Origin of the sequence: Enterobacter cloacae complex sp. IR5402 (genome assembly GCF_049238125.1) — a bacterium.
GTDB classification, from domain to species: Bacteria; Pseudomonadota; Gammaproteobacteria; order Enterobacterales; family Enterobacteriaceae; genus Enterobacter; species Enterobacter hormaechei_C.
Genome location: NZ_JBMKHO010000001.1, coordinates 629568 through 680323, shown reverse-complemented (window position 1 = coordinate 680323; position 50756 = coordinate 629568). Strand labels below are relative to the sequence as shown.

Sequence of the window (50756 nt, the reverse complement as noted above, 5' to 3'; positions counted from 1 at the left end):
GGCTTAAGCACAGCACGCAGCAATTTAAAGCTAACTGGCAAGATTTACCCGACAGCGTACCCGAAGTGAAGGGGTACACCGGCTGGGATCATATGCGCTGTGATATGGATGCGGGGCGATAACTGATGAAAGGATTATGTACCGTTCTCGCAGCTACGTCCGTTGTGCTGGCGACCGGATGCCAGGCGAAAGAACCACCAACGCAGGTGGTGTACCGATTTGATGATCATCGTTATCTCGAACTGAAAGGCTGGGATTGCGAAGGTGAACTCTGGTACACAGATACTCAACGGGGTATTCATACCGAACCCGTCAGTCAATTTTATCGAATTTTCACCAAAAAATTTATTCATCCATCAGAGCGATATATTGCACTGACGGGATGGGGCGCGAGTGGATTCATAGTATCTAAGGACTATGGGAAAACGTGGCACTCCGTAGCGTTTTCACCAAATCATAATGAACCCAATGGCGATGACTACGCGCCTTATGAGGATATTCTTTCTTTCACCGTCGTCAACGATCAGGGTTTTTTACTGACCAAACATCGGCTGTATATGTCGTCGAAGCCATTTGAAGACCCGCGCATTCTGCCCGGTGGGCCAGGGATTGCCTATACCGTGGATGACGGTATGGGAAATAAAGTCAGCGGGAAGCTGGAACCCCGTTCCCCTGGCTGGGCGTGGGGAATGGTCTACATGACTAAGCAGGGGCTCGAGGGCAGCACGCAGCAACTTAAGGCAAACTGGCAGGATTTACCCGACAGCGTACCCGACGTGAAAGGCTACACCGGCTGGGATCATATGCGCTGTGATATGGATGCGGGGCGATAACTGATGAAAGGATTATATACCGTTCTCGCAGCTACGTCCGTTGTGCTGGCAACCGGGTGCCAGGCGAAAGAACCGCCGACGCAGGTAGTTTATCGGTTTGATGATCATCGCTACCTTGAGTTGAAAGGCTGGGGCTGTGAAGGTGAACTCTGGTATACGGATACGAAGCGAGGCATTCACGCCGAACCCGTTAGTCAGTTTTATCGACTCTTTACCCGTAAATTTATTCACCCATCAGAGCGATATATTGCTCTGACGGGATGGGGAGTGAGTGGATTCATAGTATCTAAGGACTATGGGAAAACGTGGCACTCCGTAGCGTTCTCACCAAATCATAATGAACCTAATGGTGATGACTACGCGCCGTATGAGGATATTATTTCTTTCACCGTCGTCAACGACCAGGGTTTTTTACAGACCAAACACCGGCTGTATATGTCGTCAAAACCGTTTGAAGACCCGCGGATTCTGCCCGGCGGGCCGGGGATTGCCTATACCGTGGATGACGGAATGGGAAATAAAGTAAGCGATACGCTGGACCCCCGTTTCCCTGGCTGGGCCTGGGGAATGGTCTATATGACTAAGCAGGGGCTTAAGCACAGCACGCAGCAATTTAAAGCTAACTGGCAAGATTTACCCGACAGCGTACCCGAAGTGAAGGGGTACACCGGCTGGGATCATATGTGCTGTGATATGGATGCGGGGCGATAACTGATGAAAGGATTATGTACCGTTCTCGCAGCGACGTCCGTTGTGCTGGCGACCGGATGCCAGGCTAAAGAACCGCCCACACAGGTTGTTTACCGGTTCGATGATCACCGTTTTCTCGAATTGAAAGGCTGGGGCTGCGAAGGTGAACTCTGGTATACGGATACTTTTCGGGGTATTCATACCAGGCCCGTCAGTCAATTTTATCGGATTTTCACCAAAAAATTTGTTCATCCTTCTGAACGATATATTGCCATACCCACCTGGGATGACCCAGGAACAATGATTTCTAAAGATTATGGTAAAACATGGTCTCCCCAGTTTTTTTCGGTAGGGCCTAATGAGCCCGATGGTACTAACCAACCATCCTATGAGGATATTATTTCTTTCACCGTCGTCAACGACCAGGGTTTTTTACAGACCAAACACCGGCTTTATATGTCATCAAAGCCATTTGAAGACCCGCGCATTCTGCCCGGCGGGCCGGGGATTGCCTATACCGTGGATGACGGAATGGGAAATAAAGTCAGCGGGAAGCTGGACCCCCGTTCCCCTGGCTGGGCGTGGGGAATGGTCTACATGACTAAGCAGGGGCTCGAGGGCAGCACGCAGCAACTTAAGGCTAACTGGCAAGATTTACCCGACAGCGTACCCGACGTGAAAGGCTATACCGGCTGGGAGCACATGCAATGCAACATGGATGCGGGAAAATAGGGAGATAAAGCGATGAAAGGCGTCATTAGGTTAAACGATCCGCTGATAAGCGGAGGAAAAGTCACTAAGGCCTCCGGGGCAGACTTTATGGGGCAGCCCGTGGCCTTAAAAGATGATCTTGCGCAGTGTCCGCTCCATAAAGGGACGTTCGCAATCACTGAATGTCACCCAACCTGGACCATGCATGGCCGTGGGGTTGTGGTAGATGGCTGTCGCGCGGCGTGTGGATGTGAAATCAAAAGTACCTTACCTGTGGCGGGAGCTTCGTAATGCGCGCGTGGTGGTTATACAAACAACAGCCAGACCCGGATTCCACTGTGCCAGTCGTCATGATTGTTTTCCTCTATGTGATAGCCGTCGCAATGGGCCTCGCGATCCGGGCTCTCACCTGGCCTGAACAGGAACACGTTACGGCTCTCTTTTTTGTGCCTTCAGTTATTCTGCCCATCTGTGTTGTATCGTTGCTAGTTTTTACAAGTTTCATATTTCATGACGCCAACATTCATTATGCTGAAACCCGAAAATTCATAGCAAAAGAGCAGGAGATTAATTTAAAGGCGTATGCGCGAAAAAATATCGCTATCGCAGCATGGTCTGCAATCACCCCCCTGGAGGAACCCGCGCTGAATATGTTGAAACTGGAAGGCGAATTTCCGCTGGCACCGAAAACGCCGGTTAATATTCAGCTGGAAGATCGCTTCGACCAGACCAGGAATGAACAGATGTTTTACCGCTTACTGGACCCGATGGCAGAAAAATTGAAGGACTATAACTACCGTATTTTTGAAACCGTTGTCTGGGTTCACGGAGGGAGAGGATCCTGCATTGATGAACTGAGGCGCACTCTGGAGCGGTTGGGTATTGAAACGGCAAGCACGTGTAAAATTGAGTACAGCACAGAATGTCCTGACTACGCGATCGTTAGCCAATGGATGAACTTATCTGATTACAGAGTTGAAAACCGGTTGATTGTTATCGTTGATTTACATGAAGAAAGCGGCGAATCAAAGAGCATGGAAAATGCATGTGCATTCCTGCTGACCAGTCATTATGTCCGGGAGGAGGGCGAAAAACCGGTATATTTATATCAGCCTATGTCTGACGTGACCGATGTAGAGGACAAAATGGCGGTCTTCCTTGAGACGGGTTCGGTACTTACGCCGAAAAATCTCTGGTATACCGGGCTGTCCCGTATTGAAAAATATCCATTAATGCAGGCACTGGATAAAAAAGCGCTCACGGTGGAACGGCTGGATATCGATGCCTCTCTGGGCGCAAAGAGTGCCGGGTATCGGTGGCTGGCTCTGGCATTTGCGGCGGATGCGGTCAAATATGCCCAGGGGGAGCAACTGGCAGCTTATTCAGACAAAAACAAATTTTGTATTACTTCGCTTTCCTCCATGAAGACAGCTATCCCAAAAAAACTTACCTGGTGTAACTGGAGTAATCCCCTTTATCCTGCGGGGATGGCGGCTTTATTCTGCGTGTTATCCCTCATTGCCTATCGTATCAGTTTCCTGGCGCAAAACGATCCGCCAGCAATCTGGGAACTGATTGCGAGCATCATCATTCCCTTCGTTATTTTTATTGGCCTCGGTATTTTTGTTTTCATCTCGAAAACGAATGAAGCCTACGAGGATATGGAATACGAATGGAAGCGATAGAAACGGAACAATGTTAATTATGTAATGTGGCTGGTCGCTTAGTTGACCAGCCTTTAGTTATTTACCCTGTCACTTTTACCGCAGTGGCCGCTATTTTCGCTCTCGCGACGGCTTCGTCCACGTTTTCCCCGGTTGCTAATGCCACGCCCAGACGACGGCTTCCGTCGATCTCCGGTTTGCCGAACAGTCTGACCTGTAAGCCTGCACCAACCGCACCTTCGACGTTATCAAAGGTGACATTCTGGCTGGTCAGCTGCGGCAGGATCACCGCGGAGGCTGCCGGGCCGTATTGACGGATGCCGCCAACCGGCAGGCCGAGGAAAGCGCGCACGTGCAGCGCGAACTCGGAGAGATCCTGTGAAATCAGCGTAACCATCCCGGTATCGTGCGGGCGAGGGGAGACTTCGCTGAAGATCACCTCGTCGCCGCAAACAAACAATTCCACGCCGAACAGGCCGTAGCCGCCCAGCGCCAGCACCGTCTTGCGGGCGATCTCCTGCGCGCGTGCCAGCGCCAGCGCGCTCATCTGCTGCGGCTGCCAGGATTCTCGATAATCGCCGTCTTCCTGACGATGACCAATCGGGTCGCAGAAATAAACGCCGTCCACGGCACTGACGGTAAGCAGGGTAATTTCGAAATCAAACTTCACCACGCCTTCCACGATGACGCGCCCGGCACCGGCACGACCGCCCTGCTGGGCATAGTCCCAGGCCTGGTCCAGCGTGCTGCTGTCGCGGATAAAGCTCTGCCCTTTGCCGGAGGAGCTCATTACCGGCTTAATGATGCACGGGTAGCCAATCTCTTCGACGGCCTGGAGAAACGCAGCTTTATCCCCGGCAAAACGGTAGCTGGAGGTCGGGAGCTGTAATTCTTCTGCCGCCAGGCGACGAATGCCTTCCCGGTTCATGGTCAGTTTTGCCGCAGTGGCGCAAGGCACTACGCGCTGGCCTTCCTGCTCAAGGGTAACCAGCATCTCAGTGGCAATGGCCTCAATTTCAGGCACCACGAAATCCGGTTTTTCCTCGGCAATTAACGCCCGCAGGGCATTGCCGTCAAGCATATCGATGACGTGCGAGCGATGCGCGACGTGCATGGCAGGGGCGTTCGCGTAACGGTCCACCGCAATCACCTCCACGCCCAAACGCTGGCATTCAATGGCCACTTCTTTACCCAGTTCACCCGATCCCAACAGCATGACGCGCGTCGCGGCAGGGCGCAGCGCGGTTCCTAAAAGAGTCATAAAAATCCCCCTGAAAAAGATGCGGGTAGTATAAACGAAAACGTTTGCGTCTGTCTTGTATGGGGATAACCGGACAGGGGGGAAATTTGCGCTTCTTTAGCACTGACAGACATTTCCTGACACCCGCTCGCTTAGGCTGTGAAGGTTACGCACTGTTACGTGAGGAAAAATATGTCAGGCTGGATGAATCAACTGCAATCCCTGTTGGGACAAAAAGGCTCGTCGTCGGGCGAGCAGGGTCTAAGCAAGCTGCTGGTGCCGGGTGCGCTTGGCGGGCTGGCCGGTTTGCTGGTTGCCAATAAATCATCGCGGAAACTGCTTACCAAATACGGTACCGGCGCGCTGCTGGCGGGCGGAGGGGCTATTGCAGGCTCCGTCTTATGGAACAAATACAAAGACAAGGTGCGCAGCGCGCATCAGGATGAACCGCAGTACGGGAAGCAGGTATCACCGTTAGATTTACGCACCGAGCGCCTGATCCTCGCCCTGGTCTTTGCAGCCAAGAGCGACGGGCATATTGATGCCAGTGAACGTGTCGCAATTGAACAGCAGATGCGGGAAGCGGGCGTTGAGGAGCAGGGCAGGGCGCTGGTGGCGCAGGCCATTGAACAGCCGCTCGATCCGCAGCGTCTGGCGCAAGGCGTGAAAAACGAAGAAGAGGCGCTGGAACTCTATTTTCTGAGCTGTGCCGCCATCGATATCGATCACTTTATGGAGCGCAGCTACCTGAACGCCCTGGGCGATGCGCTGAAGATCCCCCAGGACGTTCGCGAGGGAATTGAGCAGGATATTCAGCAGCAGAAGCAGACTCTCGCGGGCTAGAAGGCCATGTTTCGCTTGCATCATACGCGTGTTTTGCCAACCTTATAGGATGTAAAACGAAAAAGTAAGAATGCCATGCCTCCAAAAGCCCGACGTACTCCTTATGCGATCACCACGCATGGCGATACGCGTATCGATAACTACTACTGGCTGCGGGACGATTCTCGTTCCCGGCCAGAGGTGCTCGACTATCTGCACGAGGAAAACGACTATGGCCGCCAGGTCATGGCCAGCCAGCAGGCGCTTCAGGATCAGCTCCTGAACGAAATGGTGCAGCGTATCCCCCAGCGTGATGTCTCTGCCCCGTGGTGCAAAAACGGTTATCGCTATCGCCATATTTATGAGCCGGGAAACGAATATCCCATCTACCAGCGCCAGTCTGTGCTGAGCGCCGAGTGGGACGAATGGGAGATCCTGCTGGATGCCAACAAACGTGCTGCCCACAGTGAGTTTTATACGCTGGGCGGCATGTCCATTTCCCCCGATAACGCCATTATGGCGCTGGCTGAGGATTACCTCTCCCGCCGCCAGTACGGTTTGCGTTTCCGCAATCTTGAAACGGGAAACTGGTATCCCGAAATGCTGGATAATGTCTCCCCCGATTTCGTCTGGGGTAACGATTCAGAAACGGTCTACTACGTTAAAAAGCATGCCTCAACGCTGCTGCCTTATCAGGTCTGGCGTCATACGGTGGGGACCGATTCCGCCGACGATGAATTAGTCTACGAGGAAAAAGACGAGACGTTCTATGTCAGCCTGCATAAAACGTCATCTCGCCACTACGTGATCATTTTCCTCTCCAGCGCCACCACCTCAGAAGTGCTGCTGCTGGATGCAGAGCTGCCGGATGCGCAGCCGCTGTGCTTCCTGCCGCGCCGTAAAGATCATGAGTACAGCCTGGATCACTTCCAGCACAGCTTTTACCTGCGTTCGAACCGCGAGGGCAAAAACTTTGGCCTTTATAAAACCAAAGTGCGCGATGAACGCAAATGGGAAGTGTTAATTCCCGCGCGCGATCAGGTGATGCTGGAGGGGTTCACCCTGTTTACCGACTGGCTGGTGGTGGAAGAGCGTCAGCGCGGACTGACCAGTATCCGCCAAATCAACCGCAAAACCCGCGAAGTGGTGGGCATTGCGTTCGATGACCCGGCTTACGTAACGTGGATCGGCTTTAACCCGGAACCGGAATCGTCCCGCCTGCGGTACGGCTATTCGTCGATGACCACCCCGGATACGTTGTTTGAACTGGATATGGACACCGGGCAGCGTCAGGTGATTAAACAGGCTGAGGTCCGGGGTTTTGAGTCGGAAAATTATCGCAGTGAGCACCTGTGGGTGACCGCACGCGACGGCGTTGAAGTCCCTGTATCGCTCGTCTATCACAAGGCGCACTTCAACAAAGGTAAAAACCCCATCCTCGTCTATGGCTATGGCTCCTATGGATCAAGCATGGACGCCGATTTCAGCAGCAGCAGGCTGAGCCTGCTCGACCGCGGTTTTGTTTATGCGATTGCCCATATTCGCGGGGGCGGCGAACTGGGTCAACACTGGTATGAAGACGGAAAATTTCTCAAAAAGAAAAATACCTTTAACGACTACCTTGATGTCTGCGATGCGCTGATCGCGCAGGGTTATGGCGATCCGCAGCTCTGCTTTGGCATGGGGGGCAGCGCCGGGGGCATGCTAATGGGTGCCGTGATCAACCAGCGGCCTGAACTGTTTAAAGGCGTTATCGCCCAGGTGCCGTTTGTGGACGTGGTGACGACCATGCTGGATGAGTCCATTCCACTGACCACCGGGGAGTTTGAAGAGTGGGGGAATCCGCAGGATGAAACCTATTATCGCTACATGAAAGAGTACAGCCCGTACGATAACGTTGAGGCGAAAGCCTATCCGCATATGCTGGTGACCACCGGCCTGCACGATTCCCAGGTGCAGTACTGGGAGCCCGCGAAATGGGTGGCGAAGCTGCGTGAGCTGAAAACTGACGATAATCTGCTGCTGCTGTGTACCGATATGGACTCAGGGCACGGAGGGAAATCAGGGCGATTTAAATCCTATGAAGGGGTGGCGCTGGAGTACGCCTTTTTGATTGGCCTGGCGCAGGATACGCTGCCAGGCCGGGCGGGGACTCAGGCTTCGCCTAAATAATGCTTCAGCGTCAGGCGCAGTTCCGGGCTCATTCTGTCGAGGTTGTTGTACAGCCAGCGCAGATAGCCCGGATCTTTGTCCGCCACTTCCGATACTGGCTTCCCGCGATATTTACCGAACGTAAAGGTAGTCAGTAGCGCGGGGCGCCCGGTAATGGTCGCCATATCGTCTGGCGTCCAGCCGGAAGTATTCATGATATCAATCAGGAGCGCTGCGGTGATGTAGCAGTCATAGAGGGCACGGTGATGATGCAGCCCTTCCGGCGTCCGCACGCTGAGTTTGCGCGACTTATACAGCGCCATATTGCTGTATTTGATCCCTGGCCACAGACGGCGCGCCAGCTTCATGGTGCAAATCCATTCGCCGGGCATCTCCGGCAGCACGCGGCGGTCAAAGCTGGCGTTATGGGCGACATACCACTGGCTACCGTGGTAAAGAGGGATGATCTCTTCAATCCACGGCTTATCCGCCACCATCGATTCCGTAATGCGATGTATAGCCATCGCCTGCGCACTGATGGGACGATCCGGGCGCACCAGATGGCTCATTGGGTTGACTATCTTTCCGTCAATCACGTCGACAGAAGCGACTTCCACAATTCCACCCTGCAAATCACAGGTTTCGGTATCGATAACGCGCAGCATTGATCGCTCCTGATCCTAAAATGCCTAGCCTAATGGAATGATATCGCCTTGCCAACCCTGTTGGCCTAAAGAACCGGTTAGCAGCAGTTCTCCCTTATCGGCACGTACAATCAGCTGACCTTTTTCATCCCATAACGCGCTACCGCCGCGCGCGTTCGCCATTAATACCGCGATGGCGTACTTGTGCGCGAAGCGTTGTAACGAACCGATCGATTGTCGCCAGCGGTGCTCGCCCACGGCCAGGCTGCTGGTGAACAGCGTTGCCTCCGGGTCCAGTTCCGGGGCGTCAGCCTGGTTATCCACGATGGTTAACCTTTTATCGCCAGGAATAACACCCGCACCGTTGCCCTGCGGATAACGCCGGATGGTCGACAGGTTAGGGGTGAAAAGCGCGAGTCCTCTCTGGCGCTGGCCGTGTTGCTGGAGCGTAATACCAGCAATCACCGTGATGAAACGTGACTGGGCGGCGTGAAGGAGGGGGGCAAGCTGCAAATCGTCAGGAGGTGGGGGTAAGGATGTTCCGCCTGGGCCGGTAAGCGAAAGCTCCGGAAAGACGATCAAATCGCACCCATGCCAGGCAGCTTCGGCAATAAAGTGCAGGTGATGTTTTACGTGCTCATCAACACAGTTGTGCCGCGGGGCATACTGAGCCGCGGCAATATTCCATCGTGACATCGTGACTTCCTTATACACTAAGTCGCTGGGATTTTAAGATTACACCTAAATTTATCAGGGTTTTCTTATCCTGCCACATAACGCGTAAGGAAGTGTAACGAGACGTTAAGCTTATTTAACTTTAGGTTCGTACGGCAGGCGCGAGAGATTGACGGAGGCGAGGCGATGCGCAATGAGACGTTCGCGAAACCAGTCGCGCAGATGTGCGGGTTGTTCACGCTCTACCACTTCAGCTACGACGGGCATGTTGTAACGCTCTTTGAATGCGACACCCGCGGCGGCGAGATCGACATTCACTTTGTCCATCTCGTCCTGAGGAAGGGCGGCCAGGTTAACGTTCATTTCCTTCTCCTTTTTCTGCGGCGGCAACGTTACCGCGATTGTTCAACGATGACAAGGGAGCAAAGGATGTTCCTCGACTCGTTAATTATACAGAGTTATTCTTTAGCATTCAGGCATAACGAAAAGGAATGATTGTGATGCACTTTACCCCTTCCCGCGTCGCGTGCGCGCTGGCATTTTTGCTCTCTTCAGCAACCGCGACCTCAGCTCTGGCCCATGCGCATCTTAAGCAGCAATCCCCGCAGGAAAATACCGTTGCGGTGGCACCAGAGGTCATTACCCTGAACTTCTCGGAAGGCATTGAGCCTGCCTTCAGCGGCGTGGTGGTGACGGACGCGCAGCAGCACAAGATCCAGACCGGCGCGGTGAAGCGTGACGAGAAGGATAACGCAAAGCTGATTGTTCCTCTTGAGAAACCGTTGCCGACCGGCACCTACACGGTGGACTGGCACGTGGTCTCCGTGGACGGCCACAAAACCAAGGGCAGCTATCACTTTAGCGTGAAATAGTATGCTGGCCCTGAGCTACGTCGCGTTACGCTTTATCCATTTTGCTGCGCTGATGCTGCTTTTCGGCAACGCGCTTTACAGCGTCTGGTTTGCACCGTCTTCGTTGCAGCGCCTCATGACCCGGCGTTTCCAGCGGCAGCAGAAACTCGCGGCCTTAATCAGCCTGATGGCGGCTCTGCTGATGTTTGGCCTGCAAAGTGGGTTGATGGGCAACGGCTGGGGCGATGTCATTCGTCCGGCGGTCTGGCGCAGCGTGCTGGGAACGCAATTTGGCGGCGTCTGGTTGTGGCAAATGGTGCTGGCCGCTGCGACGGCGGGCGCTGCATGGCTTACCCCGCAAAAAGGCTCACGGCTGTTACTGCTCGTGATGGGGCAGCTGGTGCTGTTGGCGGGCGTGGGACATGCCGCGATGAACGGTGGCGCACCGGGAGCATTGCATCGTCTCAACCATGCGCTTCATCTGCTCTGCGCCGCGACCTGGGTGGGTGGTTTACTGCCGCTGCTGTTTTGTATGCGTCTGGCGAAAGGCCGCTGGCAGCCAGCCGCTATCTTTACCATGATGCGCTTCTCCCGCGTGGGGCATTACGCCGTGGCAGGCGTGCTGCTGACCGGGATAATCAATACGCTCTTTATTGTTGGCATAAACGTGCCGTGGCATGCGCCTTATGTCCAGCTGTTGTTGTTCAAATGTGCGCTGGTCATGATGATGGTGGCAATTGCGCTGGCGAATCGGTATTTTCTTGTGCCACGCTTTCGCCCGGAGGCCGGGCGGGAACAACAGATTTTTATCAGGATGACACAGGCAGAGGTGGTGCTGGGCGCGCTGGTACTGGCAGCCGTCAGCCTGTTCGCGACCTGGGAACCCTTCTGACAAGGTTAAATAACATATGAAAAAGACACTGCTTTCTCTTTTACTTCTCACCTGTGCCAGCAGTGCGCTGGCCGCGCCGCAGGTCATCACCGTCAGCCGGTTTGAAGTGGGCAAGGACAACTGGGCATTTAATCGTGAAGAGGTCATACTCACCTGCCGTCCCGGTAACGCGCTGTATGTCATCAATCCCAGTACGCTCGTGCAGTATCCGTTAAATGACGTAGCGGAGCAGCAGGTGGCCAGCGGGAAAAGTAACGGACAGCCTGTCAGCGTGATCCAGGTGGATGACCCGGCAAACCCCGGGCAGAAGAAAAGTCTGGCACCGTTTATTGAGCGCGCTGAAAAGCTCTGCTAGCCGTCAGGTTTCCAGTAAAAAAAAACCGCAGGTGCTTGTAAAAGCTCTGCGGTTTTTCACATTTAGTGATGTTCTGACGCTTTTTTTCAGACCACTTTTACTGTGGACTGGAAAACCTGACGTCGTCATCTATTCTTAAAGGGCAAGGCGATTGAGCCTGCATTAATGCCAACTTTTAGCGCACGGCTCTCTCCCAAGAGCCATTTCCCTGGACCGAATACAGGAATCGTATTCGGTCTCTTTTTATCTGCATGAAAATAAACGATAAAATCCGGTTTTCGTCTCAGCAGAAGGTTCACTTCCTGTGCGCCTGCCTCAAACATACCACAACCCGGCAGGCGAAAGTCCAGTCCTTTTTGGCTGTTTTGTTAAATTTTTGTTTGTATTTTGCCTGAGACGACTACGGGATCAATGCGCGCCTGTACGGAAGCCGCAATATCATCAAGTAACGCAAAGCGGCGACGGTATTCGGCGCGTTTTTTGCTGGCAATCTCCTCCAGTGCTTTACGCTCCATCTGGAGCGGCAACTGCCAGCAGAAGGGGGAGAGTTTCTTTCCGTTCAGGCCTTCCCAGAACTCGTCGTAGCTGGCGTGAAAATGACGGCCTTTGCTCAGACGGTAGCGCAGCGCGCGGAAAACATGGCCTTCATCGCTGACGGCAAAAATCGCGCTGATGTTCGAGCGTGAGGCAAGCTGGAAGATCACCTCCATCAGCACGCGTTTCGGGAAAAGGCCATGGCAGGCACGGGTAGCCTGTTTAATCACCTCCCGTGAAACATGACGACGTGGACCCTGAAGGCCGCCGATCACCAGCACCGTACGGCCGTTACTGCGTGCGACACAGAACGTCAGGCTGGCAAGCAGCGTATTGTCATTGTCGTGCAGCCAAAGCGTGCTTTCGCCTTCGCGTTCGGCCTTACCTGCGGACGAGGCGTGGACTGTATAGATTTCGCCGTTTTTTGCCTCGAACCGGACAACCGGCACCTCTTGCGGGCTGGTCAGCGCGTGGGCGAGGGCGATGTTTTTCAGACTATCAATCCACTGATAGTGGCTGACGATAGCATCGGCCCGGTCGTTTGAGTTCAGGCCGCGCATCAGATACTGGCGGTGAGTTTTGCTCGGCAAGGTAATTTGAGAGGTGAGCAGCCTGTCGAAATCATCGCGCCCGGACAGGGCCTCCAGCATGCGATGGGTGGAGGACCAGAATAAAAGCGAGCGCAGAAGGAACTTTAACCGGTAATCACGTTTGTGCCAGATTGGGCCGGGAACGCGTTTTCCTCTCACCAGTTCAGAAATAATATTTGTGCGATGCGGATAAAAAACATCGTTTTGCAGGTGTATGTTTGACACGTGAAAATCCCTCTTTTTATTCCGCTCTATTTTAAAGGCCAGGGAATAAGGGATTAATAGCGCAGCGATCTTTATTTCCGGCTGGTTTATGGTTTGTTTGGATTCGCGAAATCCGACGCCAGTTCATGACATTTTCTGTGGCAGCTATACTTCTTACAGGAGGCGTTATGTATCAGAAAATAGAGGGAGAACACTGGCGTCATGTCTGGGTTGTCAGCGATATTCATGGTTGCTATCAGTGGCTTATGGATGAGCTGAAACGACGACATTTTAATCCTGATACGGATCTGCTGATCTCGGTGGGGGATATTATCGACCGCGGGCCTGACAGCGTAAAATGTTTACAGCTGATGCAGGAAAACTGGTTTTATGCGGTACGCGGTAATCACGAGCAAATGGCGTTAGATGCGCTTAAAAATAATGATTTTAGTCTCTGGTCGATAAATGGTGGTAACTGGTTTACCGGGCTTAAGGACGCTCAACAAAAACAGGTGAAGGGTTTACTCAACGCGTGTCGGGACTTACCGCACATTATTGAAATAACCTGCAAAAACGGTCTCAACGTGATTGCTCATGCGGATTATCCCTCCGCCGAATATGGCTGGCATAAGCCGGTGGATGCCCAGCGCGTGCTGTGGGATCGCGACCGGTTAATGGGCTTTATGGTGGGCAAAGGGCAGGGCATTAGCGGCGCGGATCACTTCTGGTTTGGACATACGCCTGTGGACAAACGCTACGATTTTAACAATCTGCATTACATTGATACGGGGGCAGTATTCGGGGGCTTTCTGACGCTGGCGCAGCTTCAGTAATAAATAACCCGCCTTCGGGCGGGTTCTCTTTGGGTCAGGCAAGACGCAAGACCCAGGCATCGGTTTTACTGTCGTAATGCTCACGGTACAGAACGGAATGTTCCCCATCAAGGATTGCCGGGACGCTGGTATCTGCATCCCAGGCGTCCAGCTGCATGCACAAATCCGGATCGGATTTGCAGGGAATACTTAACGTTCGTTCGCCTTGTGATTCGCCGCGCAATTCAGCGTCGTCGATTTCAAAAGCGCCAATGCGTACGCTGGTTTTCGTCATAATGCTCTCCGGTTTGTTGCCCAAAATCTGGTATGACCAGTGCAGTCACCCATTTTTGATCCTAGACAAGGAGAGCGAAATCGCCAGTAAAAAAATGCGCTTTTTTTCAGGCGCTGCGGTTGTTACCGGTAAACAGGCGGCCATCGCGTACCAGTTCGCGCGGATAGCTGTTTTTCAGCCGCGAGCCGACTTTTTTCGCCAGCCCCAGCGGATAGCCCTGATACGTCACGATGACTTCATCCTGTAACGGGCCGTCTTCCGGGTAAACGTCACGACCGCGATACCACTCTTCCGCTTCCTGATGCGTCAGGGCAAAGGTGTTCTCACTGCCGGCCAGCGCAATGACCGCTTCGTGCTGCCAGCGATAGCCTTTGTTGTGGATCTCCGCCAGGCGAATACCGAGGCGGGAGAAACGCACCTTACCAATCAGCGGTTCGATGTTGACCGGGAACAGCCACAGCTCTTTGTCACGCATCCAGAGGCGCAGGCTCTCATCCCAGTGCAGGCCGACTTTGCTCGCAGCCGCTTGCGCCTGTGCCGCCTCACGGCCTTTGACCGGCGCGAACGGGAAGTTGCCGACCTTAAACTTAGGGGCAGGCAAGGGATCGACGGCGCGGGTTTTACGCAGACGGGCAACAAAGAAGCCTTCGCAATCGTAAATCTGCGGGAAGACATGCAGGAAGCCTTCAGGCGTGGCCGCATGGCTGGCCGAGTCGAAGAGGGTGTCCAGCGGCAGAAACTCGACGGCATCCACATAGCGTTGCTTGAGCCACAGGCAGACGTCCTCGTTTTCATCGCGATTCAGCGTGCAGGTAGAGTAAACCAGCGTCCCGCCTGGGCGCAGGGCATGAAACGCGCTGTCGATCAGTTCGCGCTGCGTGGCGGCGATCTGCAGGTTGCTTTCAACGGACCAGTTTTTTAACGCATCAGGATCTTTACGCACCACGCCTTCGCCGGAGCAGGGCGCGTCGAGCAGGATGGCATCAAAGGCTTCCGGCAGGGCAGCGCCAAACACGCGACCGTCGAAGTGCGTTAACGCGACGTTGTGGATCCCGCAGCGGCTGATATTGGCGTGCAGGACTTTGACGCGGCTGGCGGAAAATTCGTTGGCGAGGATCGCGCCGCGGTTGTTCATCCGGGCGGCAATCTGCGTGGTTTTAGAGCCCGGCGCCGCCGCGACATCCATAACCCGCTCAGGCTGGTTCCCGTCGGCAAACAGCGCAGCAACCGGCAGCATGGAGCTGGCTTCCTGAATATAAAACAGCCCGCTCAGGTGCTCGGCGGTGCTGCCGAGCGGCAGGCTCTCCTCGTCATCCCGTTCGATCCAGAAACCCTCTTCACACCACGGCACTGGCGTTAATTGCCAGCCGTAGGGGGAGACGAGATCCAGAAACGCCCCGACGCTGATTTTCAGCGTATTGACGCGAATACTCCGGCGCAAAGGGCGCTGGCATGCGGCGACGAAATCGTCGAAAGAGAGATGAGCTGGAAGCGCCTCGCGCATCTGTGCGAGGAATTGTTCGGGAAGAAATACGGAGTTTTGAGCCACGGGCACACCACAGGGAAACATTCAGGTGCGCAGTGTAACATAAAGGCTCCGGCGCGTTGACACCGGAGCCTGCGAGATTAACGCGGCAGCGCCGTTCCCCATTCGCGCCACTCTTTCGGTTCACTTTCCAGCAGCAGGAAGTGTTTACCTGCCTGCGCCTTAGGCGCCAGAGGCGTGCCAGGCGGCGTCGCGAAGGCAATGCCGCCGCGAATGAACTGATTAAAGGTCCCCGTTTTGACCACGCCACCGGTCAGGCCGAAGTCCAGCGAGTAGCCTGAAGCGAGCCAGAACACCGAGTTGTTGCGAACCAGATGCTGATAACGCTGGCTGATGCGCAGGCCGACCATCACGCGATCGGACAGATTACCCAGCGTCAGGCTTGTTACTGTCCCCACTTCAATGCCGCGGAACAGGACCGGCGTACCGATGCCCAGCGAACCGGCTTCCGGCACTTCAACCACAATGCTCAGACCGTCCAGATAACGGGAGTCGGTGATGGTTGCCTCTTGCAACTCAAATTCACGACGCGCGTTGCCGCGACCCGGTTCAACGTTTATGTACGGCTGAAGTATGGTGTCGAGATGCTCAACCCCTGCGGCAGAAATTTGCGGCGTAACCACCGAGAAGCGCGAGCCTGCCCGGGCGAACGTCTGCACATATTCCGGATAAAGCACGGCGGTCGCCTGAACTTCGTTGCGCGCGGTGATCAGCGTCAGCTTCTGGACCTGCCCGATATCAATGCCGAGATAGCGGATGGGCATGCCTTCAGCCAGTTTACCGGCATCAAAGGTGTGCAGGGTAATCTGCCCCCCGACTGCGCGCGCCGCGGTTTCGGACGGGAAGAGGATCCGCTTGTCACCTTTACGCATGTTGCCGCCCGCGCCGCTCAGGTTATCGAAGCTGATCGCACCGCGCAGGGCACGGGAGAGGGGAGACGCCTGTACGGTCAGCCCGCTGCCGTTGAGCTGCACTTTCGCGCCGCCTTCAGCCCAGAACACGCTGTTTGGCGTGAGCAGCTTGCGGTACTCCGGCTTGATATGCAGTTCGATATCAAACGCGTCTGCACGAGGACGAACGGTGATCACTTCCCCGACTTCAAACTTACGATAAAGCACGACGGAGCCTGCCTGGACGTCCGGCAGCGTTTCAGCGCTTAAGGTCAGCGTGGTGGTCGGCAGGTCGCCGAGGCTGTTTTCAATGGCTTTGTCCAGATTGGCGAACAGCGGATAACTCTCGCGCAGCGCACCTTTGCTGCCCGGCAGAATGCGGATCCCGCCGTTAACCCACTCGCTGGCGCTGGCGCCGAGGAACTCAACGCCGTCCAGACCCACCTTCACGTCGACCCGGCTGTTAACCACAAATTTACTGTCGCCGTGAACCAGATTGCTGTACTGCGGATCGATGGCGGCGGAGAAGGAGACCCCTTTTTCTGTCAGCTTACGTTCGAGGACCTGGCCCACCTGCACACCGTGCAGGATCAGCGGTTGCCCGGCTTCGATACCGTAGCTTTCCGGCGCATTCAGCGTAACCGTCAACACGCCCGGTTTTTGCAGCAGGGCTTTATCCGCCGGGGCGATAACAAAGTTTTTGTTCGGCGCGCCTTCACCGGGGATCAGCTCAAAGGTGCTTCCCGTCAGCAGGGAACTGATGCTGGCGTCGCTGAGGGAGAGCTTCGGATTACGCAGTTCAATGCGCGTTTTTTCCCGCAGGAGATCCACCACGCTCGGATCCACCGTCATTTCGCCGGTAACGGAGCCGCCCGCATTGAGGGTTAATTTTGTCAGTTGCCCGACCTCTAAACCCTGGTACATCAGCGGGGTCGAACCGGCTTTCAGGCCTTTGGCATCCGGCAGGGTCAGCTTGACGATGACGCCGCGCTGGCTGTGCGCCAGGTCGGCGTACAGGCCAAAGGTATCTTCTGCGGCGGCAGGGCTGGAGTCAGCAGGTGAGTCGAAGGCGATAGCGCCATTCACCAGCGCCGCCAGGCTCTCAAGCTTCACTTTCGCACCGCTTAAGCTCAGGTCGGCATCGACGCCGGAGACGTTCCAGAAGCGGCTGCCTTTTTTCACCAGGTTGGTAAAACGGCGCTCGATGAGTACATCAATGGTCACGCCATCTTTGTTCGGGTTAATGGCGTAGTCGTAAACGCGACCAACCGGAATTTTGCGGAAATAGACCAGAGAACCACTGTTCAGCGAGCCCAAATCCGGCGCGCGGAGGTGGATCATCAGATCGCCGTTATTCAGCCGATATTTCGGCTGGGTATCCAGCGCAACAAAGTGATCCTGTGGCTCGCCTTTGCCGGGCATCATGCCGATATAGTTACCGCCCACAAGCGCATCCAGCCCGGAAACGCCGGCCAGGGAGGCTTTAGGCGTGACCAGCCAGAACTGCGTTTCGGCGCGCAGGGCATCCTGCATATCAGACTTAATGCTTGCCCGGACCTGAATTTTGTTCAGCCCTTTGCCGAGGGAAATATCCTGCACGGTACCCACTTCCACCCCCTGGAAGCGAACGGGGGTACGTCCGGCGACAATGCCGTCCGCAGACTGGAAATCAATCGTGATGGTACTTCCGCGATCTTCATAGCTCGTCCAGATAAGCCAGCCTGCGATCATCAGCGCGATGACAGGTAGCAACCAGAATGGCGAAATGCGGCGTTTTGTTTTAATTCTCGCTTCAGTCGGCGAAGCGGGCGTTTCCTGACTCATGTGCGTCCCAAAGTAAGCGGCTGTCCAGCCATTCCACTGCAAGAATAGTCAATATCACCGCAGAGCCGAAATAAAAAGCTGCGGGTCCCATGGTAAAAGCAAGTAACTGATCGCGATTGATGAGCGACATCATCAGCGAAATCACGAACAGATCCAACATCGACCAGCGACCAATCCAGGTCACGAATCGCAGAAGCAGGATGCGGGTGCGTAGTCCTTGTTCGCATTTAAAGTGTATGCTGATAAGCAGCGTAAACATCACCACCACTTTGGTAAAGGGCACCAGAATACTGGCGATGAAAACAATGGCGGCGACCCCCACGTTACTGTGCGCCAGAGAGATAATCCCTGAAAGGATAGTATCTTCCTGACGGGCGCCGTTCACATAAATTACGGAGATCGGCAGCATGTTGGCCGGGAACAAAAATACCAGGGAGGCGATAAGCGCCGCCCAGCATTTTTGCAGGCTGTTGTTGCGTCGCAATCTTAACGGAATGTGGCAGCGCGGACATCTCCCGCGTTTATCCGGAAAACCGGTGTAATGGCACCCCAGGCAGACGCGCAGGTTGTCATCAGGCCGGGTCGCGGGACGCTGCGGGTAAAATCGCTCCCAAAGCTGTTCAACATTGAGATGAATCAGGGTCAGAATACTCAGCAGGACCAGTGAAATAAACGCAAAAAGGCCAATGCCAGGTTGTAAAAATGCATAATCCTGCACCTTGATAGACGCCACGCCGACGCCCACCAGATAGATGTCCAGCATCACCCACTCCTTGAGCTTTTCCAGCATGAGCAGGACGGGGCGCAGGTTCATCCCCAGTATGTTGCCAAACCACAGGTAGGCAATTGCCGCGACCAGCACCAACGGCGCGCCGACGACGCAGAACAGCACCATGGCGGCCGTAAGCGGATCGCCCTGGCGCGTCATCTGCCAGATCCCCTGCAACACGTTAGCGTCAATACGCACGCCAAGCAGGTATAGCTTTAACAGCGGCTCGGTCCAGGCGAAGGGCATCAGCAGCAGCATGGTTACCGCCATTGCCGCCAGACGCGTCAATGACCAGTCCCGGCCATCGCGAATTTTGGCATCGCAGCATGGACAAAAAGCACTTTGGTGCGATTTCATCTTCGGCAACATAAAAAGCGTATCGCACTGGGGACAACGCTGATAATGTGCACGGGACAGAGCCTGGCTTACCGTACGGACAACGATCTTTCGTGTCGGCGTAATTTGGGGTGTTTTTAGGGCCATCAGTCGCACACAGATTAGTATTGTTGAAAGTTATAATAACTCATGAACGGATTCATCTTGAGCATGAGCGCATTTAATGCTTATTTTAATAGGCTATGCGGTAACTATGTAAGATAACTAAGTGATTGAATAATGAACAAAACAGAATTCTACGCGGATCTGAATCGCGATTTTAAGGCATTAATGGCAGGGGAAACCAGTTTCTTAGCCACTCTGGCAAATACCAGTGCGTTACTGTTCGAACGCCTTTCTGACGTGAACTGGGCGGGCTTTTATCTGCTGGAAGGCGACACGCTGGTACTGGGGCCTTTCCAGGGGAAACTCGCCTGCGTGCGTATCCCGGTAGGTCGCGGCGTGTGCGGTACCGCAGTGGCGACCCGTCAGGTTCAGCGTGTCGAAGATGTTCATGCGTTTGACGGCCACATCGCCTGCGATGCCAGCAGCAATTCTGAAATCGTACTGCCGCTGGTGGTTAAAAATCAGATTATTGGCGTTCTGGATATCGACAGCACGGTCTTCAGTCGCTTTACTGCCGAGGATGAGCAGGGGCTGCGCGCGCTGGCCGCAAACCTGGAAAATGTTCTGGCAGAGACCGATTATCATAAATTCTTTGCGAGCGTCGCAGGATAATCAACGGATAACGTAGCATTTACTGATAGCGTCATTATAATGTCGCCTGTTCATGCCTGCGCTTGTTGGCAACGTCCGTTGTAATCAGGAAATTTCATGGAAAATCAACCTAAGTTGAATAGCAGTAAAGAAGTTATCGCATTTCTGGCCGAGCGTTTCCCGCAGTGCTTCAGCGCTGAAGGTGAAGCGCGTCCTCTGAAAGTCGGTATCTTTCAGGATTTGGTCGCGCGCGTTGAGGGGGAGATGAACCTCAGCAAAACGCAGCTTCGTTCTGCCTTGCGCCTTTATACCTCGAGCTGGCGTTACCTGTACGGTATCAAGCCGGGTGCGACCCGTGTCGACCTTGACGGCAACCCGTGCGGTGAGCTGGACGAGCAGCACGTAGAACATGCGCGTAAGCAGCTTGAAGAAGCCAAAGCTCGCGTGCAGGCACAGCGTGCGGAACAGCAGGCGAAAAAACGCGAAGCCGCAGCGGCAAACGGTCAGGAAGACGCCCCTCGTCGCGAGCGTAAACCGCGCCCGGCACCGCGTCGTACTGAAAATAACGATCGCAAACCGCGTGCTGACAAACCAGCAGCTAAAGCCCCACGTGCGCCGCGCGAAGAGCCGCGCCACACCCCGGTTTCTGACATCAATGCGCTGAGCGTAGGTCAGTCTCTGAAGGTGAAAGCGGGTAACAACGCGATGGACGCCACCGTACTGGAAATCACCAAAGATGGCGTTCGTGTACAGCTGACTTCTGGTATGTCAATGATTGTACGCGCAGAACACTTGTTGTTCTGAAACGGAGGCCGAGCCTGGCATGAACACTTTTTTTAAGCTCACCGCGCTGGCTGGCCTGTTTGCTATAACAGGCCACGCTTTCGCTGTGGACGATATTACGCGTGTTGATCAAATTCCGGTTCTCAAGGAAGAGACTCAGCACGCGACGGTGAGTGAGCGCGTGACGTCGCGCTTTACTCGTTCGCACTATCGTCAGTTCGATCTCGATCAGGCCTTTTCGGCCAAAATCTTTGACCGTTATCTGAACTTGCTGGATTACAGCCATAACGTACTGCTGGCCAGCGATGTCGAACAGTTCGCTAAACGCAAATCCGAAGTGGGTGATGAGCTGCGCTCCGGAAAACTCGATCTGTTCTACGATCTGTACAACTTATCGCAAAAGCGCCGTTTTGAGCGTTATCAATACGCGCTGAAAGTGCTGGAACGTCCTATGGACTTCACCGGCAACGACACCTTTAATCTGGACCGCAGCAAAGCGCCATGGCCGAAAGACGAGGCTGAACTGAATGCGCTGTGGGATGGAAAAGTCAAATATGACGAACTGAGCCTCAAGCTCACAGGCAAAGACGAGAAAGAGATCCGTGAGACGTTAAACCGTCGCTACAAGTTCGCTATTCGCCGTCTGGCGCAGACCAACAGTGAAGATGTTTTCTCGCTGGCGATGACCGCGTTTGCGCACGAAATTGATCCGCACACTAATTATCTCTCTCCACGTAACACCGAACAGTTCAATACCGAAATGAGCCTGTCTCTGGAAGGTATCGGTGCTGTGCTTCAGATGGACGATGACTACACCGTAATCAACTCCATGGTGGCCGGTGGCCCTGCATCGAAAAGCAAAGCGATCAGCGTAGGCGACCGTATTGTCGGTGTGGGCCAAACCGGAAAGAGCATGGTGGACGTGATTGGTTGGCGTCTTGATGACGTAGTTGCGCTGATCAAAGGGCCGAAGGGCAGCAAAGTTCGCCTGGAGATCCTGCCAGCCGGTAAGGGGACCAAAACCCGTATCGTTACTCTGACCCGTGAGCGTATCCGTCTGGAAGATCGCGCGGTGAAAATGTCGGTGAAAACCGTGGGTAAAGAGAAGGTTGGCGTTCTGGATATCCCTGGTTTCTACGTCGGCCTGACCGATGATGTGAAAGTGCAGCTTCAGAAGCTTGAAAAGCAGAATGTCAGCAGCGTGATCATTGACCTGCGCAGCAACGGCGGCGGGGCATTGACCGAGGCCGTCTCGCTTTCCGGGCTGTTTATCCCGTCTGGCCCGGTGGTACAGGTGCGCGATAACAACGGTAAAGTGCGTGAAGATGCGGATACCGATGGTGTGGTCTACTATAAGGGGCCGCTGGTGGTGCTTGTCGATCGCTTCAGCGCCTCTGCATCGGAAATCTTCGCTGCTGCCATGCAGGATTACGGCCGGGCGTTAATCGTCGGCGAACCGACGTTTGGCAAGGGCACCGTTCAGCAGTACCGCTCTCTGAACCGTATTTACGACCAGATGCTGCGCCCTGAATGGCCGGCGCTGGGCTCAGTACAGTACACCATTCAGAAGTTTTACCGCGTCAACGGCGGCAGCACGCAGCGCAAAGGCGTGACGCCGGATATTATGATGCCGACAGGTACCGAAGAGACGGAAACGGGCGAGAAGTTTGAAGATAACGCGCTGCCGTGGGATAGCATTGATGCCGCGACATTCGTGAAATCGGGTGATATGAAACAGTTCGGACCGGAACTGCTGAAAAATCACAACGATCGCATCGGGAAGGATCCGGAATTCCAGTACATCATGAAGGACATCGCGCGTTTCAACGCCCTGAAAGCAAAACGGAACATTGTGTCTCTGAACTACGCTCAGCGTGAGAAAGAGAACAATGAAGATGACGCGACACGTCTGGCGCGTATCAACGATCGCTTCAAACGTGAAGGCAAGCCTCTGCTCAAAAAACTGGACGATCTGCCTAAGGATTACCAGGAGCCCGATCCGTATCTGGACGAGACGGTGCATATCGCGCTTGATCTCGCGAAGCTGGAAAAAGAGAAACCTGCTGTGCAACCTGCTCCGACAAAATAATCCCCCAACAGGCACAAGAAATTGTGCCTGTTTCTTTTTGTTCCTCATCCTTCCGTCAGGCAGATTTCCAATTGTGTAAAGTTGTGTCTTTCTGGTGACTTACGCCGTCTGGATGCTTGAAAATAGCCGTAATACCCATACGATGTGGGTAATCGCATAGTGCGTTTTGTTAAACTGAGGTTAAAAGAATATTATGATGCGAATCGCGCTCTTCCTGCTCACCAACCTGGCGGTGATGGTGGTATTCGGGCTGGTGCTAAGCCTGACGGGAATTCAGTCGAGCAGCGTTCAGGGTCTGTTGATTATGGCGCTGCTGTTTGGTTTCGGTGGCTCTTTCATTTCACTGCTAATGTCGAAGTGGATGGCACTGAAATCCGTGGGCGGTGAAGTTATTGAGCAACCGCGTAACGATATGGAGCAGTGGCTGATGAGCACGGTTGCTCAGCAGTCAAAGCAGGCAGGCATTGCCATGCCACAGGTAGCCATCTACCACGCGCCGGATATCAACGCGTTTGCTACCGGTGCGCGTCGTGACGCGTCCCTGGTGGCCGTCAGCACCGGTCTGCTGCAAAACATGAGCCGTGACGAAGCGGAAGCGGTTATTGCTCACGAGATCAGCCACATCGCCAACGGCGATATGGTCACCATGACCCTGATCCAGGGCGTGGTGAACACCTTCGTTATCTTTATTTCCCGTATTCTGGCGCAGATTGCTGCCGGGTTTATGGGTGGCAACCGTGATGAGGGTGAAGAGAGCAACGGCAACCCGCTGATCTATTTTGCTGTTTCAATGGTGCTGGAGCTGGTGTTCGGTATCCTGGCAAGCATTATTACCATGTGGTTCTCCCGTCATCGTGAGTTCCATGCGGATGCCGGTTCCGCGAAACTGGTGGGTCGTGAAAAGATGATTGCTGCGCTGCAACGTCTTAAAACCAGCTACGAGCCGCAGGAAGCAAACAGCATGATGGCCTTCTGCATCAACGGCAAGTCAAAGTCGCTGAGCGAGCTGTTTATGTCTCACCCGCCGCTGGATAAACGTATTGAAGCGCTGCGTAGCGGCGAATATCTGAAGTAACGTAATCGGGTTGAAAACAACCGGGCAGGAGTCCTTCTCCGCCCGGTTTTTTTATGCCTGCGCCTTTGGCTGGGTGACACGAAGACCGCTAATGACAGCCGCGAGGGTCGCCAGTGTCCCTGCGGTAATCAGCGCAACGTGTGTCGCATTCTGCCCGGCCAGGTTAAACATCAAGGCTACCAGTGCGGCCCCGGTGCTTTGCCCTAACAGTCTTGCCGTGCCCAGCATCCCGCTGGCGCCACCGCTGCGATGACGTGGGGCAGAGGTGATAATCGTGTGGTTATTAGGGGACTGGAACAGACCAAAACCGGCCCCGCACAGGATCATGCGCCAGATAATATCCAGATCCCCTGGCGAGGCGGGCAGGAGCGCCAGTGCAAACAGTCCCACCGCCATGACAACCAGCCCAATCGCCCCCAGAAGCCCGGCATGAACGCGCTCAATAAGGTAACCGGCCAGCGGGGCCATCACCATGGTTGCCAGAGGCCAGGGCGTGAGCAGCAAGCCTGTTTCCACTTCCGAACGGCCAATCACGCTCTGCAAAAAGAACGGCAGCGCAACCAGCGCCAGCATCTGGGCGCAGAACGAGCAAATGGAGGTACAAATGGATAGCGAAAACAGCGGAATACGCAGCAAATCCACCGGCAGTAACGGCACGGGCAGCGCCAGCTGACGTCGTACGAAGAAAAATCCGATGATAAGCATGGCAACGATTTCTGCGGCAATGAGCGACAGAGACTGCCCCTGAGCAAATCCGCTCAGCGCGGTAATCAGCAGGCCAAAGGTCAGCGCGTTCATCACGGCGCTGGGCAGGTCAAAACGCGGCATGGTGTTTTTCGGACCATTTTCCGGAAGATAGCGCAGGGCGAAGAAGATCGCCACAATACCCAGCGGCACATTAATGGCAAACAGCCACTGCCACGAGGCAACGGACAGAATGGCGGCGGCAATCGTCGGCCCGGCAGCGGACGACACGGCCACAATAAAGGAATTAATGCCCATGCCGCGCCCCAGGTGGCGGTGAGGATAGATAAGCCGTATGAGGGCCGTGTTCACGCTCATTAGCGCCGCGCCGCCAAAGCCCTGCGCGATACGCGCCAGGGTGAGGGTGTGCAGTGAATCGGAAAGGGCACAGAAGAGCGAGGTGAGGGTAAAGACCACCAGCCCGCACTGGTAAACACGGCGATAGCCAAACATATCGCCCAGGAAAGAGAGTGACAGGAGGGAAATCACAATTGCTATCTGGTACGCGTTCACAATCCAGATGGAGCTTGCGGGAGAAGCATTAAGGTCTTTTGCAATGGTAGGAAGAGCAACGTTGGCAATCGCACCGTCAAGGACAGCCATCGAAATACCGATGACAATAGTGGCAATTGCCCCGTACCTCTGCGGTAAGGGCAGGCCATCAGAAACGTTTTTTTGCATGGGAAAAGAATGACTCAGCGTGAAATTATTTTCAGAGTAACTATTTTAGCATCGTTATTTCGGTTTTATGTCGCAGATTTGTAACGAAGTAAACCCAGATAGATTGCAGCACGCATCACACGAATTTATAATAAAAACCGGTTCTGATTTTTATAAAACACTCTCCATGAGGTGATAAATGGCAATCGCAGATTTGGATAAGCAGCCAGATTCTGTTTCTTCCGTGCTGAAGGTGTTTGGCATCTTGCAGGCGCTCGGAGAAGAGCGTGAAATTGGTATTACAGAGTTGTCGCAGCGTGTGATGATGTCGAAAAGCACCGTTTATCGCTTTTTGCAGACGATGAAATCATTGGGTTATGTCGCGCAGGAAGGAGAATCAGAAAAATATTCTCTGACGCTGAAACTGTTTGAACTGGGCGCCCGCGCTTTGCAAAACGTGGATCTGATCCGCAGCGCTGACATTCAGATGCGTGAACTTTCACGACTGACGAAAGAGACAATTCACCTCGGTGCGCTGGATGAAGACAGCATTGTTTACATCCACAAAATTGACTCCATGTACAACCTGCGCATGTATTCACGCATCGGTCGTCGTAACCCGCTCTACAGCACCGCAATTGGTAAAGTACTGCTGGCCTGGCGCGATCGCGAAGAGGTGAAGCAGATCCTTGACGGGGTGGAGTACAAACGCAGCACCGACCGCACCATTACCAGTACGGATGAACTGCTGAGCGTGCTGGATAACGTGCGTGAGCAGGGTTACGGGGAAGATAACGAAGAGCAGGAAGAGGGGCTGCGTTGCATCGGTGTGCCGGTATTTGACCGCTTCGGCGTTGTCATTGCGGGCCTCAGCATTTCGTTCCCAACGCTGCGTTTCTCTGAAGAGCGTCTACATGAATATGTGGCGATCCTGCATACCGCAGCGCGCAAAATTTCAGAGCAGATGGGCTATAACGATTATCCGTTCTGATCGACGCTTTCAATAAAAACGCCGCAACAGTGCGGCGTTCTAGTAAGCGAAATTCAACGCTGATTAACCGTTATCAATCACATCAGATGATTTACGCAGCACAGGACAGTTGGTTAACCCGATGATCCCGCTGTCGGAATGAATGTACTGCGCCGTACTTACCCCCCGGGCGGTAAGATATTTACACTGGATACCCAGACCCGCGGCATTTTCTTTGCTTCCCATTAATACGCCGTACCCACTTAATAACAGGCCGATCCACACAATGGCCAGTACAATTACTGTACGAATAAGTAAACGCATCGTTGCCTCTTTTTTCTTTGTTGTCATGGAGTAAGCGTAACGGGTTTACGCAGTGAAACAAGTGCACGATTCCGAAAAGCGTCTGTTGAAGGTACAGTTAGCCCCTGTTTAAGATAACCGTGATAACCTGGCTGCATCAGGTCTTAAGACGGAGTGTGGAGTGAAAAAAATACGCTGGGTAATTCTGATTATAGTGTTGATAGCTTGTGTGGTGCTGTGGACGCAGACTATCAATGTGATGTGCGATCAGGATGTACAATTCTTTAGCGGCATTTGTTCAATCAATAAGTTTATCCCCTGGTAGAGGCCATTTTTACGCTGAGTGATGTCCTTACGTGGCGGCAGTGGTAAAATGACTGTTTTTACTGAGGTGGTGAAATGGGTGAGTTACTGAATTCGGGGCTGCTGAGCATTGCATCCCTGGTAATGTCTTTGGTGGTGCTGGTCGTTGGGCTGGTACTGTGGTTCTTCGTTAACCGCGCCAGCTCCCGCACAAACGAGCAGATTGAACTGCTGGAAGCATTGCTCGATCAGCAGAAACGGCAGAATGCGTTGCTGCGTCGTCTGTGCGAAGCCAACGAGCCGGAGGAGAAAGCGGTACCTAAGGACGCTGTTGCTCAACAACAGGACGAGGAAGACTTCATTCGCCTGGTAGCCGAACGATAGTTTGCCCGGAAAGGGAGGTGGCCTGACGTACGGCGTAAATCCCCTCCCTTATCAAATGTGATCCACAACATCCCAACATATAATTAAGCAGCAGTTAACTATTGTTTCAGCATACTGAAAACTGGTGAATATTTATCCTTATTCGATAATTACCGTTTCGTTGAATAAATTGTGTGTTTTATCTTTCCCGAAGTGTTTTATTTTTATCGAAACGTTTTGCTTGCCTTGTTTTGAGGCAGAGTCATAAAAATTTCATTATTTTGGTGCAGAATAACGCTAATTAAATGGTGGATTTTAATACAATTAGCAAAATGTAATTAACATCGTATATTCCCTGACACATGTCGGTGCGTTGCAATGTTTTCAGCATAACTTTTCACAAAATGTTCTAACTCAGTCATTCTTTTAAAGAAAATCAGGGATTGGGATGGACGCTTTGAAATGATTGAGCTATGTTTAAAAAGTCTTTGATTACAGGGCGCGTCAACGCACCCTGCGGGCAGTGAGGTCAGGTAGCGCTTCATTTGACAATTCGCATAACTGTGCAGATTGTTATGGAGTAACACCTGAATTTGTGCGGCGGATCGAGACATGTTTAAAAATGGCTTGCCATATTAAACGTTGTGTGTGATAACACGTTTTGGGTCAAACGAGGTACAGTTCTGTTTATGTGTGGCATTTTCAGTAAAGAAGTCCTGAGTAAACACGTTGTCGTTGAATACCGCTTCTCTGCCGAACCTTATATTAGTGCCTCAAGCAGTAATGTCTCAGTTTTATCTAAGTCAAAGCCTGCGGGCTAAGAAAACACTCTAAGGAATTTTGCAAATGGCAAAGATTAAAGGTCAAGTTAAGTGGTTCAACGAGTCTAAAGGTTTTGGTTTCATTACTCCTGCTGACGGCAGCAAAGATGTGTTCGTACACTTCTCTGCAATCCAGGGTAACGGCTTCAAAACTCTGGCTGAAGGCCAGAACGTTGAGTTCGAAATTCAGGATGGCCAGAAAGGCCCAGCTGCGGTTAACGTAACTGCTATCTGATCGAATCACTGCTGACTGAAGCGCTCAGCGCTTCGATCCCAGACATAAGCCTCGCCGATGCGGGGCTTTTTTATTCGCTTATTTTTCAAAATATTACGTAATCCTCCGCTGTTATTATCTTGTTGCAAACCCGCGAGAATATTAGCATTGTTTTCCCGCCTTCTTATCCGCTTTTCCCGTTAAATCAGGGCGTTGATCAACAGCCCTGGGGTTAAGGTGAAAAAAAAGACAATAACGACCACCGGAAACTTTACTCCGGCACGTTTTGCACTTCTGTGTCTCGCTATCTTTTGTAGTCTTGCGTTTTTGCTGGGCCGCGTGGCGTGGCTGCAAATTATCAAACCGGATAATCTGGTTAAGCAGGAGGATATGCGCTCCCTGCGCGAAGTGGCGATAGACGCCCCGCGTGGGATGATTGTGGACCGTGAAGGACGACCCCTTGCGGTGAGCGTACCTGTCCAGGCCGTCTGGGCCGATCCCAAAACAGTGCTTGAAAAAGGGGGGATCGGTTATGATTCGCGCTGGCAGGCCCTGGCAAATGCCTTACACCTTTCTCTGAGCACGCTCGCATCGCGAATCAACAGTAACCCGCACGGGCGATTTATTTACCTTGCCCGTCAGGTTGATCCCTCCCAGGCAAAGTGGATCGATAAGCTGCGTCTTCCGGGTATCAACCTTCGCGATGAGTCCCGCCGCTTTTATCCTGCCGGGCACGTGGCGGCGAACCTGATTGGCTTCACCAATATTGATGGTCAGGGCATTGAGGGTGTCGAGAAAAGCTTCAACACGCAGCTTACCGGGAAGGCAGGCGTGCGGCTGGTCAGGAAAGATCGCTACGGACATGTGGTGGAGAACCTCACGGAGGTGGCTCCCGTACCTGCACATAATATCCAGCTTAGTATCGATGAACGCCTGCAAACTATCACCGAAGACGCGCTGGATAATGCCGTGGCGTGGAACAAAGCTGAGTCAGGCGCGTCGGTGCTAATTAATATCCAGACGGGCGAAATTCTGGCAATGGCGAGCTTCCCCGACTTCAACCCCAACAACCGGGAAGGGGCAACGCTGGATGATTTTCGCAATCGCGCGATCAGCGACACCTTTGAACCTGGCTCTACCGTTAAGCCTCTGGTGCTGATGACGGCGCTACAGCAGGGGCTGGTACAGCCTGACAGCGTCATAGACACGCATCCCTACACCATTGATGGCCATCGTATCCGCGATGTGGGCTACTATCCCGAGCTGACGATGACCGGCATCCTGCAAAAATCCAGTGACACGGGCGTGTCCCGTCTTTCGCTGGCGATGCCTGTGCAACGGTTACTGGATACCTATAAACACTTTGGCTTTGGCGAGAGTACCGGGCTTGGCTTAACGGGAGAAAGCGCAGGTTTACTGCCGCAGCGGAAATTCTGGAGCCAGTTAGACCGGGCGACCTTTGCCTTTGGATATGGCCTGATGGTAACCCCCCTCCAGCTGGCGCATGTGTATGCCACCATCGGCAGCTATGGCATTGAACGGCCTCTGTCCATCACCCGAATCGATCCGCCGGTGATTGGCAAGCGGGTGATGCCCGAAGAAATTGTTCACGAGGTGGAGCACATGATGGAGAGCGTCGCATTACCCGGCGGTGGTGGAATCAAAGCGGCGGTGCGTAACTATCGCGTGGCGATAAAAACCGGGACGGCCAAAAAAATCGATGAACACGGTAAGTATGTGGATAAATACGTCGCCTATACCGCAGGCGTTGCGCCTGCCAGCGATCCCCGTTTTGCGCTGGTGGTGGTGATTAACGATCCGCAAAACGGTGCCTATTACGGCGGGGCCGTTTCCGCGCCCGTTTTCAGCGAAATTATGGGGAACGTTCTGCGTCTGGAAAACGTAAAGCCTGACGGGCTGCCGGCAGATTCTGACCATCTGATCGTGATGCATCACCCAGCCGTTTATAACCCTGGCGAATAGCGGTACACTTCGCCTTTTGGTTTACGCCCTGGAGCTGTCATGTCTTTCAGTTGTCCCCTTTGCCACGCGCCGCTGACGCGCGCGGAGAAAACGTTTATCTGTCCACAGGGACATCAGTTTGACCGGGCGAAAGAGGGCTATGTAAATCTTCTGCCGGTACAGCACAAGCGCTCCCGGGACCCGGGTGACAGCGCGGAGATGATGCAGGCGCGCCGGGCGTTTCTCGATGCCGGGCATTATCAACCGCTCAGGGATGCCGTTGTCGCCATACTCCGTGAATATCTGACAGAAGGCGCATCCGCCATGCTGGATATCGGTTGCGGCGAAGGCTACTACACCGCCACGTTTGCTGACGTAGCGGCTGAGAAGGGCGCCGAAACTTACGGGCTGGACGTGTCGAAAGTGGCAATCCGTGCGGCAGCCAAACGCTACTCAGCGGTAACGTTCTGCGTGGCCTCCAGCCACCGCCTGCCGTTTGAAAAAGCGAGTATGGACGCCGTGGTGCGTATCTATGCGCCGTGCAAGGCAGAGGAGCTGGCGCGCGTCGTTAAGCCCGGCGGCTGGGTTATCACCGTTACGCCAGGGCCGCGTCATCTGTTGGAGCTAAAAGGGCTGATCTATGATGAAGTTCACCTGCATGCGCCGCACTCTGAACAGCTGGCGGGCTTTGCGTTAAAGCAGGCGCAGTCGGTAGCGTATGAAATGACGTTGCAGGGAAGTGAAGCGGTGGCGTTACTGCAAATGACGCCGTTTGCGTGGCGGGCAAAACCAGAGGTGTGGGAAACGCTGGCAGCGCAGACAGAATTTCGCTGCCAGACGGATTTCAGCATCCATTGCTGGCAGCGCGAAGGTTAACCCGCGAAGTGTGCCCAAAGGATTTGGGCACCAATCCCGATCAACACGATACCGCCCAGAATTTCGGCGCGTTTGCCTAACAGCGGGCCAATGAACCGACCCACCATCATCCCCAGCGTTGACATGATCAGCGTGGCGCAGCCAATCGCCAGCGCGGTGGCGATAATATTGACCTGCAAAAACGCCAGACCGACACCCACGGCCATTGCATCCAGGCTGGTTGCGATGGCGGTTGTCACCAGAAGCCAGAAGCCGTGGCGTTGCAGCGGCGCATCATCTTCATCGCCGTTGCCACGAAAACCTTCAATCACCATACGTCCGCCGAGGAACACCAGCAGCACGAAAGCAATCCAGTGATTCCACTCCAGCACAAACTGGCTGGCGAGCATCCCCAGTCCCCAGCCGATAAGCGGCGTCAGCGTTTCGATAGCGCCAAAGATGAGACCGGTACGCAGGGCTTCGGAAAATTTAGGTTTATGGAGAGTGGCACCTTTGCCGATAGAGGCGGCAAATGCGTCCATGGACATGCCAAAAGCCAGAAGGATCGTAGCGGAGATATTCATAAGAGCGTCCAGACCGGGGATATCCATATGACACATCACTGCCCCCAGTAAACAGCAGTTGATGTATCTATGGTCTCGCCTGATCGCTTCTGGCACAGTAATTGTGCTTAAAAACGATCCGTACGCGCCACGTTTTTCAACGAGTATGTTGACACGTACATTTCCCGCAGGCAGGAAATCGGCTACTCCCCAACGACGGGCGCAACCTTAACATATTTTGAGAATATAAAACAACAACGAAGATGGCTTTATATAGCCACTATGTTGATAACGATTTTCATTTAGATTTATGCGTGAAAATATCGTTAATAAATATAAGTCAATTAACAGTGGAGATATAGCACCGGCTATATTGCTGGTTCAAGAATAATGCAATATATAGCCGATGCTATAATGATAAATCATTGAGTTTTAACAAGTAATTTGTATATCTTTTCCAGGTCATCAATATTTCTGACCCGGATGAGCAGGCGGCGTTGTTCTAATTGCATCACCAGAACCCCGTCTTCGGATAAATTCATCTCTTTAATACGGTTATATTCTATCCAGACATTGGCGAAGAAGAATCCGTGTTTTTTAAAAATGAGTTTTGGCGAGCGGATCCAGAACAGGTAAATCGCCATTAATGCCAGCGCACATAATAACCATGTGGTTAATATTGCGCCGTGGCTGGTCACATTATTGTAAATGAGGATGACTACCAGACCGGCGAAGATAAACGCATCAATGCGTCCACGGCGTAAGAGGGGAAGGGTCAGCAGCGTCTCGCCGTGGCGGCGAGGCATAATAAACTCGTCATAGATCGCGTAAGCCAGAAGGGCAACAATAAATAAAACCAGTACGGTGTCCGTGACAGTCATTCATCCTCCAGATAAAAAGACCGGGGGCAAGCCCCCGATCAGTAACGCATTTTATTACAGACCCAGCAGGCCGACAGCGTAGCCCGCGATACCGATGACGAAGAAGCCAACGATGATCCAAAGCGGGTTCACTTTCTTACGCAGCAGCCACATACAGGCGAAGGTTAACAGCAGCGGTACCAGGCCCGGCATCAGCTGGTCCAGAATGGTCTGCACGGTGGTAACGCGCGTCTGACCATCCTGACCGGTGATCGTTGATACCACCAGCGGGATGTTTACGTGCGTCCACTTGTTAACCAGCGCCCCCATTACAAACAGGCCGAGAATTGACGCCCCCTCAGTCAGTTTTTGCAGGAAGCCGCCGCCCATATCCTTAACGATATCCACACCTTTACGATAGCCGTACGCCACGCCGTAGTAACGGGTCAGCAGACGCACCGCGTTGAACAGGATGAAGAACAGCAGAGGACCGAGCAGGCTGCCGCTCATGGCGATCCCGGCGCCCAGCGCCGCAAAGACCGGACGCACGGTACCCCAGAAAATCGGGTCGCCCACGCCTGCCAGCGGCCCCATCAGACCAACTTTGATACCGTTGATGGCACCATCGTCGATTTCAGCCCCGTTCGCACGCTGCTCTTCCATCGCCAGCGTCACGCCCAGAACCGGCGCCGCAACATAAGGATGGGTGTTGAAGAATTCCAGATGACGCTTAATTGCCTGACGGCGTGCTTCGTTGTTTTCCGGATACAGGCGTTTGATGGCCGGCACCATGGAGAAGCAGAAGCCGAGCGCCTGCATACGTTCGAAGTTCCATGAACCCTGAAACAGGTTAGAACGGATGAACACGCCACGAATATCACCCGGAGTGAGTTTTTTCTCAGTGGTAGTTTTTGTCATATCAACCATTTCGCTCACCTGTTAGTCCAGTTCGTTATCGAGATCGTTGTTACCAGCAGCCTGCGCAGGGGCACCCGCGACACGGTTGTATTTCGGGCTGAGCTGGATATAAAGAATCGCCATCACCGCACCAATCACACCCAGCGCAACCAGGTTGAAGTTGGTGAACGCAGCGGTAACGAAGCCGAGGTAGAAGAATGGCATCAGGTAGCCCGCGCGCATCATGTTGATGACCATCGCATAACCGACCACCACGATCATACCCCCGGCGATATTCAGACCGCTGGTGACCACTTCAGGGATCGCATTCAGCATGCCCTGAACTTCGCTGGTACCGACAGAAATCGCCACGATAACTGCAGGGATCGCGATACGCATCGCTTGCAGGAACAGGGAAGAAACGTGGATCCAGGAGAGCGCGGTGAGGTTGCCGTTTTCGGCCGCCTTATCCGCCGCGTGCTGGAAGGCCACGGTAATAGTACGGACAATAATGGTCAGCACCTGACCCGCTGCGGCCAGCGGGATGGCCAGCGCGATACCGGCACCAATACTCTGATGACCGGCGATAACCAGAACGGTCGAAATAATGGACGCCAGCGCGGCATCTGGCGCAACTGCCGCACCGATGTTCATCCAGCCGAGGGCGATCATTTCCAGGGTACCACCGATGATGATACCGGTTTTCATGTCACCGAGAACGGCGCCAATCAACGTACAGGCCACCAGAGGGCGGTGGAACTGAAATTCATCAAGTACGGACTCCATACCCGCAATACACGCGACGATGAACACCAGCACAATCTGAAGAGTAGTAATCTCCATTGCACTTCTCCTATTACATAAGCTCTATATGAAAAACCGGCCCGGGCTTATTTCCCCACTTTGCCGATCAAATCCATCATTTTCAGTTTCTGATCCGTGGAAACCTTACGGGCTTCCAGCTCGATACCGCGTGCATTCAGCTTGTTGAAGGCCTCGATATCTTTCGCATCCACTGAAATCGCGTTGTTGACCTGCGTTTTGCCCTGACGGAAAGCCATACCGCCAATGTTAACGGAGGTGATTTTCACGCCGCCTTCAACAATGCGTTCAACGTCTGTCGGGTTGGTGAACAGAAGCATCACGCGTTCGCCCGCGTATTTCGGGTTGTTGTAAACGCGGATCATTTTGGCGACATCCACGACGTGCGCGGTGACGCCCGGCGGTGCAACCTGGGTAAGAAGGGTTTTACGGACAGTGTCGGCGGCCACTTCGTCACTGACCACGATGATGCGTTGTACGTTGGTCTCTTTGGTCCAGCGCGTCGCCACCTGGCCGTGGATCAGACGGTCATCAATACGCGCAAGGCCGATAACCATGTAATCGTTCGGACCCATTGGCTTCGCCGGTGCAGCGGCTTTTGGTGCAGCAGGGGCAGGGGCAGGTTTTTCAACCGGCTGCGCTTTCAGCGCCTTCACGCCTTCGCGACCGGTTTCCACCGCCAGCGCCACCAGCTCGTCAAAGCCTGGGTTGTCGTCACGCGCCATGAAGGTTTCCACCAACATCGGGATATTCACCCCGGCGACGACTTCATAATGCTCTTTATCGACGACAATGCGGCTGGCAGCGTTGAACGGGCTGCCGCCCCATGTATCCACGAGAAACAGCACGCCTTTGCTGGTATCCAGCTTCTCAAGCTGAGCAGTGTATTTTTCAATCAGCGTCTCGGCATTTTCACCGGGAACGAAATCGATCCAGCCGACGTTTTCCTGCTCGCCCAACAGCATTTCTGCCGTTTTGAGTAACTGCTCCGCAGCCCAACCATGTGTGCCTATGACAATAGCAATGGTCACTTGCTACCTCCTTTTATTATCATTTATACGTCTGCCAGGCAGGCGTACTGAGAATCGTATTGGCGAACCGAATCGATTCAGATAAGGGTTAGAGTTCAAAAAAACTAAGACTTCCGCGAATTATTTTAGATAGTGAAAAAATAATTTATGTGATGAAGATCCGTAATTTAGCTACGCCTTACAGATTTTTCTCTAAGATAATCCGCGTGTGTTACAGAAGTTTGCAAAGGAACGTAAATCTTTGCTAAAAACCAATTGTCTCTGATATGTTTAGCGTCCGTTTAATTATTCAGGAGTATAGGGCTACAGCCCACTATATGGACCGTCACCGACGTCAGTCATCTTCCAGGCCATTCCGCGCCTTAATCACCGGCGATCTTCGCCACGCATCGACTCTCATTCCCTTTGAAATGCCCGACATTAGCGGGGCACCGTTTTGTCATTCCTTTAGCAGGAGCGTGTCATGGAATTCTTAATGGACCCGTCAATCTGGGTAGGCTTGCTTACGCTGGTCGTGCTGGAGATCGTTCTCGGTATTGATAACCTGGTGTTTATCGCCATCCTCGCAGATAAACTGCCGCCGAAACAGCGTGATAAAGCCCGTCTGATCGGCCTCTCGCTGGCGCTGATCATGCGTCTGGGCTTACTGTCTGTTATCTCGTGGATGGTCACCCTGACGAAGCCCCTGTTCACCGTCATGGATTTCACCTTCTCCGGCCGCGATTTAATTATGCTGGTAGGGGGACTGTTCCTGCTGTTCAAAGCCACAACAGAGCTGCATGAACGGCTGGAGAACCGGCAGCACGATGATGGCCACGGTAAGGGTTATGCCAGCTTCTGGGTGGTTGTTCTACAGATTGTGGTGCTTGATGCGGTCTTCTCACTGGATGCGGTGATTACGGCGGTCGGCATGGTGAACCATCTGCCGGTGATGATGGCGGCGGTGGTGATTGCGATGGCGGTAATGCTGCTGGCGTCGAAACCGCTGACGCGTTTCGTCAACCAGCATCCGACGGTCGTTGTGCTGTGTCTGAGCTTCCTGCTGATGATTGGTCTGAGCCTGGTGGCAGAAGGGTTTGGCTTCCATATTCCGAAAGGCTACCTGTACGCCGCGATTGGCTTCTCGATTCTGATCGAGCTGTTTAACCAGATTGCGCGCCGTAACTTTATTAAGCAGCAGTCGAATCAGCCGCTGCGAGCCCGTACCGCAGATGCGATTCTGCGACTGATGGGCGGGCGTCGTCAGGTGAACGTGCAGGCTGATAACGAGAACCGCAACCCGGTTCCGGTGCCGGAAGGCGCGTTTGTGGAAGAAGAACGCTACATGATCAATGGCGTGCTTTCGCTGGCTTCCCGCTCCCTGCGCGGTATTATGACGCCGCGCGGCGAAATCAGCTGGGTGGACGCCAACCTGAGCGTCGACGAAATTCGTCAGCAGCTGCTCTCCTCGCCGCACAGCCTGTTCCCGGTCTGCCGGGGTGAGCTGGATGAGATCATCGGTGTGGTACGCGCGAAAGAGATGCTGGTGGCGCTGGAAGAGGGCGTTAACGTCGAGGCCGTAGCGGCCGCGTCGCCCGCTATCGTGGTGCCTGAAACGCTGGATCCGATCAACCTGCTGGGCGTATTGCGCCGTGCTCGCGGGAGCTTTGTTATCGTCACCAACGAATTTGGTGTGGTACAGGGCCTGGTGACGCCGCTGGATGTGCTGGAAGCCATTGCCGGTGAATTCCCTGATGCGGATGAAACCCCGGAAATCGTTGCCGACGGTGACGGCTGGCTGGTGAAAGGCACCACCGACCTGCACGCGCTCTCGCACACGCTGGGCGTCGAAAACGTGGTCAATGATGATGAAGATATTGCCACCGTGGCGGGGCTGGTGATCTCCGTTAACGGGCAGATCCCGCGTATCGGTGATGTGCTGGAGCTGCCGCCGCTGCAAATTACCATCGTCGAAGCCAACGACTATCGCGTTGATATGGTGCGTATTGTTAAAGAGCACTCTGCGCACGATGAAGAAGAGTAACGTTATCTAGCGTAACGGCAGTAAGGGCACGATGTGTCCGTTGTGACGGGCTGGCGGAGAGTGACTTTCCGCCAGCCATTTCGGAAACTCGCGCAGCGGCATTGGCCGCGCATACAAGTACCCCTGCAAAATATGTACGCTGTGACGGCGCAGGTAGCGTGACTGCTCCTCGGTTTCCACCCCTTCCGCAACCAGTTCAATATTCAGCCGCTGGCCAAGCGCAATAATAATATCTGTTACCGTTGAGTTCACGGCGTCGGTGCCGATCGCGGTGGTGAAGGATTTATCAATTTTCAGCACATCCGGATGCAGTTTTTCTAGCCATGAAAGTGAGCTGTTGCCGGTACCAAAATCATCAATCGCAAGTTTCACCCCTTTGCGGTGCAGCTCCCGCACGATGCGGTAATCCACATCCAGCAACGCATCGCGTTCGGTTAACTCCACGATCAACTGTTGAACAGGGCTGGCGTTAAACCAGATGCGGTTGAGATCCTGGATAAGCGCAGCGCGGCGAAAATGGCTGGCGGCCACGTTAATGCCGATATGGAAATCGCGCGAGGCAGGGAAATAGCCTATCTGCCGCACCGTTTCGCTGATGACGTAGCGGGTAAGCGGAACAATCAGGTTATGTTCTTCGGCCAGAGGGATAAAGACATCGGGCGAAATCCATCCCTGACGCGGGTTGTTCCAGCGCAGGAGGATCTCGACGCCGGCGCATTCCCGGGTGCGGGCATTCACCAGCGGCTGGCAGAAGAGTTCAAACTCCCTGGCCGCAATTCCCATATTGATTTCCCAGGTGAAACTTATGCGCCGCGCCGTGGCGAGCCAGGCGATATAGCCCATCAGTAAGCTGAGCATCAACGCCAGCGGCAGCTGGGTGGGCAGATTTTTTAACGCCATTTCGCCAGGCCCGGGGCCGCTCACCGTGACGCTGAAAGGGTAATGTTGTGACGACTGTTCCAGCAGGGAGGCGTTTTCATCGAAGGTCGGCGTAGTCGTCACCTGTTGCCCGTCGCGGAGGAAGTTATCTCCTACTCTCAGGACAACGTCGGTGATCTGCGGCCGCTGCGGCTCGAGAATCATTTTAGTGATGAGATCGATATTCACCACCTCCATCACCCCGTCGTTGCCGTCGCCCGCAACGGGAGACCACTGAATCAGTACCGGGCTGCCTTTTACCAGCCACCGGTCAGTCGACAGCAGCAGCCTGGATTCACTGACTGGAAGCTCCGGCACAAACTCACTGACGGGCACATTACGGCTGCCAAAGACGCTTGAGCAATACAGTATTCCGTCTTGAATGAGGGCGATGGAGCGTACGGTCTGGAGGATCGCCGCCTGTTTTCGCAGGATTAGATTTGCTTCGGAACAGGGTATGCCAACCAGTGAAAGTAGCGTTTCACGCTGGACCTCTAACGAGAGAAGCACCTTATCAAGCGCACGCACGGTGTGGTGGGTAAAGTCGTGGATCCGATCCTGATTTATGTTGCGCTGTGAAATAAAGCGAATGCCCAGCGTCAGGACGAGCGTAACGAGCGCAACCGTGACACAGACGATAACGCGTTTTCGGCGATAGTCTTTAATGATCGTTTGTGCAGTTTGCATGAACGGTCGCCTGTTAAGCACCGGCCAGAAAAGCCAGACGCAACAGTGACAGTGTAGTGGGGAATACGTGAAGCGACGAGACGAGAGGGGAAAATTCGCCCATCCGTTGCAGATGGGCGAAAGGAAGGCTTAGTCGCACTGCACCTTAATGGCCAGACCGCCGCGTGAGGTCTCACGGTACTTCGCGTTCATGTCCTTGCCGGTTTCGTACATGGTTTCAATAACCTTATCCAGCGACACGCGTGGCTCGCTGGTACGGCGCATCGCCATACGCGAGGCGTTGATCGCTTTGACGGAGGCGATGGCGTTACGCTCAATGCACGGCACCTGCACCTGACCGGCAACCGGGTCACAGGTCAGACCGAGGTTGTGCTCCATACCGATTTCCGCCGCCACGCACACCTGCTCAGGGCTGGCGCCCAACAGTTCCGCCAGACCCGCTGCCGCCATAGAGCAGGCCACGCCCACTTCACCCTGACAGCCTACTTCGGCACCAGAGATGGACGCATTCATTTTGTACAGCGCGCCGATAGCGCCTGCCGCGAGGAAATAACGGATATAGATATCCGGTGTCACGGGCTCAATAAAGTGATCGTAATAGGCCAGCACCGCCGGAACGATACCGCACGCGCCGTTGGTCGGCGCCGTCACCACGCGACCACCCGCTGCGTTCTCTTCGTTAACCGCGAGGGCAAACATGTTCACCCAGTCGACCACGTTCATTGGGTCATTGGAGAACTTGTCGGTGGTGACCAGCATGCGGCGCAGCGCAGAGGCACGACGCGGTACGCGCAGAGGCCCAGGCAGAACACCCTCGGTGTTCATCCCGCGGTCAATACAGGCGCGCATGGTTTGCCACACGTTAGCAAAATAGTCTTCGATCTCTTTCTTGCTGTGCAGCGCCAGTTCGTTCTGCATCACCATGCCGGACAGGGACAGACCGGTCTCTTTGCAGTAGCCCAGCATCTCGGTGGCCGATTTAAACGGATAGGGCACATTGACGTCGCCCGCGCTCTCTTTACCAAAGTGTTCTTCGTCAACGATAAAGCCGCCGCCGATGGAGTAGTAGGTTTTACTGTAGATCTCTTTTTCGCCGCTCCAGGCGTGGATGGTCATGCCGTTTTCATGCAGCGGCAGGTTGTCGCTACGAAAACGCATCCCGTCATCCTGCGGAAAGTCCACTTCGTGCTGACCGTTAGCCAGCAGTAAGCGTCCGCGCGTTTCCACGTCGCGGATAAATGCCGGAATGGCATCAATATCAACAGTGTCCGGCATATTGCCTGCCAGACCCATAATAATGGCGATATCGGTGTGGTGGCCTTTACCCGTTAATGACAGTGAACCGTAAACGTCTACGGCGACACGGGTAACGCTTTCCAGTAATCCTTTTTCGACCAGATCATCGACGAACTGTTTACCGGCCTTCATCGGCCCTACAGTGTGGGAAGAGGAAGGACCAATCCCCACTTTGAACATGTCGAATATACTAATCACTTTCACACTCCTGACAGGGTTACTGGGGTTCCAGTAACGATGTTATAACTGCGCATAGTGTAAGAGGGAACACCAACCTCGGCTTAACTATTCACATGAATTAAACTAATGGTTAACGATGGTTTTGCTAATAGCGCGACGCCGATCGCAAACCTGCCAGAAAAGGGTGGAATGTAAAGTATAGTCAAGGCTTCAGGCCGATTTGCAGGGCCAGCTCACGAATGATGCCTGCCGTCATGCCCCAGACAAAATAATGCTGATACCACGACAGCCAGACCCGATGATCGTGTCCGCGGCGGTGAATATCCAGTGGGTGATAGCGGCCCAGACGAAGGGCCTCTTCCAGCGGCATTTCGAACACCGCTGAAACTTCATCGACGCTGGCGTGATACTGAAGATCGGGCGGAATAATGCCAACGACCGGCGTGACCTGAAAACCGGTTACGCTGTCCACTGGCGGCAGCACGCCGATCACCTCGACTGTCTCCGGGGGGATCGCCACTTCCTCATGCGCTTCACGCAGTGCGGCGGCAATCAGGGATGCATCGGTGCTGTCCACCGCGCCGCCCGGAAACGCAACCTGACCGGCGTGTTTTCGCATATGCGGTGAGCGCTGGGTAAGCAACAGACCCGGCTGCTCACGGCGCACGACCGGGATCAGCACCGCCGCCTGACGTTGATTCAGCGTGGCGCGGCTAACCTGGGGCCGCAGAAGCTGAAAGCGTGACAGAAAATCATCCAGCGTCAGGTTGTCTTTCTTCACCGTGAGTTCTCCAGTTGTTTCAGGATACGATTCACTTTATCAAAGGTTTCCTGATATTCCGCCTCGACCTGGCTATCGGCCACAATGCCACCGCCTGCGGAACAGTACAGGTTACCGTCGCACGCCGTCAGGGTGCGAATAGTGATGCTGGTATCCATGGTGCCGCACAGACTCACATAGCCGATGCTGCCGCACCAGGCATTGCGGCGATGTGGTTCCAGTTCGTCGATGATCTCCATCGCCCGGACCTTCGGCGCGCCGGTGATGGAGCCGCCCGGAAACGCGGCGCGGAGCAGATCGCAGGCGGTTCGCGAGGCCGGCAGGCGTGCGGTGATGGTGCTGACCAGATGATGCACCGCCGGGAAAGGCTCCACGACGAACAGCTCCGGCACGCGCACGCTGCCCGGCTCGGCGACGCGACCAATATCATTGCGCATCAGATCGACAATCATCAGGTTTTCGGCACGATCTTTGGGAGAGGCCGCCAGCGTCTCCGCCTGCTGGCGGTCGGCGTCGGCGTTGGCAAGGCGCGGCAGTGTGCCCTTTATTGGGCGGGTCTGAATCATACCGTCAGCCAGGTGGATAAAACGCTCAGGCGAAAGGCTGAGTATGGCGCCGTGTTCAAAGCGTAAAAATGCACTGAACGGGGCCTTATTGCTGGCATTGAGGCGGGTAAACGCCTGCCATTCGTCTCCCTTGTACGCCGCCTGGAAACGCTGGGCAAGGTTGACCTGATAACAGTCGCCACTGTGAAGATACGCCTGCACACGGGAGAATTTTTCCGCGTATTCCTCCGCGCTCATGTTCGAGCGCCAGCCGGAGGTCAGCATAAAGTGTTCCGGGGCGGCGGGCCGTTGCGCCTCAAGCCAGGCCAGACGCGCCTGTACGTCCCGGTGGCTCAGCAGAGAAACCGTCTGCTTACGGTGATCCACGATCAGCGCCCAGTCATACAGCCCCACCGCCATATCCGGCAGGGAAATATCCGCCTGCGCATGCTCGGGCAGCTTTTCGAAACGGCGACCCAGATCGTAACCAAACAGGCCCAGCGCGCCCCCCTGGAAAGGCAGATCCGGATCCGGTGTGGCAGTTAAGCCCAGAGCATCGATCTCGTTCTGAAGCCGCATCAGCGGATCGTCCGTTGGCGACAGCGCATCGGTCGTCAGCGTTTTAACCGGGTCGGCCACCAGAATATCAAAGCGGCTGTAGGGGTGATCCGCATGGCCGGAGTGCAGCAGCATGGCAAAAGGAAGGTGGCTCAGACGGGCAAACCAGAACTCCGCGGCGTCAGCACGCCAGGGCAAGGTCATAACAGTGGGGAAGCGCATGTTCATGTATGGCATACTACCGGGCAGCGTGAAATAATTAGCGCGAATAATTTAGCAGGAGTTAACGATGTTTGCAGGTTTACCTTCTCTCAGCCATGACCAACAGCAGAAAGCCGTTGAACGTATTCAGGAGCTGATGTCCCAGGGGATGAGCAGCGGACAGGCAATTTCCCAGGTCGCGGAAGAACTTCGCGCCACCCATACCGGCGAGCGGATCGTGGCGCGCTTTGAGGATGAAGATGAAGAATAACCGGCTTACACTGCCGCGATAATCTTGATCTCAACCTTATATTCCGGTTTCATCAGCGTGGCCTGTACGGTGCAGCGTACAGGCGCGTGACCCGCCACCACCCACGCATCCCATGCTTTATTCATCGCCGCGAAATCGTCTTTATTCGCCAGAAAAATCGTCGCATCCAGAATGCGGGATTTGTCGCTGCCCTGTTTTTCCAGTACGGCGTCGATCTGCGCCAGGGTGTTGGCGGTCTGCTCGAAGGCGTCGGCGTCCAGATTGGCAGGGACGCCGGTGTAGTACAGCGTCTGGTTGTGGATCACCACATCAGACCAGCGGGCTTCGGCATCAATGCGCGTAATTGTCATAAACGTATCCTCGTTATCTTTCGTCGTCAGGCGGCAAGACTGCCATAATGTTCCGCCGTCGTCACTATTTGGGGTGGCACCGGAGAGAAGGGGCTGACATAATCCCTGTGCAAAAATACAGTGAGAGAACACCGTGGCAGACGATTTTTCCCCAGAGGGTCAGTTAGCACAGGCTATTCCCGGCTTTAAACCGCGCGAACCCCAACGTCAGATGGCGCATGCCGTTGCGCACGCTATCGACAAGGCGCAGCCGCTGGTCGTGGAGGCCGGTACCGGTACGGGGAAAACGTATGCTTACCTCGCTCCTGCGCTGCGGGCGAAAAAGAAGGTGATCATCTCTACGGGATCAAAAGCGCTCCAGGATCAGCTCTACAGCCGCGATTTACCCACGGTGGCGAAAGCGCTGAAATACAAAGGGCGTCTGGCCTTGCTGAAAGGGCGTTCTAACTACCTGTGTCTGGAGCGTCTTGAACAGCAGGCGCTGGCGGGCGGCGACCTGCCGGTACAAACCCTGAGCGATGTGATCGTCCTGCGCGCCTGGGCCAACCAGACGGAGGAGGGGGACATCAGCACCTGCGCGAGCGTGCCGGAAGACTCCCCGGCCTGGCCGCTGGTGACCAGCACCAATGACAACTGCCTCGGCAGCGACTGCCCGCTGTATAAAGACTGTTTTGTGGTGAAAGCGCGTAAAACCGCGATGGACGCCGACGTGGTGGTGGTGAACCATCACCTGTTTCTTGCGGATATGGTGGTCAAGGACAGTGGTTTCGGCGAGCTGATCCCGGAGGCGGAGGTGATGATCTTCGATGAAGCCCATCAGCTACCGGACATCGCCAGCCAGTATTTTGGTCAGTCGCTCTCCAGCCGTCAGCTTCAGGATCTGGCGAAAGATATTACCATTGCCTATCGCACCGAACTCAAAGATACCCAGCAGTTGCAGAAGTGCGCGGACCGCCTGGCGCAATGCGCACAGGATTTCCGCTTACAGCTTGGCGAGCCGGGCTATCGCGGCAACCTGCGCGAACTGCTCGCAGACAAAAATATCCAGCGCGCGCTGCTGCTGCTCGATGATGCCCTTGAACTCTGTTACGACGTGGCGAAACTGTCCCTCGGACGTTCAGCGCTGCTGGACGCCGCCTTCGAGCGCGCCACGCTTTACCGTGGGCGGCTGAAGCGGCTGAAAGAGATCAACCAGCCGGGCTACAGCTACTGGTACGAATGTACCTCGCGCCACTTCACCCTGGCGCTCACGCCGCTGACCGTTGCTGATAAATTTAAAGAGGTGATGGCGCAAAAGCCCGGCACCTGGGTCTTTACCTCGGCCACGCTGTCGGTCAATGACGATCTGCACCACTTTACCGAGCGCCTCGGCATTGAGCAGGCGGAATCCCTGCTTCTGCCGAGCCCGTTCGACTATGAGAGACAGGCGCTGCTGTGCGTGCCGCGCAATCTGCCGCTGCCTAACCAGCCGGGCGCGGCGCGCCATCTGGCGGCCATGCTGAAGCCGATGATCGAGGCCAACAACGGGCGCTGCTTTATGCTCTGCACCTCACACGCCATGATGCGCGATCTGGCCGAGCAGTTCCGCGCCACCATGACGCTACCGGTGCTGTTGCAGGGAGAAACCAGTAAAGGCCAGCTGCTCCAGCAGTTTGTCAGCGCCGGTAATGCCCTGCTGGTGGCGACCAGCAGCTTCTGGGAAGGGGTGGACGTGCGCGGCGACACGCTCTCGCTGGTGATTATCGATAAGCTGCCGTTTACATCGCCGGACGATCCGCTTCTGAAAGCGCGCATGGAGGACTGCCGTCTGCGCGGGGGCGATCCGTTCGACGACGTCCAGCTGCCGGACGCGGTCATCACGCTTAAACAGGGGGTAGGGCGACTGATCCGCGACGTCACCGATCGCGGGGTGCTGGTGATCTGCGACAACCGCCTGGTGATGCGTCCCTACGGCGCGACCTTCCTCGCCAGCCTGCCGCCCGCGCCGCGCACGCGGGATATTAAACGCGCGGTCCGCTTCCTGGCGAACCCGACGGCGGAGTAATTCTTCCCGGAGTGTGTTAAGATGCGCGCCATTTTGTGACTGACCATTGCGAGAGCGCGACGACTGATGCGAATTCTGGCTATTGATACCGCGACAGAGGCCTGTTCCGTTGCCCTGTGGAACGACGGTACGATTTTTGCTCATTTCGAAGAGTGCCCACGGGAACACACCCAACGTATTCTGCCCCTGGTAAAAACCATTTTAACCGAGGGCAACACCGCCCTGACTGACCTCGACGCGCTGGCCTACGGCCGTGGTCCGGGCAGCTTTACGGGCGTACGTATCGGGATTGGCATTGCGCAGGGGCTGGCGCTGGGCGCTGACCTGCCGATGATCGGCGTCTCCACGCTTGCGACCATGGCCCAGGGAGCATGGCGCATGACCGGCGCCACCCGCGTGCTGGCTGCGATTGATGCCCGCATGGGGGAAGTCTACTGGGCGGAGTACACCCGTGACGAAAACGGCGTCTGGCACGGCGAAGAGACGGAAGCGGTGCTTAAACCTGAAGCCGTCACCGGGCGCCTGAAACAGCTCTCCGGTGAGTGGGCGACGGTCGGAACCGGCTGGGCGGCGTGGCCGGAGATGGCGAAGGACACCGGCCTTACGCTGGTGGACGGTAACATGCTCCTGCCCGCCGCCGAAGATATGCTGCCGATTGCCTGTCAGCTGTTTGCCGCAGGAAAAACCGTGGCGGTTGAACACGCTGAACCGGTTTATTTACGAAACACCGTCGCGTGGAAGAAACTTCCTGGCCGCGAGTGAATCTCAGTAACAGGAACTGAGAAAAAGGAGTCGCATCATGGCGGTTCAGACTAAAGTTGTACGCTTTTTTATGGCAGGCGCGGTTGCCATAGCACTGAGCGGGTGCGTCACCGTTCCTGATGCGATCAAGGGCACCAGCCCGACGCCACAGCAGGATCTGGTACGCGTGATGAATGCCCCGGAGCTGTATGTCGGGCAGGAAGCGCGGTTTGGCGGCAAGGTGGTTGAAGTGCTAAACCAGCAGGGGAAAACCCGGCTGGAGATTGCCACCGTTCCACTGGACGACGGCGCGCGGCCTGTTCTGGGTGAAGCCTCGCGCGGGCGGATCTACGCTGACGTCAGCGGCTTCCTCGATCCGGTAGATTTCCGCGGGCAGCTGGTGACCGTCGTCGGGCCGATTACCGGTTCGGTGGCGGGGAAAATCGGCAATACGCCATACAAATTTATGACCATGCAGGTGAACGGCTACAAACGCTGGCGTATCGCCCAGCAGGTGGTGATGCCGCCACAGCCAATCGATCCGTGGATGTGGGGACCGCATCCGTATCGTTACGGCTACGGTGGCTGGGGGTGGTACAATCCAGGCCCTGCACAGGTTCAAACAATAGTAACTGAGTAAGTTACTGTTATTGCTAGGAAAGAGACAGCGGCTCAGCCGCTGTCTCTGTTTTTTTACGGATAAAACGAAAAAAAAGAGTGACGCGCTTCGCAACCTGCAATCTGAACAATTAATAAACTGGTACGCTGAGTTAATATAATGTTAACAAACTGTTTATTATCGGGGCTGTGATGACGACGAACACTCATTTCAGAGGTGATGCATTGAAAAAGGTTTGGCTTAACCGTTATCCCGCGGATGTCCCTGCGGAGATCAATCCTGACCGTTATCAATCCCTGATTGAACTATTTGAACACTCGGTACGGCGCTACGCTGACCAGCCCGCGTTTGTGAATATGGGCGAAGTGATGACCTTCCGTAAGCTGGAAGAACGCAGCCGGGCGTTTGCGGCCTATTTACAGGAAGGGTTGGGCTTGCAGAAAGGGGATCGCGTCGCGCTGATGATGCCAAACCTTCTGCAATACCCGGTGGCGCTGTTCGGCATCCTCAGGGCAGGGATGATCGTGGTTAACGTTAACCCGCTCTATACCCCGCGCGAGCTGGAACATCAGTTGAATGACAGCGGCGCGGCGGCGATTGTGATTGTCTCCAACTTTGCCCACACGCTGGAAAAAGTCGTTGAAAAAACTCAGGTTAAGCACGTCATCCTGACGCGCATGGGTGACCAGCTCTCTACCGCGAAAGGTACGCTGGTCAACTTTGTCGTTAAATACGTTAAGCGGCTGGTGCCGAAATACCACCTGCCGGATGCCATCTCCTTCCGCCGCGCCCTGCATGCGGGCTACCGGATGCAATACGTAAAGCCGGAGATCGTGTCCGAGGATCTGGCCTTCCTGCAATACACGGGCGGCACCACCGGCGTGGCGAAAGGGGCGATGCTGACCCACCGTAACATGCTGGCGAACCTTGAGCAGGTTAACGCCACCTACGGGCCGCTGCTGCACCCGGGCAAGGAGCTGGTGATCACCGCGCTTCCGCTGTATCACATTTTTGCGCTGACCATGAACTGCCTGCTGTTTATCGAGCTTGGCGGTCAAAACGTATTGATCACCAACCCGCGCGATATCCCGGGGCTGGTCAAAGAGCTGGCGAAATACCCGTTCACCGCCATGACCGGCGTGAACACCCTGTTTAACGCGCTGCTTAACAATAAAGAGTTCCAGCAGCTCGATTTCTCCACGCTGCACCTCTCCGCGGGCGGCGGGATGCCGGTTCAGCAGGCTGTTGCCGAGCGCTGGGTGAAACTCACCGGGCAGTATCTGCTGGAGGGCTATGGCCTGACGGAGTGCGCCCCGCTGGTCAGCGTTAACCCGCATGACATCGACTACCACAGCGGCAGTATCGGTCTGCCGGTCCCGTCGACGGAAGCAAAACTGGTGGATGATGAGGATAACGAAGTGCCTCACGGTGAGCCAGGGGAGCTATGCGTCAGAGGGCCGCAGGTGATGCTGGGCTACTGGCAACGTCCGGATGCCACGGATGAGATCATCAAAGACGGCTGGCTGCACACGGGCGACATCGCGGTGATGGATGACGAAGGCTTCCTGCGCATCGTCGATCGCAAGAAAGACATGATCCTGGTGTCAGGGTTCAACGTCTATCCGAACGAAATCGAAGACGTGGTGATGCAGCACAGCGGCGTGCTGGAAGTGGCGGCGGTGGGCGTTCCTTCAGGCAGCAGCGGTGAAGCGGTGAAGATATTTGTGGTCAAGAAAGATCCTTCTCTGACCGAGGATGCGCTGATAACGTTCTGTCGCCGTCAGCTGACGGGCTATAAAGTGCCGAAGCTGGTGGAATTCCGGGATGAGCTGCCGAAATCCAACGTCGGGAAGATATTACGACGAGAATTACGTGACGAAGCCCGTGCCAAAGTGGACAATAAGGCCTGAGCTTCACGTTAATCGCCCAGACGCCGGTTAAGCCGGCGTTTTTTATGGGCGCAAACAAAAGAGAGTCCGATTTGAATTACCAGATGATCACTACCAACGACGAGCTGGCTTCGCTGTGCGAGGTGACGCGTGAATTTCCTGCTATCGCCCTGGATACGGAATTTGTCCGCACCCGAACGTACTATCCGCAGCTGGGTCTGATTCAGATGTATGACGGCAAACACGTGTCATTGATTGACCCCCTCGGCATTACCGACTGGGCGCCAATGCGCGAGCTGTTGCTGGATACCGCCGTGACCAAATATCTGCACGCGGGCAGTGAAGATCTGGAAGTCTTTCTCAACACTTTTGGCATCATGCCGCAGCCGCTGATTGATACCCAGATCCTCGCGGCGTTCAGCGGTCGTCCGCTCTCCTGGGGCTTCGCCGCGATGGTGGAAGAGTACACCGGTCTGACGCTGGATAAGAGCGAATCGCGTACCGACTGGCTCGCGCGTCCCCTAACGGCGCGTCAGCTTGAATACGCCGCGGCAGACGTCTTTTACCTTCTTCCAATTGCCGGCCAGCTTATGAAAGAGGCTGAGGCGTCCGGTTGGCTGTCTGCCGCACTGGACGAGTGCCGCATGACGCAGCAGCGTCGTCAGGAAGTGGTTGATCCGAAAGAGGCCTGGCGTGACATCACCAACGCCTGGCAGCTGCGCACCCGCCAGCTGGCCTGTCTGCAACTGCTGGCTGACTGGCGTCTGCGTAAAGCACGTGAGCGCGATCTGGCGGTTAACTTCGTGGTGCGTGAAGAACACCTGTGGGCGGTGGCGCGCTATATGCCGGGTAGCCTTGGCGAACTGGACAGCATTGGCCTTTCCGGGAGTGAGATCCGTTTCCACGGTAAAACGCTGCTCGCGCTGGTAGAGAAAGCTCAGCAGCTGCCGGAGGACGCACTGCCAGAACCACTGCTTAACCTGATGGATATGCCGGGCTACCGCAAGGCATTCAAAGATATCAAAGCGCTGGTGCAGACGGTGGCGGGGGAAAGCAAACTGAGTGCCGAACTGCTGGCTTCACGTCGTCAGATTAACCAGCTGCTGAACTGGCACTGGAAGTTGAAACCGCAAAATGGTTTACCGGAGCTGGTCGCCGGATGGCGGGGGGAACTGATGGCCGAACGCCTGAATACCCTGCTGGAAGGGTATCCGCGCTAAAGAATTGTAGCCCCGGTAAGCGCAGCGCCACCGGGGAAATTGCCGGGTGGCGCGTTGCTTGCCCGGCCTACAAAACCACAACCGGATTAACGCGACTCTTCCGCTTCCGGAAGCGTGACGTTCAGCTCCAGAATCGAAATATCCCCGTCTTTTTGCTCCAGCTGAACGGTGACCATTTCCGGGTCAATCTGCACGTATTTGCAGATCACTTCCAGAATGTCTTTGCGCAGCTGCGGCAGGTAGTGCGGTTCGGCGTCGCTACGACGACGTTCCGCCACAATGATTTGCAGACGTTCTTTTGCGATGTTGGCGGTGCTTTTTTTCCGCGAGAGAAAAAAGTCCAGTAATGCCATAACTTATCCTCCGAACAGGCGTTTGAGGAAACCTTTCTTCTCTTCTTCAATGAAGCGGAAAGGACGTTCTTCTCCCAGCAGACGGTCAACGGTATCCGCATACGCTTTACCCGCGTCTGCCTGTGTATCCAGGATCACGGGCTCGCCCTGGTTAGAGGCGCGCAACACGGACTGATCTTCCGGGATCACGCCAACCAGTTTGATGCGCAGGATCTCCAGCACGTCTTCCATGCTCAGCATGTCACCTTTGTTCACCCGGCCCGGGTTGTAGCGGGTCAGCAGCAGGTGCTCTTTGATTGGCTCCTGGCCATTTTCCGCGCGACGGGATTTCGAGGCCAGAATGCCGAGAATACGATCGGAATCACGTACTGACGAGACCTCCGGGTTGGTGGTGATGATGGCTTCATCCGCGAAGTAGAGCGCCATCAGCGCGCCGGTTTCGATACCGGCCGGGGAGTCGCAGACCACGAAGTCGAACTCCATCTTTTTCAGATCGTCGAGCACCTTTTCCACGCCTTCGCGGGTCAGGGCGTCTTTATCACGGGTCTGGGACGCCGGAAGAATGTAGAGGTTCTCGGTACGCTTATCTTTAATCAGCGCCTGGTTAAGGGTGGCATCGCCCTGAATGACGTTCACGAAGTCATACACCACGCGACGCTCGCAACCCATGATCAGGTCCAG

53 protein-coding genes, 1 pseudogene and 1 riboswitch (1 of these 55 only partly in view) are annotated in these 50756 nt (G+C 54.8%); of the genes and pseudogenes, 30 read left to right on the top strand and 24 right to left on the bottom strand.

All coding sequences use genetic code 11. The annotated features are described in order from the left end of the window. Positions 1 to 125 precede the first annotated feature (125 nt). The 5 genes from ACOTXL_RS03315 to ACOTXL_RS03295 are packed head-to-tail and all read left to right on the top strand — an operon-like array spanning position 126 to position 3919. Positions 126 to 833 carry a T6SS immunity protein Tli3 family protein gene (locus ACOTXL_RS03315; protein ID WP_032659021.1) on the top strand — a complete coding sequence of 236 codons (708 nt, stop codon included), beginning with the start codon at positions 126 to 128 and terminating at the stop codon, positions 831 to 833. Positions 834 to 836: 3 nt separating this feature from the next. Beyond that, positions 837 to 1544 carry a T6SS immunity protein Tli3 family protein gene (locus tag ACOTXL_RS03310; RefSeq protein ID WP_045351236.1) on the top strand — a complete coding sequence of 236 codons (708 nt, stop codon included), beginning with the start codon at positions 837 to 839 and terminating at the stop codon, positions 1542 to 1544. 3 nt (positions 1545 to 1547) lie between these two features. After that, positions 1548 to 2255, top strand: coding sequence for a T6SS immunity protein Tli3 family protein (locus ACOTXL_RS03305; RefSeq protein ID WP_032659013.1), 708 nt, complete (start codon positions 1548 to 1550; stop codon positions 2253 to 2255). 12 nt (positions 2256 to 2267) lie between these two features. Next, positions 2268 to 2525: a PAAR domain-containing protein gene (locus ACOTXL_RS03300; RefSeq protein WP_023324870.1), complete on the top strand. Its 258-nt coding sequence runs from the start codon at positions 2268 to 2270 to the stop codon at positions 2523 to 2525. Beyond that, the gene (locus ACOTXL_RS03295; protein WP_045329856.1) at positions 2525 to 3919 is read left to right on the top strand and encodes a hypothetical protein; all 1395 of its coding nucleotides are present in this window, start codon (positions 2525 to 2527) and stop codon (positions 3917 to 3919) included. The genes ACOTXL_RS03300 and ACOTXL_RS03295 overlap by 1 nt, the downstream gene beginning before the upstream one ends. Positions 3920 to 3980: 61 nt before the next feature. Here ACOTXL_RS03295 and purT read toward each other — a convergent pair whose 3' ends face one another. After that, positions 3981 to 5159, bottom strand: a complete 1179-nt coding sequence (gene purT, locus ACOTXL_RS03290; RefSeq protein ID WP_045350794.1) for a formate-dependent phosphoribosylglycinamide formyltransferase — start codon at positions 5157 to 5159, stop codon at positions 3981 to 3983. Positions 5160 to 5330: 171 nt separating this feature from the next. On the opposite strand from purT, the gene ACOTXL_RS03285 reads away from it, so the two are divergent. Then, positions 5331 to 5981, top strand: a complete 651-nt coding sequence (locus tag ACOTXL_RS03285; RefSeq protein ID WP_045350793.1) for a tellurite resistance TerB family protein — start codon at positions 5331 to 5333, stop codon at positions 5979 to 5981. Positions 5982 to 6056: 75 nt separating this feature from the next. Next, positions 6057 to 8132 (top strand): oligopeptidase B, encoded by a 2076-nt coding sequence (gene ptrB / locus ACOTXL_RS03280; RefSeq protein ID WP_045343596.1) that lies wholly within the window; start codon positions 6057 to 6059, stop codon positions 8130 to 8132. Here the strand turns inward: ptrB and exoX are convergent. From exoX to ACOTXL_RS03265, 3 genes are all read right to left on the bottom strand, one after another. Next, a complete protein-coding gene (exoX, locus tag ACOTXL_RS03275) occupies positions 8114 to 8776 on the bottom strand; it encodes an exodeoxyribonuclease X (protein ID WP_015570288.1) in 663 nt (220 codons plus the stop codon). The two genes, ptrB and exoX, sit on opposite strands and share 19 nt — an antisense overlap. Positions 8777 to 8800: 24 nt before the next feature. Next, complete coding sequence (locus tag ACOTXL_RS03270) at positions 8801 to 9451, bottom strand: carbon-nitrogen hydrolase family protein (RefSeq protein ID WP_045350792.1); 651 nt, start codon at positions 9449 to 9451, stop codon at positions 8801 to 8803. Positions 9452 to 9562: 111 nt separating this feature from the next. After that, the gene (locus tag ACOTXL_RS03265; RefSeq protein WP_003859784.1) at positions 9563 to 9793 is read right to left on the bottom strand and encodes a DNA polymerase III subunit theta; all 231 of its coding nucleotides are present in this window, start codon (positions 9791 to 9793) and stop codon (positions 9563 to 9565) included. Positions 9794 to 9930: 137 nt separating this feature from the next. Here ACOTXL_RS03265 and yobA point away from each other — a divergent pair, with 137 nt between their 5' ends. The 3 genes from yobA to ACOTXL_RS03250 are packed head-to-tail and all read left to right on the top strand — an operon-like array spanning position 9931 to position 11528. After that, on the top strand, positions 9931 to 10302 hold the full coding sequence (gene yobA, locus ACOTXL_RS03260) for a CopC domain-containing protein YobA (RefSeq protein ID WP_045329847.1): 372 nt from the start codon (positions 9931 to 9933) through the stop codon (positions 10300 to 10302). Position 10303: 1 nt separating this feature from the next. After that, positions 10304 to 11173, top strand: a complete 870-nt coding sequence (gene copD, locus ACOTXL_RS03255; protein WP_045341063.1) for a copper homeostasis membrane protein CopD — start codon at positions 10304 to 10306, stop codon at positions 11171 to 11173. A 16-nt stretch (positions 11174 to 11189) separates the two neighbouring features. Next, positions 11190 to 11528 (top strand): YebY family protein, encoded by a 339-nt coding sequence (locus tag ACOTXL_RS03250; RefSeq protein ID WP_045350791.1) that lies wholly within the window; start codon positions 11190 to 11192, stop codon positions 11526 to 11528. A gap of 125 nt (positions 11529 to 11653) precedes the next feature. Here the strand turns inward: ACOTXL_RS03250 and ACOTXL_RS03245 are convergent, their stop codons facing one another. Continuing rightward, complete coding sequence (locus ACOTXL_RS03245) at positions 11654 to 11851, bottom strand: hypothetical protein (protein WP_032609507.1); 198 nt, start codon at positions 11849 to 11851, stop codon at positions 11654 to 11656. A gap of 45 nt (positions 11852 to 11896) precedes the next feature. After that, on the bottom strand, positions 11897 to 12877 hold the full coding sequence (locus ACOTXL_RS03240) for a VirK/YbjX family protein (RefSeq protein WP_045337549.1): 981 nt from the start codon (positions 12875 to 12877) through the stop codon (positions 11897 to 11899). A 167-nt stretch (positions 12878 to 13044) separates the two neighbouring features. Here ACOTXL_RS03240 and pphA point away from each other — a divergent pair, with 167 nt between their 5' ends. Then, a complete protein-coding gene (gene pphA / locus ACOTXL_RS03235) occupies positions 13045 to 13689 on the top strand; it encodes a protein-serine/threonine phosphatase (RefSeq protein WP_045337547.1) in 645 nt (214 codons plus the stop codon). A 34-nt stretch (positions 13690 to 13723) separates the two neighbouring features. Here pphA and ACOTXL_RS03230 read toward each other — a convergent pair whose 3' ends face one another. The 4 genes from ACOTXL_RS03230 to yebS form a co-directional block, all read right to left on the bottom strand. Further along, positions 13724 to 13963 carry a YebV family protein gene (locus tag ACOTXL_RS03230; RefSeq protein WP_003859885.1) on the bottom strand — a complete coding sequence of 80 codons (240 nt, stop codon included), beginning with the start codon at positions 13961 to 13963 and terminating at the stop codon, positions 13724 to 13726. Positions 13964 to 14069: 106 nt separating this feature from the next. After that, complete coding sequence (rsmF, locus tag ACOTXL_RS03225; protein WP_032609505.1) at positions 14070 to 15533, bottom strand: 16S rRNA (cytosine(1407)-C(5))-methyltransferase RsmF; 1464 nt, start codon at positions 15531 to 15533, stop codon at positions 14070 to 14072. Positions 15534 to 15589: 56 nt separating this feature from the next. Further along, positions 15590 to 18223 (bottom strand): PqiB family protein, encoded by a 2634-nt coding sequence (locus ACOTXL_RS03220; protein WP_003859888.1) that lies wholly within the window; start codon positions 18221 to 18223, stop codon positions 15590 to 15592. Continuing rightward, on the bottom strand, positions 18192 to 19475 hold the full coding sequence (yebS, locus tag ACOTXL_RS03215) for a membrane integrity lipid transport subunit YebS (RefSeq protein WP_045350795.1): 1284 nt from the start codon (positions 19473 to 19475) through the stop codon (positions 18192 to 18194). The genes ACOTXL_RS03220 and yebS overlap by 32 nt, the downstream gene beginning before the upstream one ends. Before the next feature lie 132 nt (positions 19476 to 19607). Between yebS and ACOTXL_RS03210 the strand changes: the two genes are divergently transcribed. The 4 genes from ACOTXL_RS03210 to htpX all read left to right on the top strand — a co-directional run bounded on the left by ACOTXL_RS03210 (position 19608) and on the right by htpX (position 24031). Further along, complete coding sequence (locus ACOTXL_RS03210) at positions 19608 to 20105, top strand: GAF domain-containing protein (protein ID WP_006811006.1); 498 nt, start codon at positions 19608 to 19610, stop codon at positions 20103 to 20105. A 96-nt stretch (positions 20106 to 20201) separates the two neighbouring features. Continuing rightward, complete coding sequence (gene proQ, locus ACOTXL_RS03205) at positions 20202 to 20888, top strand: RNA chaperone ProQ (protein WP_003859895.1); 687 nt, start codon at positions 20202 to 20204, stop codon at positions 20886 to 20888. Between the two features lie 19 nt (positions 20889 to 20907). Continuing rightward, positions 20908 to 22956: a carboxy terminal-processing peptidase gene (gene prc / locus ACOTXL_RS03200; RefSeq protein ID WP_003859896.1), complete on the top strand. Its 2049-nt coding sequence runs from the start codon at positions 20908 to 20910 to the stop codon at positions 22954 to 22956. A 193-nt stretch (positions 22957 to 23149) separates the two neighbouring features. Continuing rightward, positions 23150 to 24031, top strand: a complete 882-nt coding sequence (htpX, locus tag ACOTXL_RS03195; protein ID WP_003859899.1) for a protease HtpX — start codon at positions 23150 to 23152, stop codon at positions 24029 to 24031. 51 nt (positions 24032 to 24082) lie between these two features. Here the strand turns inward: htpX and ACOTXL_RS03190 are convergent, their stop codons facing one another. Further along, positions 24083 to 25456, bottom strand: coding sequence for an MFS transporter (locus ACOTXL_RS03190; RefSeq protein WP_023314330.1), 1374 nt, complete (start codon positions 25454 to 25456; stop codon positions 24083 to 24085). 178 nt (positions 25457 to 25634) lie between these two features. On the opposite strand from ACOTXL_RS03190, the gene kdgR reads away from it, so the two are divergent. Next, complete coding sequence (gene kdgR, locus ACOTXL_RS03185) at positions 25635 to 26426, top strand: DNA-binding transcriptional regulator KdgR (protein WP_003859903.1); 792 nt, start codon at positions 25635 to 25637, stop codon at positions 26424 to 26426. 63 nt (positions 26427 to 26489) lie between these two features. Here the strand turns inward: kdgR and ACOTXL_RS03180 are convergent, their stop codons facing one another. Beyond that, on the bottom strand, positions 26490 to 26729 hold the full coding sequence (locus ACOTXL_RS03180; RefSeq protein WP_003859905.1) for a YobH family protein: 240 nt from the start codon (positions 26727 to 26729) through the stop codon (positions 26490 to 26492). Positions 26730 to 26889: 160 nt separating this feature from the next. Here ACOTXL_RS03180 and mgrB point away from each other — a divergent pair, with 160 nt between their 5' ends. The 6 genes and pseudogenes from mgrB (at position 26890) to rlmA (ending at position 31247) form a co-directional block, all read left to right on the top strand. Continuing rightward, positions 26890 to 27033, top strand: coding sequence for a PhoP/PhoQ regulator MgrB (gene mgrB, locus ACOTXL_RS03175; RefSeq protein ID WP_003859906.1), 144 nt, complete (start codon positions 26890 to 26892; stop codon positions 27031 to 27033). Positions 27034 to 27107: 74 nt separating this feature from the next. Further along, positions 27108 to 27395 carry a YebO family protein gene (locus ACOTXL_RS03170; RefSeq protein ID WP_003859907.1) on the top strand — a complete coding sequence of 96 codons (288 nt, stop codon included), beginning with the start codon at positions 27108 to 27110 and terminating at the stop codon, positions 27393 to 27395. A gap of 668 nt (positions 27396 to 28063) precedes the next feature. Then, positions 28064 to 28208 (top strand): annotated as a pseudogene (locus tag ACOTXL_RS03165) (DUF2627 domain-containing protein). Between the two features lie 12 nt (positions 28209 to 28220). Further along, positions 28221 to 28430, top strand: a complete 210-nt coding sequence (cspE, locus tag ACOTXL_RS03160) for a transcription antiterminator/RNA stability regulator CspE (protein WP_001062678.1) — start codon at positions 28221 to 28223, stop codon at positions 28428 to 28430. A 216-nt stretch (positions 28431 to 28646) separates the two neighbouring features. Continuing rightward, the gene (gene ftsI / locus ACOTXL_RS03155) at positions 28647 to 30392 is read left to right on the top strand and encodes a peptidoglycan glycosyltransferase FtsI (protein WP_003859909.1); all 1746 of its coding nucleotides are present in this window, start codon (positions 28647 to 28649) and stop codon (positions 30390 to 30392) included. 39 nt (positions 30393 to 30431) lie between these two features. Continuing rightward, positions 30432 to 31247 carry a 23S rRNA (guanine(745)-N(1))-methyltransferase gene (rlmA, locus tag ACOTXL_RS03150; RefSeq protein ID WP_023314329.1) on the top strand — a complete coding sequence of 272 codons (816 nt, stop codon included), beginning with the start codon at positions 30432 to 30434 and terminating at the stop codon, positions 31245 to 31247. On the opposite strand, the gene mntP is transcribed toward rlmA, so the two are convergent. The 5 genes from mntP to manX all read right to left on the bottom strand — a co-directional run bounded on the left by mntP (position 31244) and on the right by manX (position 35399). Further along, positions 31244 to 31810, bottom strand: coding sequence for a manganese efflux pump MntP (mntP, locus tag ACOTXL_RS03145; RefSeq protein WP_003859911.1), 567 nt, complete (start codon positions 31808 to 31810; stop codon positions 31244 to 31246). The two genes, rlmA and mntP, sit on opposite strands and share 4 nt — an antisense overlap. A 1-nt stretch (position 31811) precedes the next feature. Beyond that, a riboswitch (yybP-ykoY riboswitch) is annotated at positions 31812 to 32013 on the bottom strand. 198 nt (positions 32014 to 32211) lie between these two features. After that, positions 32212 to 32670, bottom strand: a complete 459-nt coding sequence (locus ACOTXL_RS03140) for a DUF986 family protein (RefSeq protein ID WP_003859912.1) — start codon at positions 32668 to 32670, stop codon at positions 32212 to 32214. 54 nt (positions 32671 to 32724) lie between these two features. Next, positions 32725 to 33576, bottom strand: coding sequence for a PTS mannose transporter subunit IID (locus ACOTXL_RS03135; protein WP_006810994.1), 852 nt, complete (start codon positions 33574 to 33576; stop codon positions 32725 to 32727). Positions 33577 to 33588: 12 nt separating this feature from the next. Continuing rightward, positions 33589 to 34389, bottom strand: a complete 801-nt coding sequence (manY, locus tag ACOTXL_RS03130) for a PTS mannose transporter subunit IIC (protein ID WP_003859914.1) — start codon at positions 34387 to 34389, stop codon at positions 33589 to 33591. Between the two features lie 47 nt (positions 34390 to 34436). Then, positions 34437 to 35399, bottom strand: a complete 963-nt coding sequence (manX, locus tag ACOTXL_RS03125) for a PTS mannose transporter subunit IIAB (RefSeq protein ID WP_022651434.1) — start codon at positions 35397 to 35399, stop codon at positions 34437 to 34439. Positions 35400 to 35665: 266 nt separating this feature from the next. Here manX and ACOTXL_RS03120 point away from each other — a divergent pair, with 266 nt between their 5' ends. Both ACOTXL_RS03120 and yoaE read left to right on the top strand, forming a co-directional pair. Then, entirely contained in the window at positions 35666 to 35875 is a 210-nt protein-coding gene (locus tag ACOTXL_RS03120; protein WP_071785693.1) for a protein YoaL, read from the top strand. Continuing rightward, a complete protein-coding gene (gene yoaE / locus ACOTXL_RS03115) occupies positions 35863 to 37422 on the top strand; it encodes a CNNM family cation transport protein YoaE (protein ID WP_003859916.1) in 1560 nt (519 codons plus the stop codon). Before ACOTXL_RS03120 ends, yoaE begins: the two co-directional genes overlap by 13 nt. Before the next feature lie 6 nt (positions 37423 to 37428). On the opposite strand, the gene ACOTXL_RS03110 is transcribed toward yoaE, so the two are convergent. The 4 genes from ACOTXL_RS03110 to pabB all read right to left on the bottom strand — a co-directional run bounded on the left by ACOTXL_RS03110 (position 37429) and on the right by pabB (position 42615). After that, complete coding sequence (locus tag ACOTXL_RS03110; RefSeq protein ID WP_045329810.1) at positions 37429 to 39027, bottom strand: EAL domain-containing protein; 1599 nt, start codon at positions 39025 to 39027, stop codon at positions 37429 to 37431. A 129-nt stretch (positions 39028 to 39156) separates the two neighbouring features. After that, the gene (gene sdaA / locus ACOTXL_RS03105; RefSeq protein ID WP_003859920.1) at positions 39157 to 40521 is read right to left on the bottom strand and encodes an L-serine ammonia-lyase; all 1365 of its coding nucleotides are present in this window, start codon (positions 40519 to 40521) and stop codon (positions 39157 to 39159) included. Positions 40522 to 40705: 184 nt separating this feature from the next. After that, positions 40706 to 41284: a CoA pyrophosphatase gene (locus ACOTXL_RS03100; RefSeq protein WP_003859921.1), complete on the bottom strand. Its 579-nt coding sequence runs from the start codon at positions 41282 to 41284 to the stop codon at positions 40706 to 40708. Further along, positions 41281 to 42615, bottom strand: a complete 1335-nt coding sequence (gene pabB / locus ACOTXL_RS03095; protein WP_003859923.1) for an aminodeoxychorismate synthase component 1 — start codon at positions 42613 to 42615, stop codon at positions 41281 to 41283. The genes ACOTXL_RS03100 and pabB overlap by 4 nt, the downstream gene beginning before the upstream one ends. Positions 42616 to 42676: 61 nt before the next feature. Between pabB and ACOTXL_RS03090 the strand changes: the two genes are divergently transcribed. Then, complete coding sequence (locus ACOTXL_RS03090) at positions 42677 to 42859, top strand: YoaH family protein (protein WP_003859925.1); 183 nt, start codon at positions 42677 to 42679, stop codon at positions 42857 to 42859. 5 nt (positions 42860 to 42864) lie between these two features. On the opposite strand, the gene ACOTXL_RS03085 is transcribed toward ACOTXL_RS03090, so the two are convergent. Then, a complete protein-coding gene (locus tag ACOTXL_RS03085) occupies positions 42865 to 43209 on the bottom strand; it encodes a RidA family protein (protein ID WP_003859927.1) in 345 nt (114 codons plus the stop codon). 133 nt (positions 43210 to 43342) lie between these two features. Here ACOTXL_RS03085 and ACOTXL_RS03080 point away from each other — a divergent pair, with 133 nt between their 5' ends. The 5 genes from ACOTXL_RS03080 to rnd all read left to right on the top strand — a co-directional run bounded on the left by ACOTXL_RS03080 (position 43343) and on the right by rnd (position 49722). Beyond that, positions 43343 to 45253 (top strand): ATP-dependent DNA helicase, encoded by a 1911-nt coding sequence (locus ACOTXL_RS03080; protein ID WP_003859928.1) that lies wholly within the window; start codon positions 43343 to 43345, stop codon positions 45251 to 45253. Positions 45254 to 45319: 66 nt separating this feature from the next. Continuing rightward, a complete protein-coding gene (tsaB, locus tag ACOTXL_RS03075) occupies positions 45320 to 46015 on the top strand; it encodes a tRNA (adenosine(37)-N6)-threonylcarbamoyltransferase complex dimerization subunit type 1 TsaB (RefSeq protein WP_032658967.1) in 696 nt (231 codons plus the stop codon). 37 nt (positions 46016 to 46052) lie between these two features. Beyond that, positions 46053 to 46634 (top strand): Slp family lipoprotein, encoded by a 582-nt coding sequence (locus ACOTXL_RS03070; protein ID WP_003859931.1) that lies wholly within the window; start codon positions 46053 to 46055, stop codon positions 46632 to 46634. Positions 46635 to 46837: 203 nt separating this feature from the next. Continuing rightward, positions 46838 to 48523 (top strand): long-chain-fatty-acid--CoA ligase FadD, encoded by a 1686-nt coding sequence (gene fadD, locus ACOTXL_RS03065; protein WP_003859933.1) that lies wholly within the window; start codon positions 46838 to 46840, stop codon positions 48521 to 48523. 83 nt (positions 48524 to 48606) lie between these two features. Continuing rightward, positions 48607 to 49722, top strand: a complete 1116-nt coding sequence (gene rnd, locus ACOTXL_RS03060; RefSeq protein WP_122959317.1) for a ribonuclease D — start codon at positions 48607 to 48609, stop codon at positions 49720 to 49722. An 86-nt stretch (positions 49723 to 49808) separates the two neighbouring features. Here rnd and minE read toward each other — a convergent pair whose 3' ends face one another. Both minE and minD read right to left on the bottom strand, forming a co-directional pair. After that, positions 49809 to 50075 (bottom strand): cell division topological specificity factor MinE, encoded by a 267-nt coding sequence (minE, locus tag ACOTXL_RS03055; RefSeq protein ID WP_003859937.1) that lies wholly within the window; start codon positions 50073 to 50075, stop codon positions 49809 to 49811. 3 nt (positions 50076 to 50078) lie between these two features. Further along, positions 50079 to 50756, bottom strand: the 3' portion of a protein-coding gene (gene minD, locus ACOTXL_RS03050; protein WP_003859938.1) for a septum site-determining protein MinD. It continues 135 nt past the right edge of the window; only the last 678 of its 813 coding nucleotides appear in the window; its start codon lies beyond the right edge, outside the window; it ends in the stop codon at positions 50079 to 50081.

Coding starts and splice junctions, on each gene's coding strand:
- ACOTXL_RS03315 (WP_032659021.1), top strand. CDS start 126: ATGAAAGGATTATGTACCGTTCTCGCAGCTACGTCCGTTGTGCTGGCG.
- ACOTXL_RS03310 (WP_045351236.1), top strand. CDS start 837: ATGAAAGGATTATATACCGTTCTCGCAGCTACGTCCGTTGTGCTGGCA.
- ACOTXL_RS03305 (WP_032659013.1), top strand. CDS start 1,548: ATGAAAGGATTATGTACCGTTCTCGCAGCGACGTCCGTTGTGCTGGCG.
- ACOTXL_RS03300 (WP_023324870.1), top strand. CDS start 2,268: ATGAAAGGCGTCATTAGGTTAAACGATCCGCTGATAAGCGGAGGAAAA.
- ACOTXL_RS03295 (WP_045329856.1), top strand. CDS start 2,525: ATGCGCGCGTGGTGGTTATACAAACAACAGCCAGACCCGGATTCCACT.
- purT (WP_045350794.1), bottom strand. CDS start 5,159: ATGACTCTTTTAGGAACCGCGCTGCGCCCTGCCGCGACGCGCGTCATG.
- ACOTXL_RS03285 (WP_045350793.1), top strand. CDS start 5,331: ATGTCAGGCTGGATGAATCAACTGCAATCCCTGTTGGGACAAAAAGGC.
- ptrB (WP_045343596.1), top strand. CDS start 6,057: ATGCCTCCAAAAGCCCGACGTACTCCTTATGCGATCACCACGCATGGC.
- exoX (WP_015570288.1), bottom strand. CDS start 8,776: ATGCTGCGCGTTATCGATACCGAAACCTGTGATTTGCAGGGTGGAATT.
- ACOTXL_RS03270 (WP_045350792.1), bottom strand. CDS start 9,451: ATGTCACGATGGAATATTGCCGCGGCTCAGTATGCCCCGCGGCACAAC.
- ACOTXL_RS03265 (WP_003859784.1), bottom strand. CDS start 9,793: ATGAACGTTAACCTGGCCGCCCTTCCTCAGGACGAGATGGACAAAGTG.
- yobA (WP_045329847.1), top strand. CDS start 9,931: ATGCACTTTACCCCTTCCCGCGTCGCGTGCGCGCTGGCATTTTTGCTC.
- copD (WP_045341063.1), top strand. CDS start 10,304: ATGCTGGCCCTGAGCTACGTCGCGTTACGCTTTATCCATTTTGCTGCG.
- ACOTXL_RS03250 (WP_045350791.1), top strand. CDS start 11,190: ATGAAAAAGACACTGCTTTCTCTTTTACTTCTCACCTGTGCCAGCAGT.
- ACOTXL_RS03245 (WP_032609507.1), bottom strand. CDS start 11,851: ATGTTTGAGGCAGGCGCACAGGAAGTGAACCTTCTGCTGAGACGAAAA.
- pphA (WP_045337547.1), top strand. CDS start 13,045: ATGTATCAGAAAATAGAGGGAGAACACTGGCGTCATGTCTGGGTTGTC.
- ACOTXL_RS03230 (WP_003859885.1), bottom strand. CDS start 13,963: ATGACGAAAACCAGCGTACGCATTGGCGCTTTTGAAATCGACGACGCT.
- rsmF (WP_032609505.1), bottom strand. CDS start 15,533: ATGTTTCCCTGTGGTGTGCCCGTGGCTCAAAACTCCGTATTTCTTCCC.
- ACOTXL_RS03220 (WP_003859888.1), bottom strand. CDS start 18,223: ATGAGTCAGGAAACGCCCGCTTCGCCGACTGAAGCGAGAATTAAAACA.
- yebS (WP_045350795.1), bottom strand. CDS start 19,475: ATGGCCCTAAAAACACCCCAAATTACGCCGACACGAAAGATCGTTGTC.
- ACOTXL_RS03210 (WP_006811006.1), top strand. CDS start 19,608: ATGAACAAAACAGAATTCTACGCGGATCTGAATCGCGATTTTAAGGCA.
- proQ (WP_003859895.1), top strand. CDS start 20,202: ATGGAAAATCAACCTAAGTTGAATAGCAGTAAAGAAGTTATCGCATTT.
- prc (WP_003859896.1), top strand. CDS start 20,908: ATGAACACTTTTTTTAAGCTCACCGCGCTGGCTGGCCTGTTTGCTATA.
- htpX (WP_003859899.1), top strand. CDS start 23,150: ATGATGCGAATCGCGCTCTTCCTGCTCACCAACCTGGCGGTGATGGTG.
- ACOTXL_RS03190 (WP_023314330.1), bottom strand. CDS start 25,456: ATGCAAAAAAACGTTTCTGATGGCCTGCCCTTACCGCAGAGGTACGGG.
- kdgR (WP_003859903.1), top strand. CDS start 25,635: ATGGCAATCGCAGATTTGGATAAGCAGCCAGATTCTGTTTCTTCCGTG.
- ACOTXL_RS03180 (WP_003859905.1), bottom strand. CDS start 26,729: ATGCGTTTACTTATTCGTACAGTAATTGTACTGGCCATTGTGTGGATC.
- ACOTXL_RS03170 (WP_003859907.1), top strand. CDS start 27,108: ATGGGTGAGTTACTGAATTCGGGGCTGCTGAGCATTGCATCCCTGGTA.
- cspE (WP_001062678.1), top strand. CDS start 28,221: ATGGCAAAGATTAAAGGTCAAGTTAAGTGGTTCAACGAGTCTAAAGGT.
- rlmA (WP_023314329.1), top strand. CDS start 30,432: ATGTCTTTCAGTTGTCCCCTTTGCCACGCGCCGCTGACGCGCGCGGAG.
- mntP (WP_003859911.1), bottom strand. CDS start 31,810: ATGAATATCTCCGCTACGATCCTTCTGGCTTTTGGCATGTCCATGGAC.
- ACOTXL_RS03140 (WP_003859912.1), bottom strand. CDS start 32,670: ATGACTGTCACGGACACCGTACTGGTTTTATTTATTGTTGCCCTTCTG.
- ACOTXL_RS03135 (WP_006810994.1), bottom strand. CDS start 33,576: ATGGTTGATATGACAAAAACTACCACTGAGAAAAAACTCACTCCGGGT.
- manY (WP_003859914.1), bottom strand. CDS start 34,389: ATGGAGATTACTACTCTTCAGATTGTGCTGGTGTTCATCGTCGCGTGT.
- ACOTXL_RS03120 (WP_071785693.1), top strand. CDS start 35,666: ATGTTTAGCGTCCGTTTAATTATTCAGGAGTATAGGGCTACAGCCCAC.
- yoaE (WP_003859916.1), top strand. CDS start 35,863: ATGGAATTCTTAATGGACCCGTCAATCTGGGTAGGCTTGCTTACGCTG.
- ACOTXL_RS03110 (WP_045329810.1), bottom strand. CDS start 39,027: ATGCAAACTGCACAAACGATCATTAAAGACTATCGCCGAAAACGCGTT.
- pabB (WP_003859923.1), bottom strand. CDS start 42,615: ATGAACATGCGCTTCCCCACTGTTATGACCTTGCCCTGGCGTGCTGAC.
- ACOTXL_RS03090 (WP_003859925.1), top strand. CDS start 42,677: ATGTTTGCAGGTTTACCTTCTCTCAGCCATGACCAACAGCAGAAAGCC.
- ACOTXL_RS03085 (WP_003859927.1), bottom strand. CDS start 43,209: ATGACAATTACGCGCATTGATGCCGAAGCCCGCTGGTCTGATGTGGTG.
- tsaB (WP_032658967.1), top strand. CDS start 45,320: ATGCGAATTCTGGCTATTGATACCGCGACAGAGGCCTGTTCCGTTGCC.
- ACOTXL_RS03070 (WP_003859931.1), top strand. CDS start 46,053: ATGGCGGTTCAGACTAAAGTTGTACGCTTTTTTATGGCAGGCGCGGTT.
- rnd (WP_122959317.1), top strand. CDS start 48,607: ATGATCACTACCAACGACGAGCTGGCTTCGCTGTGCGAGGTGACGCGT.
- minE (WP_003859937.1), bottom strand. CDS start 50,075: ATGGCATTACTGGACTTTTTTCTCTCGCGGAAAAAAAGCACCGCCAAC.